The organism is Ancylobacter mangrovi (genome assembly GCF_024752355.1).
GTDB lineage: Bacteria > Pseudomonadota > Alphaproteobacteria > Rhizobiales > Xanthobacteraceae > Ancylobacter > Ancylobacter mangrovi.
Genome location: NZ_JANTHZ010000014.1, coordinates 111,599 through 154,372 on the forward strand (window position 1 = coordinate 111,599; position 42,774 = coordinate 154,372).

41 protein-coding genes, 2 tRNA genes and 3 pseudogenes (1 of these 46 running past the window's edge) are annotated in these 42,774 nt (G+C 66.6%); 22 read left to right on the plus strand and 24 right to left on the minus strand.

The window, feature by feature from the left end:
* The 7 genes in view from NVS89_RS21930 to NVS89_RS21960 are tightly spaced (at most 23 nt apart) and all read left to right on the plus strand, a layout consistent with a single transcriptional unit that may run on beyond the window.
* Positions 1 to 883, plus strand: the 3' portion of a protein-coding gene (locus NVS89_RS21930; RefSeq protein WP_258734908.1) for an AAA family ATPase. 89 nt of this gene lie to the left of the window's left edge; only the last 883 of its 972 coding nucleotides appear in the window; the start codon falls outside the window, past its left edge; the stop codon is at positions 881 to 883.
* Positions 884 to 893: 10 nt separating this feature from the next.
* Positions 894 to 1,868: a DUF58 domain-containing protein gene (locus NVS89_RS21935; protein WP_258734909.1), complete on the plus strand. Its 975-nt coding sequence runs from the start codon at positions 894 to 896 to the stop codon at positions 1,866 to 1,868.
* Entirely contained in the window at positions 1,868 to 2,326 is a 459-nt protein-coding gene (locus NVS89_RS21940) for a DUF4381 domain-containing protein (RefSeq protein WP_258734953.1), read from the plus strand. Before NVS89_RS21935 ends, NVS89_RS21940 begins: the two co-directional genes overlap by 1 nt.
* A 2-nt stretch (positions 2,327 to 2,328) precedes the next feature.
* The gene (locus NVS89_RS21945; protein ID WP_258734910.1) at positions 2,329 to 3,324 is read left to right on the plus strand and encodes a VWA domain-containing protein; all 996 of its coding nucleotides are present in this window, start codon (positions 2,329 to 2,331) and stop codon (positions 3,322 to 3,324) included.
* Positions 3,321 to 4,232, plus strand: a complete 912-nt coding sequence (locus NVS89_RS21950; RefSeq protein ID WP_258734911.1) for a vWA domain-containing protein — start codon at positions 3,321 to 3,323, stop codon at positions 4,230 to 4,232. Before NVS89_RS21945 ends, NVS89_RS21950 begins: the two co-directional genes overlap by 4 nt.
* Positions 4,229 to 4,855 (plus strand): hypothetical protein, encoded by a 627-nt coding sequence (locus NVS89_RS21955; RefSeq protein WP_258734912.1) that lies wholly within the window; start codon positions 4,229 to 4,231, stop codon positions 4,853 to 4,855. Before NVS89_RS21950 ends, NVS89_RS21955 begins: the two co-directional genes overlap by 4 nt.
* Before the next feature lie 23 nt (positions 4,856 to 4,878).
* A complete protein-coding gene (locus NVS89_RS21960; RefSeq protein ID WP_258734914.1) occupies positions 4,879 to 6,129 on the plus strand; it encodes a BatD family protein in 1,251 nt (416 codons plus the stop codon).
* 28 nt (positions 6,130 to 6,157) lie between these two features.
* On the opposite strand, the gene NVS89_RS21965 is transcribed toward NVS89_RS21960, so the two are convergent.
* The 3 genes from NVS89_RS21965 to NVS89_RS21975 form a co-directional block, all read right to left on the minus strand.
* The gene (locus NVS89_RS21965; RefSeq protein ID WP_258734915.1) at positions 6,158 to 7,075 is read right to left on the minus strand and encodes a SphA family protein; all 918 of its coding nucleotides are present in this window, start codon (positions 7,073 to 7,075) and stop codon (positions 6,158 to 6,160) included.
* Positions 7,076 to 7,191: 116 nt separating this feature from the next.
* Positions 7,192 to 7,986: a transporter family protein gene (locus tag NVS89_RS21970; protein WP_258734916.1), complete on the minus strand. Its 795-nt coding sequence runs from the start codon at positions 7,984 to 7,986 to the stop codon at positions 7,192 to 7,194.
* 260 nt (positions 7,987 to 8,246) lie between these two features.
* The gene (locus NVS89_RS21975; RefSeq protein ID WP_258734917.1) at positions 8,247 to 9,212 is read right to left on the minus strand and encodes a LysR family transcriptional regulator; all 966 of its coding nucleotides are present in this window, start codon (positions 9,210 to 9,212) and stop codon (positions 8,247 to 8,249) included.
* 176 nt (positions 9,213 to 9,388) lie between these two features.
* On the opposite strand from NVS89_RS21975, the gene solA reads away from it, so the two are divergent.
* From solA to NVS89_RS22005, 6 genes are all read left to right on the plus strand, one after another.
* Positions 9,389 to 10,519: an N-methyl-L-tryptophan oxidase gene (gene solA / locus NVS89_RS21980; protein ID WP_374114622.1), complete on the plus strand. Its 1,131-nt coding sequence runs from the start codon at positions 9,389 to 9,391 to the stop codon at positions 10,517 to 10,519.
* Positions 10,520 to 10,611: 92 nt separating this feature from the next.
* Positions 10,612 to 11,424: a transporter substrate-binding domain-containing protein gene (locus tag NVS89_RS21985; RefSeq protein ID WP_258734920.1), complete on the plus strand. Its 813-nt coding sequence runs from the start codon at positions 10,612 to 10,614 to the stop codon at positions 11,422 to 11,424.
* A 93-nt stretch (positions 11,425 to 11,517) separates the two neighbouring features.
* The gene (locus NVS89_RS21990; RefSeq protein WP_258734921.1) at positions 11,518 to 12,264 is read left to right on the plus strand and encodes an amino acid ABC transporter permease; all 747 of its coding nucleotides are present in this window, start codon (positions 11,518 to 11,520) and stop codon (positions 12,262 to 12,264) included.
* Entirely contained in the window at positions 12,261 to 13,118 is an 858-nt protein-coding gene (locus NVS89_RS21995) for an amino acid ABC transporter permease (protein WP_258734922.1), read from the plus strand. Before NVS89_RS21990 ends, NVS89_RS21995 begins: the two co-directional genes overlap by 4 nt.
* A gap of 14 nt (positions 13,119 to 13,132) precedes the next feature.
* Positions 13,133 to 13,900, plus strand: coding sequence for an amino acid ABC transporter ATP-binding protein (locus NVS89_RS22000; RefSeq protein ID WP_309486579.1), 768 nt, complete (start codon positions 13,133 to 13,135; stop codon positions 13,898 to 13,900).
* Entirely contained in the window at positions 13,900 to 15,330 is a 1,431-nt protein-coding gene (locus tag NVS89_RS22005) for an MmgE/PrpD family protein (protein WP_258734924.1), read from the plus strand. The genes NVS89_RS22000 and NVS89_RS22005 overlap by 1 nt, the downstream gene beginning before the upstream one ends.
* Positions 15,331 to 15,432: 102 nt before the next feature.
* Here NVS89_RS22005 and NVS89_RS22010 read toward each other — a convergent pair whose 3' ends face one another.
* Positions 15,433 to 16,320 carry a LysR family transcriptional regulator gene (locus tag NVS89_RS22010; RefSeq protein WP_258734925.1) on the minus strand — a complete coding sequence of 296 codons (888 nt, stop codon included), beginning with the start codon at positions 16,318 to 16,320 and terminating at the stop codon, positions 15,433 to 15,435.
* 157 nt (positions 16,321 to 16,477) lie between these two features.
* On the opposite strand from NVS89_RS22010, the gene NVS89_RS22015 reads away from it, so the two are divergent.
* From NVS89_RS22015 to NVS89_RS22030, 4 genes are read left to right on the plus strand one after another with little or no spacing between them, the layout of a single operon-like run.
* Positions 16,478 to 17,287, plus strand: coding sequence for a transporter substrate-binding domain-containing protein (locus NVS89_RS22015; protein ID WP_258734926.1), 810 nt, complete (start codon positions 16,478 to 16,480; stop codon positions 17,285 to 17,287).
* A 28-nt stretch (positions 17,288 to 17,315) separates the two neighbouring features.
* Positions 17,316 to 18,131 carry an amino acid ABC transporter ATP-binding protein gene (locus NVS89_RS22020; protein ID WP_258734927.1) on the plus strand — a complete coding sequence of 272 codons (816 nt, stop codon included), beginning with the start codon at positions 17,316 to 17,318 and terminating at the stop codon, positions 18,129 to 18,131.
* Entirely contained in the window at positions 18,128 to 18,802 is a 675-nt protein-coding gene (locus tag NVS89_RS22025) for an amino acid ABC transporter permease (protein ID WP_258734928.1), read from the plus strand. The genes NVS89_RS22020 and NVS89_RS22025 overlap by 4 nt, the downstream gene beginning before the upstream one ends.
* A 31-nt stretch (positions 18,803 to 18,833) precedes the next feature.
* The gene (locus tag NVS89_RS22030; protein WP_258734929.1) at positions 18,834 to 20,279 is read left to right on the plus strand and encodes an MmgE/PrpD family protein; all 1,446 of its coding nucleotides are present in this window, start codon (positions 18,834 to 18,836) and stop codon (positions 20,277 to 20,279) included.
* 131 nt (positions 20,280 to 20,410) lie between these two features.
* On the opposite strand, the pseudogene NVS89_RS22035 reads toward NVS89_RS22030, so the two are convergent.
* Positions 20,411 to 20,761, minus strand: a pseudogene (locus tag NVS89_RS22035) (isochorismatase family protein); the annotation flags it as partial.
* Here NVS89_RS22035 and NVS89_RS22040 point away from each other — a divergent pair.
* Positions 20,755 to 21,495 (plus strand): annotated as a pseudogene (locus NVS89_RS22040) (pirin family protein); the annotation flags it as partial. The pseudogenes NVS89_RS22035 and NVS89_RS22040 overlap by 7 nt on opposite strands.
* A gap of 137 nt (positions 21,496 to 21,632) precedes the next feature.
* Here the strand turns inward: NVS89_RS22040 and NVS89_RS22045 are convergent.
* From NVS89_RS22045 to NVS89_RS22120, 16 genes and pseudogenes are all read right to left on the minus strand, one after another.
* Entirely contained in the window at positions 21,633 to 22,040 is a 408-nt protein-coding gene (locus NVS89_RS22045) for a carbohydrate ABC transporter permease (protein WP_258734930.1), read from the minus strand.
* A gap of 6 nt (positions 22,041 to 22,046) precedes the next feature.
* Positions 22,047 to 22,424 (minus strand): ABC transporter permease family protein, encoded by a 378-nt coding sequence (locus NVS89_RS22050; RefSeq protein ID WP_258734931.1) that lies wholly within the window; start codon positions 22,422 to 22,424, stop codon positions 22,047 to 22,049.
* A 19-nt stretch (positions 22,425 to 22,443) separates the two neighbouring features.
* On the minus strand, positions 22,444 to 23,979 hold the full coding sequence (locus NVS89_RS22055; protein WP_258734932.1) for a DUF1254 domain-containing protein: 1,536 nt from the start codon (positions 23,977 to 23,979) through the stop codon (positions 22,444 to 22,446).
* Positions 23,980 to 24,117: 138 nt separating this feature from the next.
* Positions 24,118 to 25,575: a DUF1254 domain-containing protein gene (locus tag NVS89_RS22060; protein ID WP_309486581.1), complete on the minus strand. Its 1,458-nt coding sequence runs from the start codon at positions 25,573 to 25,575 to the stop codon at positions 24,118 to 24,120.
* 140 nt (positions 25,576 to 25,715) lie between these two features.
* Positions 25,716 to 26,687 (minus strand): helix-turn-helix domain-containing protein, encoded by a 972-nt coding sequence (locus tag NVS89_RS22065; protein WP_258734934.1) that lies wholly within the window; start codon positions 26,685 to 26,687, stop codon positions 25,716 to 25,718.
* Positions 26,688 to 26,837: 150 nt separating this feature from the next.
* Positions 26,838 to 27,827 (minus strand): helix-turn-helix domain-containing protein, encoded by a 990-nt coding sequence (locus NVS89_RS22070; RefSeq protein ID WP_258734935.1) that lies wholly within the window; start codon positions 27,825 to 27,827, stop codon positions 26,838 to 26,840.
* Positions 27,828 to 28,192: 365 nt separating this feature from the next.
* Positions 28,193 to 28,414 (minus strand): annotated as a pseudogene (locus tag NVS89_RS22075) (Arm DNA-binding domain-containing protein); the annotation flags it as partial.
* Between the two features lie 165 nt (positions 28,415 to 28,579).
* Positions 28,580 to 28,655: transfer RNA gene (locus NVS89_RS22080), tRNA-Phe, on the minus strand.
* A 192-nt stretch (positions 28,656 to 28,847) separates the two neighbouring features.
* Complete coding sequence (gene yacG, locus NVS89_RS22085; RefSeq protein WP_258734936.1) at positions 28,848 to 29,078, minus strand: DNA gyrase inhibitor YacG; 231 nt, start codon at positions 29,076 to 29,078, stop codon at positions 28,848 to 28,850.
* Between the two features lie 25 nt (positions 29,079 to 29,103).
* On the minus strand, positions 29,104 to 29,727 hold the full coding sequence (locus NVS89_RS22090) for a Maf-like protein (protein WP_258734937.1): 624 nt from the start codon (positions 29,725 to 29,727) through the stop codon (positions 29,104 to 29,106).
* A gap of 179 nt (positions 29,728 to 29,906) precedes the next feature.
* Positions 29,907 to 30,314, minus strand: a complete 408-nt coding sequence (locus NVS89_RS22095) for an arsenate-mycothiol transferase ArsC (protein ID WP_258734955.1) — start codon at positions 30,312 to 30,314, stop codon at positions 29,907 to 29,909.
* 83 nt (positions 30,315 to 30,397) lie between these two features.
* A complete protein-coding gene (locus NVS89_RS22100; protein ID WP_374114626.1) occupies positions 30,398 to 30,847 on the minus strand; it encodes a UPF0262 family protein in 450 nt (149 codons plus the stop codon).
* 171 nt (positions 30,848 to 31,018) lie between these two features.
* Positions 31,019 to 32,311, minus strand: coding sequence for a histidinol dehydrogenase (hisD, locus tag NVS89_RS22105; RefSeq protein ID WP_258734939.1), 1,293 nt, complete (start codon positions 32,309 to 32,311; stop codon positions 31,019 to 31,021).
* A gap of 121 nt (positions 32,312 to 32,432) precedes the next feature.
* On the minus strand, positions 32,433 to 32,915 hold the full coding sequence (locus NVS89_RS22110; protein ID WP_258734940.1) for a DUF2948 family protein: 483 nt from the start codon (positions 32,913 to 32,915) through the stop codon (positions 32,433 to 32,435).
* A 201-nt stretch (positions 32,916 to 33,116) separates the two neighbouring features.
* A complete protein-coding gene (gene murA, locus NVS89_RS22115) occupies positions 33,117 to 34,406 on the minus strand; it encodes a UDP-N-acetylglucosamine 1-carboxyvinyltransferase (protein WP_258734941.1) in 1,290 nt (429 codons plus the stop codon).
* 234 nt (positions 34,407 to 34,640) lie between these two features.
* Positions 34,641 to 34,853, minus strand: coding sequence for a hypothetical protein (locus NVS89_RS22120; RefSeq protein ID WP_258734942.1), 213 nt, complete (start codon positions 34,851 to 34,853; stop codon positions 34,641 to 34,643).
* Between the two features lie 214 nt (positions 34,854 to 35,067).
* Between NVS89_RS22120 and NVS89_RS22125 the strand changes: the two genes are divergently transcribed.
* Positions 35,068 to 35,142: transfer RNA gene (locus NVS89_RS22125), tRNA-Thr, on the plus strand.
* 44 nt (positions 35,143 to 35,186) lie between these two features.
* Here NVS89_RS22125 and NVS89_RS22130 read toward each other — a convergent pair.
* The 3 genes from NVS89_RS22130 to NVS89_RS22140 form a co-directional block, all read right to left on the minus strand.
* The gene (locus NVS89_RS22130) at positions 35,187 to 35,372 is read right to left on the minus strand and encodes a hypothetical protein (RefSeq protein WP_258734943.1); all 186 of its coding nucleotides are present in this window, start codon (positions 35,370 to 35,372) and stop codon (positions 35,187 to 35,189) included.
* Between the two features lie 100 nt (positions 35,373 to 35,472).
* Positions 35,473 to 36,048, minus strand: a complete 576-nt coding sequence (locus NVS89_RS22135) for a TetR/AcrR family transcriptional regulator (protein ID WP_258734944.1) — start codon at positions 36,046 to 36,048, stop codon at positions 35,473 to 35,475.
* Between the two features lie 322 nt (positions 36,049 to 36,370).
* Complete coding sequence (locus NVS89_RS22140; RefSeq protein ID WP_258734945.1) at positions 36,371 to 37,069, minus strand: TetR/AcrR family transcriptional regulator; 699 nt, start codon at positions 37,067 to 37,069, stop codon at positions 36,371 to 36,373.
* Between the two features lie 166 nt (positions 37,070 to 37,235).
* Here NVS89_RS22140 and NVS89_RS22145 point away from each other — a divergent pair, with 166 nt between their 5' ends.
* The 3 genes from NVS89_RS22145 to NVS89_RS22970 all read left to right on the plus strand — a co-directional run.
* Positions 37,236 to 38,321, plus strand: a complete 1,086-nt coding sequence (locus NVS89_RS22145) for an efflux RND transporter periplasmic adaptor subunit (RefSeq protein WP_258734946.1) — start codon at positions 37,236 to 37,238, stop codon at positions 38,319 to 38,321.
* A complete protein-coding gene (locus NVS89_RS22150; protein ID WP_258734947.1) occupies positions 38,318 to 41,431 on the plus strand; it encodes an efflux RND transporter permease subunit in 3,114 nt (1,037 codons plus the stop codon). The genes NVS89_RS22145 and NVS89_RS22150 overlap by 4 nt, the downstream gene beginning before the upstream one ends.
* Before the next feature lie 1,102 nt (positions 41,432 to 42,533).
* Positions 42,534 to 42,774: hypothetical protein (locus tag NVS89_RS22970; protein ID WP_309486580.1), on the plus strand; the 241-nt coding region annotated here is incomplete at its 3' end.

Genomic DNA, 42,774 nt, shown 5'->3' on the forward strand with positions numbered 1-42,774 from the left:
CGCATTGCTCTCCAATGGCAACGTGCTGCTGGAAGGACTGCCGGGCCTCGCCAAGACCCGCGCCATCAAGAGCCTGTCGCAGGCGCTGGAGAGCGAATTCAGCCGCATCCAGTTCACCCCGGACCTGCTGCCCTCGGACGTCACCGGCGGCGAGATCTACCGCGCCGAGGGGGCGGAAGGGGGAAGCTTCGAGTTCCGCAAGGGGCCGATCTTCGGCAATCTCGTCCTCGCCGACGAGATCAATCGTGCCCCGGCCAAGGTCCAGTCCGCGCTGCTGGAAGCGATGGAGGAGCGGCAGGTCACGGTCTCGGGCACCCGTTATCGCCTGCCCGAACTCTTCATGGTGCTGGCGACCCAGAACCCCATCGAGCAGGAGGGGACCTATCCGCTGCCCGAGGCGCAGATGGATCGTTTCCTCATGCACGTCACCATCGGCTATCCCAGCGACGCGGACGAGGCGAAGGTGATGCGCCTGGTACGCGCCGAGCGGATGGGGAGCGGCGAGGAGCCGCCGCCGAAGATTCCCCAGAGCGTGATTTTCGACGCTCGCCGCGAGATCGACGCGATGACGATGGTCGAGGCGGTGGAGACCTACATCGTCGCGCTGGTGGCCGCGACGCGGCGGCCGGCCAAATTCGGCGATCAGCTCAAGGACTGGATCGGCATCGGCGCGAGCCCGCGCGGCACCTTGGCGCTCGACCGCGCCGCGCGCGCCTTCGCCTGGCTGCAGGGCCGCGACTACGTGAGCCCCGAGGACGTCCAGAACGTCGCCCATGACTGCCTGCGCCACCGCGTCTCGCTGACCTATGAGGCGACGGCGGACGGCAAGACGGCCGACGACGTCATCGACGAACTGATCCGCCAGGTGGCGGTCGCGGTCTAGGCGGGTGGCCATGGCTCGCAATTCCCCTCCCGAAGCCCGCGCCCACATCACGCTCGACGATCTGCTGCGGCTCGATCACCGTGCCAAGGGCTTCAGCTTCCTGCCGAAGCAGCCGGTCCACTCCCTGCTCGCCGGCCGCCACGCGTCGCGGCTGCGCGGGCGCGGCCTCGAATTCGAGGAACTGCGCCACTACTACGAGGGCGACGACGTGCGCGCCATCGACTGGCGCGCCACGGCCCGCCTCGGCGAGACGCAGCTTCGCGTCTATGGCGAGGAGCGTGACCGCCCGGTCCTGCTTCTGGTCGACCAGCGGCTCGGCATGTTCTTCGGCAGCCGGCATGCGATGAAGTCCGTCATCGCGGCGGAGGCAGCGGCGCTGGCGGCGTGGCGCGTGGTGTCGCTCGGCGACCGGGTCGGCGGGATCGTGTTCTCCGAGAACGGCATGGACGAGATCCGGCCGCGGGCGCGGCGCGCCGCCATCGGGCCGCTGTTCGAGGCCATCGTCCGGCACAATCGCGCCCTCAGGGCCGACGATCCCCGCCCCTGCGACCCCGGCCTGCTGAACGCCGCCCTCGCCAAGGTGCCGCAATTGCTGCGCCATGACGGGCTGCTGACGCTGATCACCGACGCCGCGGGTGCGGATGCCGAGACCGTGCGGCTGGTGACGCAGATGATGGCGCATAACGACGTGCTGATGATCTTCGTGTCCGATCCGCTCGAGGCCAGCCTGCCGGATATCGGCCGGACCGTTCTGGCGGAGGGGCTCCGGCAGATCGAGATCGACAGTTCCGCGCGCGGGCTTCGCGGCGACTTCGCCGCGACCTTTGCCGAGCGGCGCAACGCCATCGACGGCTTTTCGAAGCGGCGCGCCATTCCGGTGCTGCCGCTGACGACCGGGCGGGACACGGCCGACCAATTGCGCGAACTGCTCGGGCGCCGCCTGACCCGGTCCGTATCGGCGGACCATCGCGCGAGGGCCGGGTGATGGACGACGCGGCCGATCTCTCCCGCCTCGCGGACATCGTGGTGCCGCCGCCCCCGCCGTGGTGGCCGCCGGCGCCCGGCTGGTGGATCCTGGCCGCCGCGCTGCTCGCGGCGCTGGCCCTCCTCGCCTTCGCCGCCGCCCGTCGGTGGCGCCGCAACGCCTATCGGCTGCAGGCCCTGGCCGAGATCGACGGGCTGGGGGCGGTGACGCACCCGGCGGATGTCGTCGCACTGTCGGCCATCCTGAAGCGCACCGCGCTCGTCGCCTATCCGCGCCCGCAGGTGGCCCCGCTCACCGGACCCGACTGGGCCGCCTTCCTCGACCGGACGGGCGGTGAGGGCGGCTTCCGCGAAAGGGCGGGCTTTGCCGGCGGTGTCGCGAATGGCGTCGGCGACGACGGGGCCGCCCTGCTGGCGAGCGCGCGGCGCTGGGTGAAGCGCCACCCGGGAGGGCGATAGCGATGCTGTCCTTCGCCAGCCCATGGTTCGCCCTGCTGCTGCCGGCGCCCCTGCTGGCCTATTGGCTGCTGCCCGCCTATCAGAGGCGTCGCGCGGCGATACGCGTGCCGTTCTTCGCCGATCTCGCCCGTCTGTCCGGGGCGGAGGTCCGAGAGGGCGTGAGCATCAGCCGGCGAAGCCTGTTTCGGCTGCTGACCCTTCTCGCCTGCTGGATTCTCACCATCGCCGCGCTGGCGCGCCCGCAATGGATATTGCCGCCGATCCACCAGGATCGTCCCGCGCGCGACCTGCTGCTGCTGGTCGACCTTTCGGGCTCGATGGACACGGCGGATTTCACCGACCCGTCCGGCAACAAGGTGAGCCGGCTCGCCGCGGTGAAGCAGGTGCTCGAGGACTTCCTCGCCCGCCGGCAGGACGACCGCGTCGGTGTCGTGGTGTTCGGCAACTCGCCCTTCGTGCTGGTCCCGTTCACCGCCGATCTCGGGCTCGCGCGGCAGCTGCTGGGCGAGATGCAGGTCGGCATGGCCGGGCCGCGCACCGTCCTTGGAGACGCCATCGGCCTCGGCATCAACCAGTTCGCCGCCTCCGCGGCGCCGGCGAAGACCATCATCGCGCTCACCGACGGCAACGACACGGCGAGCCTGGTGCCTCCGGTGGAGGCGGCGCGGGTGGCGAAGGACAAGGGCATCGTCATTCACACGGTGGCGATCGGCGATCCCGCCGCCACCGGCGAGGAAAAGCTCGACGAGGGGGCGTTGAAGCAGGTGGCGGAGACGACCGGCGGCGGCTTCTACCGCGCGCTCGACCGGGAGCAGCTCGCGCAGATCTACGCGCAGCTCGACCGCATCGAGACGCGCAAGGTCGAGACCGTGTCCTTCCAGCCGAGGGTCGAGCTGTTCTGGATGCCGCTGGCGGCGCTCGTGCTGCTTTCCATGCTGGCGCAGGCGATGCGTCTGGTGCGCCGGCCACGCCGGCGGGTGGCGGAGGCGGTTCCATGATCGAGGCGCTCGCTCCGTTCCACTTCCTGCGGCCCTGGTGGCTCGCGCTGATGCTGCCGGCGCTGGGGCTGTGGTGGCTGCAAAGGGGAGAAGTGGACACGACGGCGCGCTGGCGCAGGGAGATCGCTCCCGAGCTATTGCGGCATCTCACCGTGGGCGGGGACCGGCGCGGATGGCTGAGCCCGGAGAGCCTTTTTCTGGCCGGCTGGATCGTCGGCATCGTCGCCGTGGCGGGGCCGACATGGCGGCAGATGCCGTCCCCCTTCGCGCAGGCGGCGCGGCCGGCGATGTTGGTGCTCGAGGTTCGGCCTTCCATGATGGAGCGCGACCTCGCGCCCACCCGCCTCGACCGGGCGCGCCAGAAGATGGCGGACCTGCTCAAGCTGCGCGAAGGAGCGCCCAGCGGTCTGGTCGCCTATGCCGGCTCGGCGCATCTGGTGCTGCCTCCGACACCGGACGCTTCCGTGGTGCTGTCCATGGCCGGGGCGCTGGCGCCGGAGCTGATGCCGCGCCAGGGCGACGCGCTCGCCGATGCGGTGAAGCTGGCGGCCGATACGCTGGCGAAAGGCGGGCAGGGCGGCTCGATCGTGGTGTTCGCGGATTCCGCGCCGGCGCTTCAGGATATGGACTCCTTAGCGCCGGTGACCCTGTTCGCCATCGTCTCGCCGGATCGCGCCGATCGCGAGCCCTCGCTCGAGGCTGCCGCCGGGGCGCTGCACGGCGATGTCGTCGCGCTGACCCTCGACGACGCGGACGCCACACGCATCGCCCGCCGTCTCGCCACCGCAGGGCCGCCTCCGCCCGCGCCGGGCGAGGAGGCGCGCTGGGTGGATGCGGGCTACTGGCTGACGCCGCTGCTCGCTTTGCTGGTGCTCGCCTGGTTCCGGCGCGGATGGGTGCTCGCATGAGGATGGGACGCGCCTTTGCCCTGCTTGGCCTCGCCCTCGTTCTGGGGCTCGCTGTCGGTGCGTGGAGCGTGGGATGGGCGAACCTCTGGGCCAGCCCCAACCAGCGCGGCCGCTACCTGTTCGAACGCGGCCGCCCGGCCGAGGCGGCGGAGCGGTTCCGCGATCCGCTGTGGCGCGGCGTGGCCTATTTCCGCGCCGGCGACTTCAAGGCGGCGGAGGCGGCCTTCGCCGGCGTCGATACGCCCGAGGCGGCGTTCGATCAGGGCAATGCGCTCGTCATGCTCGGCAAATATGACGAGGCGGCCGCGCGCTACGGCCACGCGCTGGAATTGAGGTCGGGCTGGGTCGAGGCCGAAGCGAACCAGCGCATCGCGCAACTACGCGCGGAGCGGCTGAAGGCACCCGGCGCCGATGCCGGCGACCAGCGCGAGGGAGCCGACGAGATCGTCTACGACAAGGATGCGGAAAATCCGCGCGGCGAGGAGACGCAGAGCATGGGCGCGCCGATGGACGACGCGGCGATACGCGCGCTCTGGCTGAAGCGGGTGCAGACCAGGCCCGCCAATTTTCTGCGGGCACGCTTCGCCTATCAGCTCGAGGCGCAGCCCGGCACCGGGCAATGAGGCGAGGCGATGATGGCGAGGCGATGATGGCTTGGCTCGCGACGCTTCTGTTCCTGCTGGCTTGCGGGCCTCTTGCCGCGCAGGAAGCCCTGCCAGCGGCCACACCCCCGCCCGCCGTCGTCGTGCGCCAGAGCGTCGAGCCCGCCTCCGGTGCGGTTATCGGCCAGCATGTCGTCCTTCATGTCGACGTGCTGTTTCGTGGCGAGATGCCGCGACCGCCGCGCGTCGGCATGCCCGATGTGCCGGGCCTGCAGATCATCCGCTTCGAGACGCAGGGCACGACCATGCGCGACAGCCTCGACGGCGAGACCTATGTCGGCCAGCGTTTCGAATTCGCGCTCTACCCGCGGCGCGGCGGCACGTTCGACATTCCCCCGGCGTCGGTGACGCTGTTCGACCGCGCAGGTGACGTCTCGGGAGACATCGAGGGATCAACGGTCCGACTGTCCGTCGTGGTGCCGCCGGGTGTCGATCCGTCCGGGCCGGTCGTCGCCACGCGGCGATTGTCGCTGAATCAGCAATGGTCCGACCCGCCGGCCGGCCGCTTCCAGGCGGGCGACGCCATTGTGCGCACCATCACCCGCAGCGCCGAGGACGTGCCGGGCCTCGCCCTGCGCGACCTCGAAACCGCGGCGCCGGAGGGCGTGCGGGTCTATGCCGACCCGCCCGATATCCAGGACACCAGCAATCGCGGCGTCGTCACCGGGCACAGGACCGACCGCATCACCTATGTGTTCCAGCGCGGCGGCGGTTTCGACCTGCCTTCGGTGGAGCAGCCCTGGTGGAACCTCGCGGCCGGTCGCCTCGAGACCGCTGTGGCCGAGGGCGTCGCGATCCGCGTCGCCGGCGCTGTGCCTGCCGCGCCGGAAGGCGGGATGAGGACGTCCCCCGTGCTCCTCGGCATCGGTGTGGCGATTCTCGCCGCGCTCGGCCTCGGAATGCTGCTGGCGATCCGCTGGCTGCGCACCCGCCAGCGCGATCCCGAACGAGCCTCCTATGCGGCGCTTGAGAAGGCCTGCGTGCAGGGCAACGCCGCCGAGATCTATCGCTGCTTTTCCGCATGGATGCGGCTGCTGCCCGCGGACCGGCAGGGCGAGGCGATCCGCGCGGCGGGCCCGCTGCTTGGCGCGCTGTTCGCCGGCGCCGCGTGGGCGCGCGGCGACGCGACCCGTCTCCTCGCCAGCCTCGCACCGCTCCGCCGCCGGCGGGCCGATGCCGACCGGCGCACCTTTCTGCCGCCACTCAACCCGCGACCGGCCGATCCGCCTGGGTGAGACGTCCCGCGACGGAGCCCGTTCCTCTCTACTTCGTCACCGACAGGGGGAAGGCGACGGTGATGAAGGCCGAGGTTCCCTCGAGCCGGTTCACCGCGTCGAACTCGCGATAGACCTTGAGCCGCGTCGACACCGGGGTTTGCCCGAGCTCGAAATTATAGGCGATCGTGCCGCCGAGCGCCGTCACCTCGCCCTTGAAGTCGCCCAGCCGCGCGCCGGCGCCGCTGTCGCCGGTGACCTGGTCGTAATAATAGCCGACAAGCCCGACCGAGAGCTGCTTGGTCAGCGCCTTGGTGGCCGACCACTCCACGTGGAATTCCGTGCCCGTCGTGTAGTCGGTCACGTCGTTCGTGCCGTTGAAGGTGAAGCCGGCCGCGGTGGACAGCTCGATCCCGCTCGTCGGCTCAAGCCACGTCACCGCGGCGGAGATGTCGCCGGCCCAGCGGTGGAAGGCCAGATTGGCGATCTCGCCCTCGCGATAATCGCCGATCGGGATGTTGAGGAGGCCGGCGACGTTCCAGTGCCAGTTTCCCGAATGCCAGCCGAGCGCGACCGAGGCGACCGGATCGCCGAAGACGAAGGCGTCGTCGGTGACCTTTCCCGTGATCGGATCGGCATCAGCCGGGTTCAACAGGATGTTGGCGGTCACTTCCGGCCGGCCGGCCGGCACAAGGACGCCGACAGCGAGGTTCCCGCCCAGCACTTGCGGCGGCAGGACCCAGGTTCCGGTCAGGAAGTCGGCGCGGACCTCGCCGCGGACATTGGCGATGAGCTGCCCGCCGGAAAGGAAGCGCCGGTTCGCATCCGCCTTTCCGCTGTAGAAATAGACGTCGTTCTGAAGGTAGAAACCCGGTGGCGGGATGTAGCCCGCCATGGGCCCGCGCCCGCCGAGCAGGTAGAACCCGATGCCGTTCTCGGCGGCATGCAGGTCTCCCGCGGTCGACATCGCACCGGCCACGATCGCGCCGGCCATCCACCGGCCTGGCCGCCTTCCGCCGGCCTTCATCCGCCCCTCCCGTCCTTTCACGGCGACCGCTCACCGGCGATCGTCGGCAGAGATCGTCATTGCGTCGGAAAGAGGTAGGTCACGCTCAGCCTGCCGCCGAAGCCCTCGGGGCCGTATTCCGAGGTCCGCGCCCAGTATCGGACGCCGGCCTGGAGGCTGACGGGCTGATCGTGGATGGTAAGAAGCTTGCTGATCTGGAAATTGATGGGGATAGACCAGTTCTCCCCCGTCCAGTCATAGGTCATCTCGGAGTTGACGGCGAACGTCCACGCATCCTTGGTCGTGTAGGTCAGGAAGGGCTGCACGAAGGTGGAGTTGACGTCGGGATGTTCCTCGTCGCCCGCGACGGACCAGATGTGGTTGGCAAGGATGCCGTAGGTCCAGCCGCCGGTCTGCTTGAGTGCGACGGCGGTCGGGCCCACGCCCCATTGCCGGCTGCCGAGCAGGTCGTCCGTGCCGGTCGGCAACAGGAATACCGGACCCACGCCCCATATGATGCCGGCAGGGCCGGGCTCCTTGGGCGAAAGGAACAGGCTCTGGACCGTATCGCTCAAGCCGAACTGGTCGCCGGAGCGGCCCGCAACATCCGTCTGCCACACCACCGGGATGATCGTGCGCGAGATGAGATTCCAGTCTTCGTTCAGGTCGAACGGAATGACCGGCTGTATGTTCAGCAGGACGCGCGAACCGTTGGCCGGGCCGATATTCGTGTCGTAGTTGAACTGGAACGGAAAGCTGATGAGCGAGGCGATCGGATTCGAGAGCTCCTGAGCGAGCTTAGCGTCCTGTGCCCGGGCGTGCGGCGCATAGAGCATCGCGACCGCGGCCAGAATTGCGGGAACACTTCTCATGTCTTCCCCTCCCACGCGCGCTCATACTCGAATGGTCTCGTCGAGCATAAAGCGGCCTCGCATCGGCGAAGCGAGCTTACGGTGGAATATTACGTAAGGAGAGGCAGCAAATTACCTTGCTTCGGTCAACGCAATTTTTGCGTGTACGCGCGACTTTTCTGTCACTGACTCGAAGCGAGGAAGCATATCCCGGCGGCGGTGAGCGGGCCCGAGGTGATTGAGGCGCGACGCGCCGGCCCCATCTCAGCCGCCCGCCGCCCTCATTCGAGCGCGAGGGCCCGGGGCGTCAGCCAGGGGGCTATGGCGAGCATCGGCGGCAGGGCATGCGATCGCGCCATGCTGCGCGCGACCTCCGCGATGCGCGGCGCCAGATCGGCGAAGTCGCCGCGCCGCGTCGTCAGCAGCAATTCGCGCGAGAAGGCCGTGCCCGGCAGCGGCATGGCCACGACGCCGTCAGTATGCGCCGCCCCCTGCAATATGCAGAGCGGGGTGGTGATGGCGACGCCCATGCCGGTGGCGACCATAGCGACGAGGGCGTCCGAGGTGTCGAACTCGAACGCCCGTGGGGGCCGAAGCCCCATCCGGCCGAGATGCCGCTCGATATGCTGGCCGGCATAGGAGCGGGCACTGTGGCGCACCAGACGGTAGCGCTCGAGGATGGCCCGCAAATCCTTGCCGCGCACCGCATCGATCTCGGTGCGCGGGGCGATCAGCACATAAGGTTCGCGAAAGACCACGATCCGCTCGACCCCGCCGAGCCCCTCCATCGGATCGCAGGTCAGCGCCGCATCGATCTCGTGCCGCATCAGCGCCCGCGTATGGGAGAAGGCGAGGCCCGACCACGCGGTCACGGTCAGGGCAAGGGCGCCGTCGGCAAGCTCCCGCACGATGCGCGCGCCGATGGTGCCGGCCAGCGAATCGACAAGGCCGATACGCAGATCGATGCGTCCCGGCAGTTCGGCGGCGGCCCGCGCATCGGCCAGCAGCCGCTCGGCCGCGCGGGCGAGCTCGTCCGCCCGGCTGGCAACCATTCGCCCGACATGGGTCGGTGTGAGGGGCCGCCGGCTGCGGTCGAAAAGCGGGGCGCCGATGAGCGCCTCCGCACGCCGCAGAGCCTGCGAGACGGCCGACTGGGTGACCCCGGCGCGCTCCGCCGCCGCGGTCACGCTGCCGGTATCCGCCACGGCGGCGACGATCCGGAAGGTATGCAAATCGAGGTCGACCACAACATTATCATCGTAGCGAATGATTCTTTGTAGATCTACTGAATATGCCGCATTTCGATTGACCCCGGCGCTATGCCGTGATCGTTTTTGAGACATGACTTCATTTTGTGCAGAGAAGAGGCGTTAGAGCCGTGGAGCGGGCGCAGATTGCCGTCGTCGGTCTTGGTGCCATGGGCATGGCGACGCTTTACCAGCTTGCGCGGCGGGGCGTCGACGCGATCGGGATCGATCGCTTCGAGCCGCCGCATGATCTCGGTTCGAGCCATGGCGAAACGCGGATCACCCGCCAGGCCGTCGGCGAAGGCGGCGACTATGTGCCGTTCGTCCTCGCCTCACATGCGATCTGGCGGGAGCTCGAGGCGGCCTCCGGCGAGCCGCTGCTTGAGGCGTGCGGCGTGCTCGTCATCGCGCCGGGCTCAGGCGCGTCGTCCCATCACGGCAAGCCGGATTTCGTGGCGCGCTCGATCGAGACGGCGCGGGCGTTCGGCATTGCGCATGAGGTTCTCGACGGGACCGAGGCGCGCCGGCGGTTTCCGCAGCTCGAAGGCATTTCGAGCGACGACAAGGTCTATTACGAGCCGGGCGGCGGCTATGTGCGGCCGGAGCGCTGCATCGCGGTCCAGCGGGACCAGGCGCAGGCGCTGGGCGCCCGTCTCCGGCTCGGCGCGCAGGTCACGTCGATCCGGCAGGAGGGCGATGCGGTCCGCATAAGCGTCGGCGGGAGCGAGATCGTCGCCGATCAGGTTGTGGTCGCGGCCGGCGCCTGGACGGTGCCGCTGCTCGGCGCGCCGTTCGAGCGTCTGCTCACGGTGAGACGGCAGGTGCTGCACTGGTTCCGGCTGGAGGACCCTGCGCCGCACGCCGGAGCCCCGGTCTTCATCTGGATGCACGGGGCGGGCGACGAGGATTATTTCTACGGCTTCCCCCCGCTGCCCGGCGACGATCGATTCAAGGTGGCGACGGAACAGTACACGGCCGCGACGACGGCCGAGAGCCTCGACCGCCAGGTCTCTCCGGCCGAATCCGCCGCGATGTGGCAGGCGCATGTCGCCGGCCGCGTCACCGGCGTGACGCCCGAGGTCGCCCAGGCGGCCGCGTGCCTGTACACGGTCACGCCCGACAGCGGCTTCATCATCGACCGCCACCCGCAGCAGGACCGCGTGATGGTGATCTCCGCCTGTTCGGGCCACGGTTTCAAGCATTCGGCGGGCATCGGCCAGGCCGTGGCCGCTGCGGTCACGGGCGCGCCCAGCACCTTCGACCTGACCCCCTTTTCGCTTAAGCGCTTCCAAGTCGCCTCCGCATGACACACTAATTGACGTCCGGCGGTTTGCTTTTCGCCGGCTGCGATCACCTGAACGGCACTCTTGGTCCCAATTTCGAAGAAAGGTTCCCTCGCATGCGCAAATCGATGATCGCTCTTTTCCTTGCCGGCGTGCTCGCGCCCGTGGCCGCACACGCGGCGGACGGTGTCGACGCCATCAAGCAGCGGGGCACGCTGGTCGTTGGCGTCAAGGCCGACTACAAGCCCTTCGGCTTCCGTGACCCGTCGGGCGCCGTGGTCGGCATCGAGCCGGACCTCGCGGCGGACGTCGCCAAGCGGCTGGGCGTGAAGCTCGAGCTCGTGCCGGTCGTCTCGTCGAACCGCATCGAGTTCCTGCAGCAGGGCAAGGTCGACATGCTGATCGCGACCATGTCGGACAAGCCGGAGCGCCGGAAGGTCGTGCAGGCCATCGACCCGCCCTACTACTCCGACTTCGTCAACGTGCTGCTGCCCAAGAAGGCCGGCGTGAAGGACTGGTCCGAGCTGAAGGACAAGCCGCTCTGCGCGACCTCGGGCGCCTGGTACAACAAGGAAGTCGCCCAGAAGTACGGCGCGAAGATCGTCGCCTTCGACGGTTCCGAGAAGCCGCTGTTCGCGCTCAAGCAGGGTAATTGCGTGGGCTATGTCTATGATCAGACGTTCATCCAGGGCAAGCTGCTCGACTCCGAGTGGAACGGCGACTACGCAATGCCGCTGAAGGGCATTCTGGATGCGCCGTGGATCATGGCGGTCGCGAACGGCAATGAAAGCCTGATGAAGTTCCTCGAGGGCGTGACCAAGGACTGGATGAAGACCGGCTTCATCGTCTCCGAGGAGAAGAAGTTCGGCATCGAGCCGACCGAGTACTCGAAGGCCATGTACGAGAAGATGAAGAGCTCGACCAACTGATCGCATGGCGCGGCCGATCCCCTTTAGGGTCGGCCGCGTCTTCTGACGTTTTGAGACGGCGCGCCTTTCACGGATCGCCAACCGGATAGCGCGATGGACGTCATACCCGCCTGGTTCAAAGACCTCTACGAAACGACGGGTCTCAATTTCACGGTCTTCTACGACCCCTATGACTGGCACCGCTATGTCGACGGTGTGAGGATGACCGTCCTGCTGACGGTCTCCACCATTCTGGCGAGCCTTCTGATCGGCGCGGTCGGCGCCCTGCTGCAAAGCGCGCCCTCGCGCATCGTGCGCGGCGCGGTCAACGGCTTCGTCGTCCTGTTCCGCAACACGCCGCCGCTGGTGCAGATCTTCTTCTTCTATTTCGGTATCGGCGCGGTTCTGCCCGCTGGGCAGGACCAGTTCGGCCTGCGCCAGCCCTTCATCGACAATGTGGAGTGGGCGATCATCGCGCTGTCGCTGTTCGCCGGCGCCTTCAATGTCGAGATCTTCCGGTCCGGCGTCGAAGCCGTGCCCAAGACCACGGTGGAGGCGGCCGAGGCGCTCGGCTATACGCGGCTCAAGGCCTATGTCTACGTGATATTGCCGCTCGCGCTGCGCGTGTGCCTGCCGGCCCTGAACAACAACCTCGTCAACCTGCTCAAGACCACGACCCTCGCCTATGCGATCGCCGTGCCGGAGACGCTCTACGCCGTGAAGCAGATCTGGTCGGAATCGCAGAACGTGTTCGAGATGATGCTGGTGCTGTTCGTGACCTACGGCATCCTGGTGGGCATCCTGGTCTGGATCATGCACCGATGGGAGAAGTCGCTGCGCATTCCGGGGTATGGCCGATGAGCACCAAAAACACGCAGACGAGTGCGGACGCGCCGCTGCCGGTCCTGTTGCCGTTCCGCATCGAGCCCACCCGGCTGGGAACGCCCCGCCTCGCGCCCGTCCATGCCGTGCTGATCGGCGCGGGCCTCGCGCTGCTCGCGGGAACCGCCTGGGCGCAGGCGGACGCCGCCCAGCTGTCGCCGCTCGACGTCATCATCAAATGGGCGCCGCTGCTGCTGTACGGCTTCGCCTTCAACATCCTGATCTCCATGATCGCGATGGCGCTCGGCACCGGCGCGGGCCTCGGCGTCGGTCTCGGCATGCTGTCCGAAAATCCGCTGCTGGCCCGCGTCTGCTGGGCGCTCACGCAGTTCTTCCGCAATGCGCCGTGGCTGGTGCTGCTGTTCTTCGTGATGTTCCTGGTGCCGTTCCAGATCACGGTGTTCGGCGTCCGGATCCCCTTGCCGGACTGGGTGAAGGCGACGGTCGGCTTCTCCCTGCCGGTGATGGCGAATGTCGCCGAGATCGTGCGCGGCGCCGTGCGCTCCGTGCCGTCGACGCAATGGGAAGCGGCGGAATCGCTCGCCTTCACGCCGCGCCAGACCATGTGGCAGATCATTCTGCCCCAATGCGTCAAGCGCATGCTGCCGCCGTGGATGAACCTCTATTCGCTCGTCACCATGGCGACCGTGCAGGCCTCCATCGTCGGCGTCTCCGAGATGCTGACGCTCACCGCGCAGGTCCACACGGCCGAGGGCGGCCGGCCGGAGCTCTTCGCGCCGCTCTATGGCTTCGCCCTGTTCTGCTTCTTCCTCTATTGCTACCCGATCGACCGGTTCACCGCCCGGCTCGAACGCCGGTTCCATATCCGCTGAGAGACCATTCACGCATGGCCGCTGCGACCGACCCCCGCCCCTGGACACCCGATCAGCCCATCGTCCAGCTGATCGACGTCCATAAATCCTTCGGCACGCTCGAGGTGCTGAAGGGCGTCAGCTTCGACGTGAAGAAGGGCGAGGTGATCTGCATCATCGGCCCGTCGGGCTCGGGCAAGTCGACGCTGATCCGCTGCATCAACGCTCTGGTGCCGGTCACGTCCGGCACCATCCTGGTCGAGAACATCGAGGTGGCCGACCCCAAGCTCGACAAGCTGGCGCTGCGCCGCAAGGTCGGCATGGTGTTCCAGCAGTACAACCTGTTCCCGCACAAGACCGCGCTGCAGAACGTGATGATGGCGCCGATCCACGTGCTCCATCAGGACAAGGGCGAGGTCGAGGAGCGCGCCCGCGCTCTGATGAAGAAGGTCCGGCTCACCGGCAAGGAGGACAGCTATCCGGGCGAGCTGTCCGGTGGCCAGCAGCAGCGGGTCGCCATCGCCCGCTCGCTCGCCATGCGGCCCGACATCATGCTGTTCGACGAGGTCACCGCCGCGCTCGATCCGGAGACGGTGAAGGAGGTGCTGTTCACCATCCGCGAGCTCGCCGAGGACGGCATGACCTGCCTGCTGGTGACCCACGAGATGAACTTCGCGCGCGACGTCGCCGACCACATCTACTTCACCGATCACGGCGTCATCGTCGAGCACGGGCCGCCCGCGAGCTTCTTCAGCGCGCCGAGCGACCCGCGCACCCGGGAATTCCTGTCCCAGGTGCTGTGATGGCCGGTGCTGTGATGGCCGGTGCTGCGGGGGGCGCCGGGCGCAGCGTCGCCGAACAGGCGGCGGATTTCCTGATCGGCCTGCGCCACACCTCTCTCGACACCGACGTCGTCGCCATCGCGCGCACCGCGCTCGCCGATTATGTGGGCGTCGCCCTCGCGGGGGCCTCGGAGCCGGTAGCCCGCAATGTGCGCGCCTGGGCGGGGGAGCGCGCCTTCGGCACCATGGACGCCACGGTGATCGGTGCCGGCGGCCTGCGGCTCGACCCCGAAAACGCCGCGCTCTGCAACGCGGTCGCCGGCCACGCGCTCGATTTCGACGACACCAGCTGGACGACGATCGGCCATCCCACCACCGTGGTCGCCCCGGCGGCGCTTGCCATTGCCGAGCAGGTCGGCGCCTCCGGTGCCGACGCCCTCCGGGCCTATGTCGCGGGTGTCGAGGTCGCGCACCGCATCGCCGAGTTCTGCATGCCGGAGGTTTCCGAGGCCGGTTGGCACACCACGGGTGCGCTCTACGCGCTCGGCGCCGCCGCCGCGGCCGCCCTTCTCCTGGATATCGACCGGGCCACATGCGTTCATGCGCTCGGGCTCGCGGCGTCGCGTTCCGGCGGCGTGCGCTCCAACTTCGGGACGCAGGCCAAGCCGTGGCATGCCGGCATGGCGGCCCGCAACGGGCTCGAGGCCGTGTCGCTCGCGCGCGCCGGCGTCACCGCCTCGCGCACGGCGATCGAGGGTCAAGACGGCTACGTCGCATGCCTCGCCGGTGCCGCGTCCCGCGCGCGGATCGCCGGCCGCGACCTCCCGTTCGGCGCGCCGTTCGATCTCGTCGCGCGCGGTCTGGCGTTCAAGCGCTTCCCCTGCTGCAGCGGAGCGCATCCGGCCTGCGACCTCACGCTCGACCTCATGGCCGAGCATGGCTTCGGCGCCGACGAGGTCGAGGAGATCCAAGTCGGCGTGAGCCTGCTCGCCGAGCGGGAACTGGTCGCCCACGCGCCGCGCACGCCGCAGGAGGCGCGCTTCTCCATGGAGTTCGCGCTGGCGGCGACGCTCGTGCACGGCCCGCTGACCTGGGACCTGTTCGCGCCCGAGACGCTCGCCGATCCGGCGGTGCGGCGGCTCATGGCGGCCGTCCGGCTCGACGTGTCGCCCGAGCTTGCGGCGCTCGGTTTCATCGGCACGGCGCCGGTCCGGATGACGTTTCGCCTGCGCGACGGCCGAACCATCCACGGCGCGCGGGACCTCGCCATCGGCAACCCCGAGTGCCCGATGAGCGCGGAGGATCACGCCGCGAAGTTCCGTTCGTGCGCGGCGCGCGCCATGGCGCCGGAAGCGGCCGACGAGCTTCTGCGGCGCCTGCGCGCGCTCGATCGAGAACCGGATCTTGGCGCGCTGTGGGCCGCGGCGGCTCAGTTCGAGCTCACGGCATAGCCTGCACCGGATGGTTGCCGGGGGCGCCAGCTCTTGGCGGCGGGCCGGATTGTCCCACCGGTTCCGCCCGGCTTTGGCAGGGATGTCGCCATTGCGGGCCGCTCAGCCGCGCGGCGAGCCGAGCTCTTCATCCAGCGTGAGATGAATGGACGTCGTGAACTCGTTCAGCGCCTTGCGGGCAACGCGTTTCGAGTCCAGCGCCATGACGAGCGACACCTTGAGCTCCGGCTCGAAGGGACGCATCGTCAGCCCCTCCGCTTCGGCGTCGATGATCGTGAATTCGTCGACCAGGGTGATGCCCATGCCCTGGCGCACGAGCCGCACGGCGATCGAGTAGCGATTGGTCTCGGTGGCCGATTGCCGGTGGTGGAGAAAGCCGGGGATGCCCGCCGACAGCAGCATGACGAGGCGTGCATCCGTGGTGATGTAGATGAGCTCGGCGGGGTCGATGTCTTCCCAGTGGACCGCGGGCGATGTCGCCAGAGGATGCGCCTGCGGCAGCACGCAGACGATCCGGCCGCGGCGCAGCACCATCAGGTCCTCGCGTTCATCCGCGGAGGGTATGACGGCGAGACCGATATCGTACTGGCCGCGCTCGACCAGTCCTGCGATTTCATGGTTCAGGTGCATGTCGAGCGAGAGGCCGTAGCTGGGCAGCTGCTGGCGGAACTTGCGGGCGACGAGCGGCAGGAAATTGAGGGCCAGAGCGGGCGTCGCGGCCACTCTCAACTGGCCCGCCCGAAGGTGGCGCACATCGTCGAGATAGCGGTCGAAGCGGGAGAGCTCCTCCTCGATGCGCAGGGCCTCGCCGAGGATCAGCCCCGCCTCGGCCGTGGGCACGAGGCGCCCGCGGACGCGCTCGAACAGGCGAAGGCCCAGCCGGTGCTCCATGAGCGCGATCGACTTGCTCACCGAAGGTTGCGCGATTCCGAGCGAGGTTGCCGCCGCGGTGAGGGAGCCCAGCCGCATCACGGTGGAGAAGATCGTCATTTCCCGCCGGTCCAAGGCATTCCCTCAGGCTATGGATATCGCAAAAATCTATATTGGACAGAATATGCTCTGCTTGTCACCGTTGCGTCCAAAGCCAAAAGGCAACGCTCGGCAGCCCTGTCATCTGCCGGCGAAACCAACCAGAGGACGAACGAAGATGAAGTCTATGCGAGAGGTGCTCCGCCGTTTCCTGCCCGCGGCGCTTGCCGTCGCGGCCTCGGTCGGCATGAGCGTTCCGGCGGCCCAGGCGCAGGGCGTCAACGAGTACCAGAAGATCCTCGATGCCAAGGTCGTGCGCGTCGGGGCCGTGCAGGCGCCGCCATGGTACGATCAGGATCTGGCGAGCGGCCGCTGGAAGGGGCTGGTGCCCGACATCATGGAGGCGATGTTCTCCAAGCTCGGCGTCAAGATCGAATATGTCGAGACCCAGTGGGGGACCGCCGTCGCGGGTCTCCAGTCGAACCGCTTCGATCTTCTCGGCGCGTATAACGCCACCCCGGAACGCGCGAAGGCGATCGACTTCACCAAGCCGATGGGCGAGCTGAAGTTCGCCATCCTTACCCTGAAGGGTCCGGCGGACGCCTACAGCACCTGGGACAAGATCGACACGCCGTCGGTCCGCCTCGCCGCCATCGACGGTGCGGGCGCCACGCGCGCCCTGCTGCCGCTGCTGCCGAAGACCAACTGGTCGATCGTGCAGTCCAGCGACAACATGTATCTCGAACTGCAGAGCGGACGCGCCGACGCGCTCGTCACCAGCGACGTGCAGATCGGCCAGTACCTCGAGAAACGCAAGGACGGCATCATGGTGGTCCCGACGCCGGTGCGCGCCCAGCCCACGAATATCGGCCTGCGGAAGAACGAGGACAAGACGCTCGTCGACTGGCTCGACGGCCAGCTCGACCAGATGCGCGCCGATGGCACTCTCGACAAGATCTGGGCGAAATACGTCCCGACGTCGAACTGAACGTCGTGTCGCTGGAAGGCCGTCTGCGATGAATGCTGGTCGCACTGTGTCCACGGACGCTCCCCTGCTTGTCGTGGACAATCTGCGCAAGTCCTTCGGCGCCCATGAGGTGCTGAAGGGCGTGTCCCTCTCGGTGAAGCCATCGCAGGTGATCGGCCTTCTCGGCCGCAGCGGGTCGGGAAAGTCGACCCTGCTGCGCTGCCTGAACATGCTGGAGGTGCCTTCGGGCGGGCGCATCCTGCTCGAAGGCGAGGAGATCGGCTTCGAGACCACCTCCGGCGGCCGCCGCCGGCCGCTTTCTGCGAGCCGGCTCGCCCTTCAGCGGGCGTCGATGTCCATGGTGTTCCAGCACTTCAATCTGTGGCCGCACCGAACCGTCCTCGGCAACGTCGTCGAGGGGCCGGTCCAGGTTCTGGGCATGGCGAGGGAGGAAGCCGAAGCGCTGGGGCTCGACCTGCTCGCGCGCGTCGGGTTGCGCGACAAGGCGGACAGCTACCCGATCCGCCTCTCCGGCGGGCAGCAGCAGCGTGTCGCCATCGCCCGCGCGCTCGCCATGCGGCCGAAGATCATGCTGTTCGACGAACCGACCTCCGCCCTCGATCCCGAGCTCGTCGGCGAGGTGCTGCAGGTCATGCTCGATCTGGCGAAGAGCGGGACCACCATGGTGGTCGTGACCCATGAGATGAGCTTCGCGCGGAACGCCTGCGACGAGGTCGTGCTGCTCGAAGGCGGCCAGATCGTCGAGCGCGGAGCCCCGGACTATGTGATGACGCAGTCCGAAAACCCGCGAGCCCGCCAGTTCTTCGCCAGCCAGCGGCCGGAAAATGCGGGAGGTCCGGTGTGAGTTACCAATGGGACTTCTCGATCCTGACCGAGTATCGCGGGCTCCTGCTCGGGGCCGCGGCGGTCACCTTTCAGCTCGTGTTCCTCTCGGTCGGGCTGGGCATCCTGATCGGGCTGATCCTCGCCCCGTTTCGCATGGCGGAGCGCCGGCTGCTGCGTTATCCCGCGACGGCGATCATTGAAGTGGTCCGCTCGATCCCGCCGCTGGTGCTGGTGGTGTGGTGCTATTACTGCCTGCCGATCCTGACGGGGCTGGCCCTGCCGGCCTTCTGGACCTGCGTCTTCGCCATCGCTCTCTATTCGGGCGTGTTCTTCGCGGAGATCTTCCGCGCCGGCGTGCAGGCGGTCGATCGCGGGCTCATAGAGGCCGGCATGTCGGTGGGCATGAAGCCCCTGACGGTGATGCTGCGCGTCACCGGGCCGCTGGCCTTCCTGCGGGTGCTCCCCCCCTTCACCAGCCAGTGCGTGATGGCGATCAAGAACTCCGTGCTCGGCAGCTACATCGCCGTCGGCGAGATCCTCTATGAGGGCCAGCGCCTGTCGATCCACACCTTCCGTCCGCTGGAAGTCCTGACCCTGGTCGCGGCCTTCTTCGTGGCCGTCATCCTGCCGCTGACGCTGACGGCGGGAGCCATCGAGCGGCACGTCTTCCTGAAATATTTCCGTCGCTGAACCCGCGCGGTTACTGGCTTCGACGTTCAACATGACCACGACAGAGCACGCGGCATCGACCGTTGCCTCTCCCGGCGCGTCTGCCGATCCGGGCGACGACGACGTGACGGCGACCGTCGCCGCCTTCGCCGCGGAACTGCGCTACGAGGACGTGGCCGCTCCCGTTCTCCATCGCATCAAGCTGCATCTGCTCGATGCGATCGGCTGCGCGGTCGCCGGGAGCGATCTCGACATATCGCGGAGCGCCCGCGCGGTCGCCTCGCGGATGGGTTCGGGCGGAGCCTCGCGCGTCTTCGGTACGCAGGAGCGCTTCACGCCGATCGCCGCGGCCTTCGCCAACAGCGTGATCGCCAACGCCCTCGACTATGACGACGGCTTCGAGGTCAACGGCAAGGGCATGGGGCACCCCAGCGCGAGCCTCGTTCCGGCTGCTCTCGCCGCGCTGGGGCGCCGGCCGGTTTGCGGGCGGGCGTTCCTCGTCGCGCTGGCCGCTGCCTATGAGATCAACAACCGCCTCATATTGGCGATGCAGCCCAGCGCCGCGCGCTTCCGGCAGGTCTACGGCATCGGCCAGCACCAGGCGATCGGGGCGGCACTGGTCTTCGCCAGGCTCTCGGGCTGCGATGTCGCGGGCATCCGCAACGCGATCGGCCTCGCCGGCGCGCTGACTCCCCTGCCGAGCCTGCACAAATACAACTGGCAGTCCCGACCCATCATCTCGCTCAAGGACGGCGTCGCGCCGGCGGCGCAGGCCGGCGTGCAGGCGGCAATCATGAGCGAGGAGGGGTTCGTCGGAAGTGCCGATCTGCTCGACGGGCCGCAGGGCTACTGGCGGATGATCGGCTCGGACAGGTTCGATGCGTCGCTGGTGGTCGATGGTCTCGGAACGCTGTGGCTGGCGGGCAAGGGCAGCTTCAAGACCTACCCGGCGTGCCGCTGGCTCGCGCCGGCGCTGGAGGCGTTCGAGAACGCCTATGTCAAAGCTCGCCTGACGCCGGCGGCGATTGCCCAAGTGCGGGTCGCCACCTTCGGCATCATCGCCGACAAGCTGATGGAACGCCGGCCGCTCAACCCCATCGACGCACAGTTCAGCCTGCCCCATCTCATCGGCGCGATCGCGACGGGGCGCCCGTCCGGCCCGAGCTGGTTCTCGGCGGGCGCCTTTGCCGATGAGGCGTTGCGCGAGGTTGCCGACAAGGTGGAGGTTTGCGTCGACCCGGCGATGGACCGCCTCATGAACGGCAGAATGCGCCGACCCTCGGCCGCCGTGGAGGTGGTGACAACGGATGGCCGGCGTTTCGCGAGCGAGGTCGTGGCGCCATTGGGTGGCGAGCGCAGGCCGGTGGATGACGGCGTGGTGCTCGACAAGGCTGCCAGAAATCTGGGCGGGCGGGGCGACGCCGCCGGGTTGATCGCAGCCATTCTCGCCATCGAAAACTGCGACGACGTCGCCGGCCTGTTTGATGAGTGCTTCTGAACCCCGTGCCGCGTCGACGGGCCTGCGACCCGGTAATCGGTTCTCGGCCCTGCGCAGGCGATCACGCCGCCGTCGAGGGCGACGGCGGCTCCGGTGTATTGCCTCGCTAGGGCGCCTCGTTTCCTGTCTGATCAGCCCGCGGCGGTCGGCACCGGCGTGTTGAGCAACTGCTGCTCCCAAAGATAGGCGATGCCGCTGCCGCCCCCGTGCTGTACGAACACCTCGGTGAGCTTGCCGGCCGTGTCGAGCCGGGCCCAGTCGCGCTGCCATTCGGCCGCCACCGCGATCCAGGTCATCATGTTGGCGCCGGCCGCGATCATGCGCTGGATGGCGACCTGGTGGGATTCGACCGAAACGCCACCGCAGGCATCGGTGACCACCGTCACGTCCCAGCCCTCGCCGAGCGCCTGGATCGCCGGCATCGCCACGCACACCTCGGTCCACAGGCCGGCGATGATCAACTGCTTGCGGCCGGCAGGGCGTCGATGTCCGCCCGCACCCGCATATCGGTCTCGGCACCGTCACCTACCTCTTTCGCGGCGACTTCCATCACCGGGACAGCACCGGCGCAGACCAGACGATCCGTCCGGGCGAGCTGAACTGGATGGTCGCCGGGCGCGGCGTGACCCATTCCGAGCGCACGTCGGCTGAAGCCCGAAGCGGTCCGAACAGCCTGTTCGGCATCCAGACCTGGCTGGCGCTGCCCGAGCGTGACGAGGATATGGCGCCGATGTTCGAGCACCATGGCGGGGCTGCGCTGCCGCTGATCGAGGATCGCGGCGTCTCGGTCCGGCTCATCCTCGGCAACGCCTATGGCGAGAAGGCTCCCGCGACGATGTACTCGCAGACCTTCTACGCCGACGTGGCGTTGGAAGCGGGCAGCCGGCTGCCGATGCCCGATGACCACGAGGACCGGGGCATCTACATCGTCGAAGGCTCGATCTCGATCGCCGGCCAGGATTTCGAGGCGGGCCGGATGATGGTCTTCCGCCCCGGCGACCGGATCACGGTCGCCGCCGGCGACAGGGGCGCGCGCCTGATGATCCTCGGCGGCGCGACGCTTCCGGGTCCGCGCTACATCTGGTGGAACTTCGTCGCCTCGTCGCGCGAGCGCATCGAAGAGGCCAAGGCCCAATGGCGCGCGCAGAAATGGGGCAGGGGGCTGTTCGACCTGCCGGTCGATGACCGCGACGAGCACATTCCGCTTCCGGACTGACCGGAGCCCTCCGGTCGATGGCCCGCGCCGTTTGTTCGGCGCGAGCCCTGCGAGCTTGCAGCGTTGCCGGCGATCTTGATCGGCAGGTTCGAGCGTCGCTTTCCGGGGTGATCCGGTCGCATTCGCCGGTGGAAGATTTAGGCTTTGACCGCTCCTGCCGTCAGTCCTGCCACGAAGTGCTTCTGCATCAGGAAGAACAGGCAAACCGGCGGCAGGGCCGCGAAGAGGGCCGCCGACGAGATGAGGTTCCAGGCCGTCAGCCATTCACCCTTCAGGCCGGCAATGCCGAGCGTCAGAGGCTTGGCGGAATCGCTTTGCACGAGCACCAGCGCCCAGAAATAGTCGTTCCACACGAAGGTGAAGATCAGCACGGCCAGCCCCGCCAGGGCGGGTCGCAGCAGCGGCAGCACGATCCGACGCAGGATCTGCAATTCGGTGGTGCCCTCGATCCGCGCGGCCTCGAACAGTTCATTGGGCAGCGAGATGATGAAGTTGCGCAGGAACAGCGTTGCGAAGCCGGTCTGGAACGCGGTGTGAAACAGCACCAGGCCCTAGACCGTGTCATAGAGCCCGACGTCCAGCACCATGTTGCGCACCGGGATCATCAGAATCTGGTAGGGGATGAAATTGCCGCCGATAAACATGGCGAACAGCAGAGTGCTGCCCGGTACGTTGTATTTGGCCAGCGCTACCGCCGCCATGGTGGCGAGGATGAGCACGAGGATGACGGTCGTCCCGGTGACGGTAACGCTGTTGAGGAAAAATCCCCACATGGGGGACGTCGCGAATACCTCGCGGTAATTGTCGAACAGCGAGAAGTGCGACGGTGCTCCCCAGTAATTGCCGGCAAGCAGGTCCGATTGCGAGCGGATGGCCGTCATCATGATGGCGATGAGCGGCAGCATCCACACCCAGAGCAGTCGTCTCAATCGCGCGCTCTGAGTTCGTCTATTCTACCTTCGCGAGGTCGCTCGGTTTCCAACTGTAATCGACCGCCCGCTCGCCCGGGCCGTAGAGGCGGAGGATTGCAAAGAAGCCGCGGCCGGGCGCTGTCGCCAGCCAGTTCGCATCCTTTCCCTCAGGCGACTTGGGGCCGACATAGAGGTCAATCGTTCCGTCCGCGTTCACGACCGGCTTATCGCGCGATCCAAGCGAGGGAAACCTCCGTGCCTCTGTCGCCAACCCTGAGGCGTTCTCGGCCTCGTAGAGCGTCAGTGACCAGAAGTTCTCGGCCGGCACGTCAGGGGGCAGCGTCAGCTTGTAGGACGCATCACCCGAAAAGGAATGACCCTCGGCGTCGTTGAATGCTACGTAATAGGCTGCGCCGCGGCCCGGCGTCTGGGACACCATCCCTGGGCTCCAGGAATAGTAGTCGGTGAAGAACCAAATCCGCTGCTCGAGGTCGGTAAAGCCGTGTTCGCGGTTCGCGAACGCCAGATCGAGCGATTTCTCGGGTCCCGGTTCGGCGGCGTTGTTGGCCGGATTGACCCAGTGAAGCTCGGGCCAGACACGATAGGACTTGCCCACGACGTCCTCGCTAAGTCCGATCACACGGCTCATCTTGTAGGCTGCGGTCGCGGCGGCACCGAGAATCGCGCGCATCGCGTCGTCCGGCTTGAACGGCTCTCCCTGCACCAGCCCGACGCTGGCCAGCATCCCGAGCCCGTCCGCGCTGGCAAGGCTCTTGCCCTCGCGGTCGACCAGCCATTTCAGCTGCTCGAAGGCAGAGAAATCCGAGCGCGGCAGCATGTTCGCTGGCACCCCGGATGCATTCGGGAACTCCATCGGCTTGCGCTCGGCCTCAGGCAGGTTCAGCGGATAGACCTTCGAGCGCTCCAACAGCTCGATGGCCGGCGAGAGATCGCTCGGGTCCTGGTAGAAGGCGCGCAGGAAGATGAAGACGTTGTTGGTGCCCGAGCGGTAGACGTAGTAGCCTTCGGGTACCTCACCGGTGTAGCCCGGCGGCAGTATCAGGAACTTGCCGCCCTTGCCTGCGTCGGGGCCGGGCAGACCGACGTCGCCGAAGAACTTGCCGCCGTCCACCGGAATCGGACGCTGCCAGAAATCAAGCAGGATGCCCTGCAGGTTGGGCGGTGCCTCGAACACGATCGGCCCGGTCTCGCCCATGTCGACGTAGCTCATGGCATAGATCACGTCGGAGTTCGGTGTCGTCACCAGCGTCTTTGTATCCAGCCGCTCTTTCCAGATCGGCAGTATGTTGTAGCCAGCTCCGAATACTTCCTCCGAACCGAATTTCATGCCGAGGGTGTTGATGAGCGGCAGCGCCCAGAGATAGGCCTGTGTCGCCTGGTGAAAGGCCAGTTCGTCAAGGAGCGTTGCCGCCGTCTCGGGTGTCGGACGGTTTTGCTTGAACGGGAGGTTGGCGAGACTGTCAAATCGCGCCTGATCGGCATGTGCCGGGCCCAAGCCAGCTGCGATAAGACCGAATGCTGCGACTGATGATAAAAGGAATGTGCGTTTCATCTCCTATCTCCTCAGCTTCACAAGCTGGACGGTTTCGCCTGCGATACCTTGCGAGGCACCGTCATCGAACCGGGACACCGAGGCGTGGCGCAGCGAAAGACGGCACTGCGCAGCGCGCCTCACGGTGCAGGTCGATTTTCACCTGACCTTTTCAAAGTCGGGCAGTCCCCAGGACTTGTCGAAGAACGGCTCGGTTGGTCCATAAAACCGGAAGTAAGCAAACCAGCCTTCGCCAGGGTTGGTCTGGACCCAGTTGGCTTCCTTGCCTTCAGGTGCCTTGGGGCCGAAATAGACATCGATTGAACCGTCACTGTTCGCAACGATATCCTCCTTGCGCGAGGATATGTCCGGTCTGCCCTGTTCGGTCACCACCATCTGGCGGGTACCTTCGGCATAGGCGGTCACCGACCAGAAACCTTCTGCCGGCGGATCGGCCGGGACGTGCAGGCGATAGATGGTCCCTCCCGTCAGCCAATCGCCGTCCTTGTCCTTGTAAGCCGCGATGTAACGCTGGCCGACACCGGGCGTCTCCGACAACATGGCTTTCGAGATAGCGACGGCTTCGTAGAACCAGGCGGCACGTTCGTCGAGCTGGTCATAGCCCGGCTTCCTCTGGTCGGTCGAAACCACCAGGGCGTGCTTCCAGTGCGTGCCCTCCCAGAAGGGCGGCTCGACGCGCTTGTCGGAGGTATTTGCCTTGGCCATGGCTTCGCCAACGACCGCCGCGTCCTCCAGAATCTTCTTCTGCCGGGCGTCAGGCTTGAACGGCTTGCCCTTCTCGATTCCGAGGAATCGGAGCTGTGCCAGGACAAATCGATCCCTCTCCTCGACCGGTTCGAGTTGCACAACGTCGTTGAGGCTTTCCCAATAGGGCAAGCCGTGCGGCGGCATCTGACTCCACTCGACTTCGCCCTCGGCGCGCACCGGCATCACCTCGCCCGTGCCCTCGGGGGACCAAGTATAGGTCTTGATTCCGGGAATGAGCTCGGCAATCGCCTTCTCACGGTCGGGTGCGAGAAGCCGAACCCCCATGAACACCACGCGACCAGGCGACTGGACGACGAAATAGCCATCAGGAGCTGTCCCTTCATATCCCGGTGGCAGGATCAGGAACTTTCCGCCCTTGCCCTGGTCTGGGCCGACCGCGCCGAGATCGGCAAGCACACGCTGCCAGACGTCCATCACCATGCCAGCCATAAGACCGGGTGGAAGCTCGAGGACGATCGGTCCGGTTTTCTCAAGATCGGCAATTCCGACGATATACGGAGTGGTGTAGTTTGGCGTCAGAATACCGAGCTTCTCCTTGAAGCTGAGGAACGACAGCATCTGGCCGTTCTTCGCCTTGAAAACATCCGCCTGAGCCTTTTGCCATTCATTGATGCCGACTGCCGGTAGGCCCCAGATGTAGGCCTGGGAGGCTCGCTGGAAGTCCATCTCGTCATAGAGCTTCTGGACTGTCTCGTCTGAGGGATAACCACTCTCGAACGTCAGGTTGCCGATGCGGGTGTCGATCGACTCCTCCGCACTCGCAGGGCATGCCCCAATCGCGATCAGCATGGCGGTGAATGAAACTGTCGATAGTGCAATGCGATTCATCATGACACCCTCCCTGTCGCCGCGGCTGTGCGACACTGAATCGATCATGCGTTCCGGGCTTCTTGCCTGTTTGCCTTTGCCCTATGAGGAATAATCCAACGGCTTCTACTTTTCGGCTATGCGGATCGTGCCAAAGTGCATCAAAGGAACATATCCTCGCCGCGTGATCGGTTTCGCTTGCGCGTCTCGTGCGGGTACTCCCCGAACAGCGCCCGATACCAGCTCGCAAGTCGTCCTAGTTCGCCGATGCCGCAGCTCCGGGCCAGCGCCGAAATGGTCTGATCCGCTTCCCGCGTGGACAGAATTTGTTGGCGAATCCGATTGAGGCGCACGATCCGCACATAAGACTGCGGAGTGGCATTCAGGACTTCCCCGAACGCGCGGAACAATGTTCGACGCGACGTTCCAGCCACAGTGGCAAGCGCATCCATTGAAATGCGGGAGGATAGATTGCGCTGGATGTAATCCCGTGACTGTTCGACGATCGCTGCGTGGCATTTAGTTTGCGGTTTTTTCACCGCCGCTGTCTGCCGGGTCACGCTTTCAAGCAGGTGTTTCGCAATCGCCGCAACAGCCATGCTGGAGCAGGTCTCCCCGGTGTGAATCCGGAGCAATTGGTCCTCTACCCAGGCGATCCAGTCGTTCGAGAGGGCCCGCCTTAGCAGGCCGCCGACGCCAGTGTGGATGCATTTGACGTCGCATTGCTGCTCAAACCTCTTCGCGGAAAGGGTAAGTGCAAGATAGATATCTCCGGGGCCATAGTGGGCATTGAGGCAGAATCCGGATGTGATGGCCGCAATATCGCCCGGGCGTGAATGTTCCAGTGCAAGCAACGTTCTTGGCCCCGTCCTCACGTTGGCGACAAGGATCACCGTCCCATCCAATTGATTGCCCGAGACTGCGATATTGCCTTGGACAAGTCCGGAACTCAGGAAAAACCCGTTTCCAGCGGCAAACGCGAGACTAGCGCCTCTGAGCGGGCCTCTGAGAAGAGCAGCATCGAGACTTGCACCAAGCACAGCGTTCCGAAATTGCTCGATTTGGTGAACTTCGAACCTCTGCCAGGCTCCAACTGAAACGCCTGTGAGTGCTGCTGACGAATCCACGCCCATCCGACGGCGTTCCCGCGATACAATTACGCCGATGCCAATCGTCTTCGCGATCAGCGACCTGGATCGCCAAAGTCGCACGGCTCCGACAGAACCCCGGCATTCCGAAATGATAGGGAGGCTGTTGACGACCAGCTATGCGCTTTTTGCCATTCAGTGCAGGGAAGCTGGAGATTGCGCGCTTTTGGTGCGGTTGGCTCGCGACAGTGTCTCGCTGGGCCGTTCCCCAAACAATCCGCGATACCATCCTGCCAGGCGGCCCAACTCGCTGATACCCCATTGGTTTGCGATAACGGTGATTGTGCAGGCTAGCTCCGTATCGCTGGCCAGGTTCTCGCGAATCCGATGCAAGCGCAGCCGACGAACATATGTCTGTGGGCTATCGTCCAAGATGTCTGCGAAGGCGCGATAGAGTGTTCGACGGGATGTGCCGGCGGCGGAGGCGATCGCGTCGAGGGCGATAGGCTCGACCAGATGTTCGTGGATATAGGCACGCGCCTTCTGGACGATCCGGGCATGCATGTTCCGGCTCACCCGGCGATCGTGATCTATCGGAAAGCGGGAGAGATGTTCGATGAACACTGACAGCAACTCGGCGACAACGCCCGTACCGCTGTCCTCACCAGAATGGATACGTTCGAATCTTTCGGCCAGGCGCTCAGTGGAACTTGCCGCAAGCTTCCGGGAATGCAAGCGGGTGCCTCCCAATGTTTTCCGATCCAGAACGAGATCGTATTTTGCGGCCTCAGCCTCCAACCGCTCCGCGGAAAGCGCAACGACCGCATACAAAGAACCAGGGCCATAAACGGAATCGTGTTCGTCTGCTTCATTGAAAATGGCAACGTTTCGAGTTTCCGCTTCACTCAACCATTGCCAGCATCCGGGAGCCAACCTGAGCCCGAGTCCGATCGTGATGCCATCGCAGGACAACGGGCCTTGAAGGCTGACCCTGCCGCCCACATAGCCACTCGTGCAACCAACGCCGTCTTCTTCTGCGAATGCGAGGCTGCCGAACAGCGGATGAGCAGACAGTTGTATCGTCCTAAGGTGCGCGTCGCGAACGGCATCGCTTAGGTCCTCGATCCGCTCGATCCGCAATCGACGGAAGGGTGGCGGAGCAATCTTTGGATCGACAGATGTCATGGCAGCCCCCGTGACATCTACACGTTAGGGTAGGCGCTCGTAGCCGTATTCTAGCAAGAAAATTCCGTCGACGCACATGAGTCCGAATGCCCGAACGGTATGTCCGCTCCTGGCGCAACTATGCCTCCAGGGCGGTAAGCAGCAACGTCTGCTTGCAGGAATCCGCTAATCTGATCTTCACGGCCGAGATGGGGCGCTAAGCGGACGTTCGCGATGGCGTGCCTGAGGGGCCACTAAGGGGCAGCATCAGCGTCGGCTTCCGCCAAAGGTCTTGGATCTGCGGCGCGGGTTTCCGGGTGACGTTGCCCCCCTGAAGCGCCCTCGGTTTGAATTGGACTCCGTCGGAAGGAGACGGAGATGAAGAAGAGCCGCTTCGCGCTGTCTCGGGCTCGCCGAGCGTCGCTGAGGGATACCAGCGGGTACGGCCCGATCGCCAGTAGCTTTTGTTTGCCCTCAAATCGATACGCGAGCCGCCAGAGCTTGCTGCCCGAAGGCTGTATCCAGAGCTGCAACCCTCCGCCATCAAACAGCTTTCTGAGGGTTTTGCCAAGCTTGGCATTTCTGCATGCAATATCGGCAAGGGGCATCGTTGGCGTCCTCTTGGGGTGATACCAACAGCCCCAACATGCGATACCAACAATTTTATCGGATGCCCATGTGCCGAACCGGTCTACGTTCGACAGCTCGAAAGTGCGATCTTATTGAGATATTTGATATTTTTGGATGTCTCTGGACCGCATCGGACCAGGAAATGGTGCCCAGGGGCGGAATCGAACCACCGACACTGCGATTTTCAGTCGCATGCTCTACCAACTGAGCTACCTGGGCGCCGCCGGCGCGGGCAAAAGCCGTCCGGAGCGGGCCGCCTTATAGAGTCTCCTCCGGCGCATGTCCATATGGTCGGCTAGCGAAAAAGCCGCCTTCCCCAGTTCGTCCCGCGCCCGGCAGACGCCGTCCAAGGGCTTCCCGGTACCTTGGGTCGGCACTCGCTCCAACCCGCATTCTTTACGAGTCCCGGCCCTAGCGCTCGCGCGGCGGGGCGGGGGTCAGGGTCGGTTCCTCGCCGTCCTCGTCGTCGTCCTCGGTCACGGGAATGGCGTAGGCGCCGGTGAGCCAGCGGTTGAGGTCGACGTCCGCGCAGCGCGCGGAGCAGAAGGGGCGGTACTTCTCCGCCTCGGCCTTGCCGCAGATCGGGCAGGCGGAGGCGGTGGGGCGGCCGGGGTGCCGGTCGCCGGGCGTGTCAGCGCTCATGGTCCTTCTCCCTGGCCGGGCAGGCTCATCCGGCCGTGGCCCAGGCGTGATGGATGGGAAACCGCTCGCCGGCGAGCAGAGCCACCGTCTCGGCGAGCGGCAGGCCCACCACATTGGTGTAGGAGCCGACCAGCTTGATCACGAAGCTGCCGGCCAGCCCCTGAATGGCATAGCCCCCCGCCTTGCCGTGCCATTCGCGCGAGGCGATGTAGAACTCCATATCCTCGCGCGACAGCCGCTTGAAGCGCAGCCGCGTCTCCACGAGGCGCGTGCGCACGCCGCCCCGGGGCGTCATCAGCGCCACGCCGGTATAGACCCGGTGCGCGCGCCCCGAGAGCAGGCGCAGGCAGTCGGCCGCCTCGTCGGAAAGCTCGGGCTTGGGCAGGATGCGCCGGCCCACCCCGACCACCGTGTCGGCGGCGAGCAGATAGGCCTCGTCATACTGGTCGCCGGCCTTGCGGCGGGCGTCGGCCGCCATCAGCTTCTCGCGCGCGAGGCGCAGGGCGAGGCGGCGCGGCAGCTCGCCCCGCTCGGGCGTCTCGTCGATATCGGCCGGCAGAAGGGCATCGGGTTCGAGACCGGCCTGGGCCAGCAGCGCCAGCCGGCGCGGCGAGCCCGAGGCCAGCACCAATTGGGGGCGGGCGCTCACGCGAAAACTCCTTTTCCCGCCGGAACGTCCGGCGGGCCATGTCGCAAGGACCGGCAAGCTAGAGAATTTTCCGATCCGGTGAAATCACCCCGGGCGCAGAAATCCGCGCCGGAGGTCGCTTTGCGCCCAAGGGGATGCGTCGGGGACGCGTCGGGGACGCACGGAAGAAGGTTCTTTCCTCAGCGCGGGCGGAAACGCGCGCGGATTCGCTGCTCCAGCTCGTCGCGCACGGCGCGGTAGGCGTCCATGCGCTGCTCGCGATTGCCGCCGGCCAGCGTCGGGTCCGGGGTCGGCCAGTACTCGACATCGATCGCGTTGGTGCGGGTCAGCTCCAGCGCGCGGTGGTGGGCGTCGGGCGAGAGGGTGACGACGAGGTCGAAGCCGAGCCCCTCATTCTCCTCCAACTCCTCCAGCGTCTGCGGCCGGTGGCGGCCGAGGTCGAGGCCGATCTCGTCGATGGCGGCGCGCACAAACGGGTCGTTCTCGCCCTTCATCACCCCGGCCGAGCCGACATAAAGCGAGCGGCCGAACAGATGATGGGCCAGCACCGCCGCCATGGGGGAGCGCACCACGTTCTGCCCGCACATGAACAGCACGGATTGCGGGCGCTCGCGCCGGGGCCGGGCCAGCGGGCCGGGAAGCACGTCGGAAGCGGAGGGAACGGCCACGCTCAGCCCTTCCAGTGCAGCGCGCAGACCAGCGTGAACAGCCGCCGGGCGGTGCCGAAATCGATGTCGACCTTGTCCTTCAGCCGCTCGCGCAGCAGCTCCGAGGCCTCGTTGTGAAGCCCGCGCCGGCCCATGTCGATGGCCTCGATCTGCGAGGGGGTGGCGGTGCGGATGGCGGCATAATAGCTCTCGCAGACGAGGAAATAATCCTTCACCACGCGGCGCAGCGGGCTCAGCGAGAGATGGTGCTGCACCACGGGCGCGCCGTCCTCGCGGGTGATGTCCAGCATCAGCCGCCCCTCGGCCAGCGCGATGGTGAGGTGATAGGGGCCGGGCATGGGGTCGCCCTGCGGGGAGAAGCTGTTCTCCTCGATCAGGTCGTAGATGGCGACTGCCCGCTCATGCTCGACGTCGCGATTGGCGCGGCCGATCGAATCGGCGTCCAGCGTCACGGCGGAGAGGCGGCGGCTGTCCGGGAAGGGGTCGGCCTCGCGCCCGGCCTCGCGCGGCGCGTCGCCTGTCTTCCCTGCTGCCTTGGCGCGGCCGTCGTCGCCGTCGGGGGTGTCGCAGCTCTCCCGGCGGGACGCGCGGTCGGTGTCCTCGCCCTGCGCCATTGCCTCGCCTCAGAGGTTGAGCCGGATCGCGACCGAGCGCGCATGGGCGCCGAGCCCTTCCGCCTCGCCGATGGCGATCGCCGCCGGCCCCAGCGCGCGCAGCTGCTCGGGCCCGCATTTCAGGATCGAGGTCCGCTTCATGAAGTCGAGCACGCCGAGGCCGGAAGAGAAGCGGGCCGAGCGCGCGGTCGGCAGCACGTGATTGGAGCCGCCGACATAGTCGCCGATCGCCTCCGGCGTGTGGCCGCCGAGGAAGATCGCCCCGGCATGGCGGATATGCCCGACCAGCGCCTCCGGGTCGGCCGCCATGATCTCGAGATGCTCGGGCGCGATGCGGTTGGCCAGCGCCGGCGCCTCGTCGAGGCCGGCGAGCCGGATCACGGCGCCGAAATCGGCCCAGCTCGCCGCCGCGATGTCGCGGCGCGGCAGGGTGGCGAGCTGGCGCTCGACGGCGGCGATCACGGCCTCGGCCAGCGCGTCGTCGTCGGTCATCAGGATCGACTGGGCGGCGGTGTCGTGCTCGGCCTGCGCCAGCAGGTCGGCGGCGATCCAGTCCGGGTTCTGCGCGCCGTCGGCGATCACCAGCACCTCGGAGGGGCCGGCCACCATGTCGATGCCGACCGTGCCGAAGACGTGGCGCTTGGCGGCGGCGACATAGGCATTGCCGGGGCCGACGATCTTCGCCACCGGCGCGATGGTCGCGGTGCCGTAGGCGAGCGCCGCCACCGCCTGCGCCCCGCCGACGCGGTAGACCTCGTCGACGCCGGCGAGCCGGGCGGCGGCGAGCACCAGCGGGTTGAGCTGCCCGTCCGGCGCAGGCACCACCATGGCGAGGCGTCCGACGCCGGCGACCTTGGCCGGCACCGCGTTCATCAGCACGGAGGAGGGGTAGGCGGCTGTGCCGCCCGGCACGTAGAGCCCGACCGCGTCGACCGCGGTCCAGCGATGGCCGAGCTCGACGCCGATCGGGTCGACATAGCGCCCGCTTTCGGGAAGCTGGCGCGCATGGTGGGAGCGGATGCGCTCATGGGCGAGCTTCAGCGCGTCGAGCGTCGCGGGATCGCACGCCGCGAGCGCCGAATCGATCTCGGCCTCGCCGATGCGGATGCCGAGCGCCTCGAGGTCGACCCGGTCGAACCTGCGTGAGAGTTCCACCAGCGCCGCGTCGCCGCGCGTGCGCACCTCCTCGATGATGTGCGCCACCGCCTGCGCGACGTCGGCGGAGACTTCCCGCTTGGTGCCGAGGAAGGCAGTGAAGCGGGCGTCGAAATCGGGAGAGCGTGTGTCGAGGCGAAGCGGCATCATCATGTCCTGCGGCAGGCGGGGCGTCGGTCCGTCCTATCGCAACCGGGCCGCCCGAACACAAGTGCGCCGTCCCGCGCCGGTCTTGGCGGCCGGGATGTCGCGCCGGCCGGGCGAGCCGTCAATCGGCCTCGTGGCACGGCGTGCCCTTGGCGTCCCAGGCCGGTCCCAGATCCTCCATGCCCGCCTCCATGCACTCGACGTCGAGCTGCAGCTCGGCGCCTCCGGAGAACAGGAAGGTGACGGTGCCGGAGGGCGCGTCGGTCTCGGCGAAATGCAGCGCGAGCAGGTTCAGCACGCCCTGCCGGTTCCTGAGGTCGATGCCCCGCACCCGCGCGCCGAGCACGCGGTCGAAGTGCAGCCCCGCGCGGCGGCGCACGCAGGGGCCGGCCGCGGCGGCCGCGACGCCGGGGGCGGTGTCGAGATCGGCCATCGCCTCGGCCTGGATCGCCTTTTCCCAGTCGAAGCGGTTGGCGAGCATGACGAAGCGATGCTCCTTCGGCAGGTAGGTCATGTCGGCGACCGACACCACCGCATCCTGAAGATGGACCGAGAGGACCGCCAGATCCTCGCCGTCGAGCGCAATGAGTTTGAGACCCGCCATTTTTCAACTCCGCATCGCCACCAGCCGGAAATGGCCACGAACCCGCATTGGCCACGAGCCGGAAATGGCGATCTGAGTGTGACACGGCAAGGGGTTAGGTAGAAGCACGCATGATCGACCCGCGCATGCCAGATGCGCGGGCGCGCGCCCTTGCGGCGGGCGGCACGCCGCCCGTGCGGAGCGGTCTGCCGTTCGAGGTGGTCAGCCGGCGATGCGCTCGATCTCGGCGCCGCAGGCGGAGAGCTTTTCCTCCAGCCGCTCGAAGCCGCGGTCGAGGTGGTAGACGCGGTGGATCATGCTCTCGCCCTCGGCAGCGAGGGCGCCGATCACCAGCGACACCGAGGCGCGCAGGTCGGTCGCCATCACCGGCGCGCCCGTCAGCTTCTCCACGCCCTCGATGGTCGCCTTCTCGCCGTCGAGATGGATGCGCGCGCCGAAGCGTGCGAGCTCCTGCACATGCATGAAGCGGTTCTCGAAGATGGTCTCGGTGATGTGCGAGGTGCCGCCCGCGCGCGTCGTCAGCGCCATAAGCTGGGCCTGCAGGTCTGTCGGGAAGCCGGGGAAGGGCGCGGTGGTGACGTCGACGGGGAAGATGCCGGCGCCGTTGCGCTTCACCTTAAGCCCCTCGTTGGAGACCGTGATCTCGGCGCCCGCCTGGCGCAGCGTGTCGAGCGCGGAATCGAGCAGGTCCGCCCGCGCACCCGCCAGCATGACGTCGCCGCCGGTCATCGCCACCGCCATCGCATAGGTGCCGGTCTCGATGCGGTCGGGCAGCACGGAATGGCGCGCGCCCCTGAGGCGCGGCACGCCGACGATGCGGATGGTGGCGGAGCCCTGTCCCTCGATGCGCCCGCCCATGGCGTTGATGCAGTCGGCGACGTCGACGATCTCCGGCTCGCGCGCGGCGTTCTCGATGATGGTCTCGCCGTCGGCGAGGCTCGCGGCCATGAGCGCGGTGTGGGTTGCGCCGACCGAGACCTTCGGGAACACGATGCGCGCGCCCTTCAGGCCCTTCGGGGCGCGGGCGAGCACATAGCCGCCGTCGATCTCGATCTCGGCGCCGAGCGCGCGCAGCGCGTCGAGATGGAAGTCGACCGGGCGCGTGCCGATGGCGCAGCCGCCGGGCAGAGACACCTTCGCCTCGCCCATGCGCGCCACCAGCGGGCCGATGACCCAGAAGCTGGCGCGCATCTTCGAGACCAGATCGTAGGGCGCGGTGGTGTCGACGATCACCCGGGCGTCGATCTCCATGGTCTGGCCGGCATAGGCGTCGTCGCCGCGGCGCTTGCCGTTGACCGTGATGTCGATGCCGTGATTGCCGAGGATGCGCTGGAGCAGGGCGACGTCGGCGAGGCGCGGCACGTTCTCCAGCACCAGCTTCTCGTCGGTGAGCAGGCCCGCGATCATCAGCGGGAGGGCAGCGTTCTTGGCGCCGGAGATCGGGATCGACCCGTTGAGCGGATTGCCGCCGATGATGCGGATGCGGTCCATGAGGTTCGAAACTCCTTGCCCAGTGTCGCCCGGCGGCCCTCGGCGCGCAGCGCCTTGCCGGGTTCGGCCATGCCCTGAGTATCGGGCCGATTCGTGGCGCCGGGCAGGATGCCGATCCCAAGGGTTAGCGCGACTGGGCCGGCGACACAACGAGCAGGCGAGACGTGCCGGGCGAACGGCGCCGGACCGGGCGGTGCCGGGTTGCCGCGGAGCGGCGGTCCGTGCCGGGCAGAACTACTCCGACCCGGTCCGCGTCGGGTTCGCCTTCACCGGCTCACCCACCGCCGCTTCGCCGGCGTCCGCTCCGGAACCGGCCGTCGCGTCGCCCGTATCCCGTGCGGGGGCGTCGTCCTTGCGGCCACGCGCTTGCGCCTTGCGCCGCTTCAGGTTCTCGCGCAGGGCGGCCGCGAGGCGTTCGGCCCGCTGCTGTTGATCCTCTCCGCTCATGGGCTCCATCCTGCTGGCGTGCCGTCGACGCTGCGCCTCCCGCGGCGCTGGCCCGACCCGTCCTGCCATAGGGCGGAATGCGGCCGCACGGAAGGGGCGCCGGTGGGGCCGGGGGAAGCGGCGGTGCATGAAGGGCAAGGTCGAGCTTGCGCGCGCGGGCATGCTGTGGCAAACGTCGCCGCGCTCCGGCGGGCACGGCCCCCGACGCGCCGGCGCTGCGGTAGCTCAGTGGTAGAGCACTCCCTTGGTAAGGGAGAGGTCGAGAGTTCAATCCTCTCTCGCAGCACCAGCATTCTCAACGGTTTTTTGCCGCCAAAGGAAGTTCCCTCAGGTTCAGATGAACGTGGGGCGAACATGCCGAAGACTAAATGCGCCCGCTTCGTCGGATTCCGAGGTGATGAGCAGCTGTGGGCCGCCCGCCTGTTCGGTCGGCCCGATCTGATCCATCGAAAATGGGACCAAATCGCCCCGCGCAATGCCGATCTCCGGTATGCGCAGAGTTATGTCGTTGCTCGCCATGGGTTTCATGGCCGGAAGGTCTGACCTCCATCCCTGACCTGAAGAGTTCGTTGAGCTGAGGCATCCTGCGGCCCGAAAATTCGGCGCCATGCATCTCGATCTACGAAATAGCTTTCCGTTTCTTCAGATCAGCTCGACACACATCCAGTATGTGCTGGGAAAAGGAGGCATCGTCCCTGCATGCTCTGGAGAGAATCATCGCCCCAACCAGGCTTGAATAGAACGCAATAGCTTCGTCCTCTCTATCCTCGCCGAGGTGGAGGGTTTCGCCCAGGCGCTCAGCGGCATGGCGAACGCCCCGGGCCAGCGCTTCGCGGACGATAGGCGTCCCGCGCGCCGCTTCCGAGCCCAGTGCGGCTACGACGCAGCCTTGTTCGGGATGGTCGCGATGGAATGCCCCGACATAGGCGTCGATGACGGCATCGGCCGGCGATTCCGCTCCCTTGGCGGCCGCGTCGAGATAGTCCGATGTTTCGTCCAAGGCGCGTTCGAAGATCGCGGCGACGAGTTCGTCCTTGGAAGCGAAGTGCGCATAGAAGCCACCATGCGTGAGGCCCGCCTCTTTCATCAGGGCCGGCACGCTGACGCCGTCGATCCCATCGCGCCGAAACAGCTCGCTCGCCTTCTGCAGGATGCGTTCGCGCGTTTCAGCCTTGTGTGCCTTGCTGAGGGGCATATCGCCCTCCTTTGTCATGGTCGCCCCAGACCCCGATGCGACCACCTATGGATCGCTATCAACGGCCGGATATCGCTGCCGTTTTCGGCGTGGTGAGCGAGGCGCCACTGCGAAGTGTCCCCGGGAGCGCTCCGCCCAGCCCGGAGCGTGTGGGAGGGGGCGGGAACCGGGCCTGCACATCCGCCGAACTGTTTGCATGATATTTATCATATAAAAGAAGATGGTCAACGTGTGGCCATCTCACGGTGCCGCTTTGGCGCTCGTGACGACCTGTGCCGAGGAGGCGACCTTGCGCCGTGCCGTTGACCGCTGCGCACCCTGATCAGGACGGCTCTTCCGTCGCGCAGAACGAGCGTGGACGTTTTGCCGTCTCCGGCCACGCGGATGGCGGGGCACAGCGGCCGACCGATACGGCGTAGAGCACAAAGGCTACGATCTGCCGGGGCGTCGTGTCGGGCGCGGCCTGCCCGAGCAGGCCCGGATAGGTGAAAGCCAGCATCGCTGCCCGGACGCACCCGACGCTCACCGCGACATCGCGTACGGCAAAGTCGCCCGAGACCGCCCCGCTCTCGAGGGTCAGCCGGAGCAGGCGGTCGATCTGGTTTGTGTGCTCGGCGCAGGCCTTCCACGATTCGCCCATGCCGGCCTCGATCAGCTCCCGCATGTGATCGTCGGTGCCAAGAACGGTCGCGGTCGTCTCGACCCAGGCCAGCAGAAGCGCACGCAGCCGGTCCGGTGGCGCAAGGTCTGCGCGCGCGACAACGCCGTGCAGCGTCTCCACGATCCCGCCGAGTACCCGCTCGGCCACGGCGTCGCCAAGGACGGCCTTCGAGCTGAAGAACCGGAAGACATTGGATGGGCTCATCCCGAGCTCGGCCGCAATATCCGCTACCGCCGTCCGGCGAAAACCGACGCGTCGGCACCAGCGCTCCGCCACTGAAACGATTGCGGCGCGGGTGTCTGTCGTTCCCGCCTTGTAGCGGGCCGGAGCGGTCGCGGACGCGAGCGTTTGCAGACTCATCCCTGCCTCCTGATTGCCGCGACGGCTCCTCGCTGCTTGCGAGGGCGGCGGACCAATGACGACTGATAAAAAATGACAACCATCATTTTAACGGTTGCGGGGTCGTGACCTGTCGTTTTATATGATGATCATAATATTTCTACAACCCACTCCTCTGGAGGGTCCCATGGTCGCCTTTCAACGCTTCGCCTTCGCCGCGACAGCGCTCGCGGCTCTCGCCATCAGCGGCTGCAAGCCGGAAGCCCAGGCCGATCCGCGACAGGCGCCCCGTATAGTCCAGACCACGACGGTCGAGGCCGCCCGACCGGTCGAGCGCGCCTTTACCGGGGTCGTTGCCGCCCGGGTCGAGAGCAATCTGGGCTTTCGCGTAGCGGGCAAGGTGACGGAACGGCTGGTCGATACCGGCCAGACCGTGACCGCCGGCCAGCCGCTGATGCGCATCGACCGCACCGATCTCGATCTCGAGATCGCGGCCAAGGAACGTGCGGTCGCGGCCGCCGACGCGGTCCGTACGCAGGCGGCCGCCGACGAGGTCCGCTATCGCGAGCTGCGCGAGAACGGCTGGGCGACGCAGCAGCGCTACGAACAGTCCAAGGCCGCGCTGGATACGGCCAATGCCAATCTGGAAGCCGCCAAGGCGGAAGCCCAGGTGGCACGTAACCAGAGCTCCTACTCGCAGCTCCTCGCCGACGAGGACGGTGTGATCGTCGACACGCTGGCCGAGCCCGGCCAGGTGGTGGCGGCGGGCCAGACCGTGGTGCGCCTGGCCCATCGCGGCGCGCGCGAAGCGTCGGTCAATCTTCCCGAGTCGGTGCGGCCCGAGATCGGCTCGCCGGCGCAGGCGACGCTCTATGGCAATCGCCTCACGGGGCGCGCTACGCTGCGGCAGCTCTCCGATGCCGCCGATCCGCACACGCGCACCTATGAGGCGCGCTATGTGCTGGAGGGCGACGCCGCAAAGGCTCCGCTGGGCGCCACCATCACGATCAGCATTCCCCTCGGCAACGCAGCGCCGCTGTCCTCCATCCCCATCGCGGCGCTGAACGACGAGGGATCGGGGTTCTTCGTCTGGGTCGTGCTCGACGGTGATCGGCTGGAACGCCGTCCCGTCAGCGTCGGCAGGCTGGGCGCCGAGCGCGTCACGCTGTCGGGCGGGGTCGTGCCGGGCGAGACCATCGTCGCTACCGGTGGCCACTATCTCCATGCCGACCAGGAGATCCGGATCGCCGAGCAGAAGGCGGCCATGCAATGAACCGCTTCAACCTCTCGACCCTCGCCGTGCGCCAGGGCAGCGTCACACTGTTCCTCATCATCGCCATCGTGGTTGCCGGCCTCGTCGCCTATCTCAAGCTCGGCCGCGCGGAAGACCCGGCCTTCACCGTCAAGGCGATGACGGTGACCGCGGCCTGGCCGGGTGCCACGGCCCAGGAGATGCAGGACCTCGTCGCCGATCCGATCGAGAAGCGACTGCAGGAGCTCGACTATTACGACCGCGTCGAAACGGTCGCCCGTCCCGGCCTCGCATTGATCACGCTGTTCCTGCTCGATTCCACCCCGCCGGCAGAGGTCCCGGACCAGTTCTACCAGGCCCGCAAGAAGCTCGAGCTCGGCGATCTCAGGAGCAAGCTGCCGCAGGGCACCATCGGCCCCTTCGTGAATGACGAGTATTCCGACGTCGTGTTCGCGGTCTATGCGCTGAAGGGTGCCGGCCTGCCGCCGCGCCAGCTGGTCCGGCACGCCGAGACCGTGCGCCAGCGGCTGCTGCATGTGCCCGGCGTCAAGAAGGTCGACATTCTTGGCGAGCGGCCCGAGCGCATATTCGTGAACTTCTCCTATGCGAAGCTCGCCACTCTCGGGGTCAGCCCCGACGACGTCTTCGCCGCCCTGCAGCGGCAGAACGCGGTGGCGCCGGCGGGTTCGGTGGAGACCGCCGGTCCCGAGGTGTTCCTGCGTCTCGACGGTGCGCTGGACGACCTGAAGAAGATCCGCGACACGCCGATCGTCTCCAACGGCCATGTGCTCAAGCTCTCCGACATCGCCACGGTCGAGCGCGGCTATGAAGACCCGCCGAGCTTCCTTATCCGCAATGACGGGCAGGAGGCGCTGATCATCAATGTCGTGATGAAGGACCACTGGAACGGCCTCGATCTCGGCAAGGCGCTGGCGCAGGCCGAGACGACGCTGGGCGACGACTTGCCGGCCGGCGTCACCATCTCCAAGGTGACCGATCAGGCGATCAACATCGAGGAGGCGATCGGCGAATTCACGCTGAAGTTCTTCGTCGCCCTCGGCGTGGTGATGATCGTCTCGCTGCTCAGCCTCGGCTGGCGCGTCGGTATCGTCGTCGCCGCCGCCGTGCCGCTCACACTTGCCGCCGTGCTGGTCATCATGATGGTGACGGGCCGCATGCTGGACCGCATCACGCTCGGCGCGCTCATCCTCTCGCTCGGTCTGCTGGTCGACGATGCCATCATCGCCATCGAGATCATGGTGGTGAAGCTGGAAGAGGGATGGGGCCGCGTGGAGGCGGCCTCCTATGCCTGGTCGCACACCGCCGCGCCGATGCTGGCGGGCACGGTCATCACCATCATCGGCTTCCTGCCGGTTGGCTTCGCGCGCTCCTCCGCAGGCGAATATGCCGGCAACATCTTCTGGATCACCGGCTTCTCGCTGCTCACCTCCTGGCTGGTCGCCGTCTATTTCACCCCCTATCTCGGGGTGAAACTGCTGCCGGAGATCCGGAAGATCGAAGGCGGCGCCTATGAGCACATCTACAACACCCCGAACTACAACCGCTTCCGTCGGCTGGTGGCCTGGTCGATCCGGCGCAAGTTCTTCGTGGCCGCGGCCGTCTTCACTGTCTTCGTGACGGCGGTGGTCGGCATGGGCAGCCTGAAGCAGCAGTTCTTTCCTACCTCCGACCGCCGCGAGGTCTTCGTCGAGGTGCAGATGCCGGAAGGCACCGGCATCAACGCCACCGAAGCCGTCGCCCGCCACGTCGAGGACTGGCTGCGCCAGCAGCCCGAAGCCAAGGTGGTGACGACCTATATCGGCGCCGGCGCCCCGCGCTTCTGGCTCGCCTACAACCCCGAGCTTCCCGACCCGTCCTTCGCCAAGATCATCGCCCTTACCGACAGCCAGGAGGCACGCGATGTTCTGAAGCTGCGCACGCGCCAGGCGGTGGCGGACGGTCTCGCGCCCGAGGCCCGCATCCGCGTGACGCAGCTCACCTTCGGCCCGTATTCGCATTTCCCGGTCGTCTTCCGGGTGATGGGGCCGGATGCCAACACGCTGCGCGGAATCGCCGACAAGGTGGAGAAGGTGCTGCGGGCCGATCCCAATGCCCGCATGGTCAACCGGGACTGGAGCGAGCAGGTGCCCACAGCTCATTTCGTGCTCGACCAGGACCGGCTGCAGGCGATCGGCCTGACCTCGATCGATGCCGCCGAACAGCTTCAGGTGCTGCTGCGCGGCGTGACCATCACCCAGGTCCGGGAGGACATTCGCGCCGTCGATCTGGTGGTGCGCAGCGACCTCGGCGAGAAGCCCGATCTCAGCCGGCTGGACGATCTGACCCTCGTCAACCATGACGGGCAGCCGATCCCGCTCAGCCAGATCGGCCATGTCGAGGTGCGCCCCGAGGACCCGGTGCTGCGTCGGCGCAACCGCATCCCCACCATCAGCGTGCAGGCCGACTACAATGAGCAGCTCCAGCCGCCGCAGGTCACCGCCGAGGTGTGGAAAGCGCTCCAGCCCGTCATCGCGGAACTCCCGCCCGGCTACCGGATCGAGATCGGCGGCAATGCCGAGGAATCGAAGAAGGCGAACGATGCGCTCGCGCCCATCTTCCCGATAATGATCGGCCTCACCCTGCTGGTGATCATCCTGCAGGTGCGTTCCTTCTCCGCGATGTTCATGGTGTTCCTCACCGCGCCGCTCGGGCTGGTGGGCGTCGTGCCGATGCTGCTGATCTTCCAGGTCCCGTTCGGCTTCAACGGCATACTCGGGCTGATCGGCCTGTCCGGCATCCTGATGCGCAACACGCTGATTCTCATCGACCAGATCCACGTGAACCAGGAGAACGGCTTCGCTCCGTTCGAGGCCGTGGTGGAGGCGACCGTGCAACGCGCCCGGCCCGTCATATTGACGGCCCTTGCAGCGGTGCTTGCCTTCGCACCGCTGACGGCATCCGTGTTCTGGGGCTCGCTCGCCTACACGCTCATCGGCGGCACGGCGGCCGGAACCGTCCTCATCCTCGTCTTCCTGCCGGCGCTCTACACCATCTGGTATCGGATCCGGCCGGAAGGCGAGGCCACGACGACGGGCCTTCACGCCCCAGGCAGGCAAGTCGCCAGTCACTGAGAGGCCAGCCTACAATTCGATAACGCGGCGTCGGGAGCCAATGCCTGCTTCCGACGCCGTAAACATGAGAAAGCGATCGGTTCCCTCAGCCCGACCTCAAGGTTCTCTGAAGCCCGTCACGCTGACGCGGCGCCGACGTTGCTGTTTTGTTTGCCTATTCCAGGATCGACGGGAAGGTTGGCTCCAAAGAAACCTTGTCGAAACAAATTGAAACAGCAGCGCGTGCAGAGGTCGGGTTAAGATTACTGCGTCTGATGAGTGCGCAACCCTCGTCGGACTTGGCTGAGGCGCTGGTCTACGACTTCACCCGTCAATCGGCGCCTCAGCCGCTTAGATAGCCATGCCGGTCGCATGACCGGTGCTCCGTTCTCCTCCCCGCTCCGGAAGTGTGCTCGAGGGTCAATGAGGCATTCCCCGTGACTGGGGGGGGGGGCGAAGCCGCGTGGTTCGCGGCCGGCGCAGCTCGGTCGGCTCTCGTGAGATCCAGCGTCCCAGCGTCCCAGTACGCGTCGGGGTTCGATGTCAGTTGTATCCGTTCGATTCGAAGCCGATGTGGCAACAAATAAGAAAAATAATCAGGCGCTTGGCGAATCATCTGGGATCATCAATATAAAATATTTCGCATGACAAAGTAAAAAATTATCGGATAACCGAATATTGTCGAATTTGCGGCGCGTATATTAAAGAATAATAACATATATACACATATAGACTTAGTAAGAAACAATAGAAATCTAGACATAACCACTCGGTCGCCGTACTTATGTTTCGTCAGTGTGGTGGGGCTGGCCGGCCAGTGATCGGCGAGAGTGGCCTGCTCGTCGAGGAAAATAAGTAATTACCGTATACGCCGTGCATGTATTGGCGGGTTTTAAGTAAAAAAGGAATAGTAAAAATAGATAAGTAACGACGGCGATGAGTGGGTAATTATGTGTTGAGTGACATGAAATCTTCGCGGTATGTGGCCATGAACGGTGGTTGGTTCGGTAAGACGATTTCGTTTCTGGCCATTGTTCTTCTCTTTGTCGTCGGCAATGTTGCTGTGTCGTGGTCGGCGGCCGGAGGGGCGGCCGCATCCGTTGTCGTCGAGGGCAACCAGCGTGTGGATGCGGACACGATCTGCTCCTATTTCGCGACCGATCCCGGGCAGTCGCTGACGCCGGCGAAGATCGACGAGGCGCTGAAGTCGCTCTACGCGACGGGGCTGTTCTCGGACGTCACCATCAGCCATCGCGGCGGCCGGCTCGTCGTCTCCGTCAAGGAGAACGAGGTCATCAACCGCGTCGCCTTCGAGGGCAACAAGAAGCTCAAGGACGAGCAGCTCGCCAGCGAGGTGCAGTCGA

Bases quoted from the DNA above. Each gene is read 5' to 3' on its own strand.
- NVS89_RS21970 (WP_258734916.1), bottom strand. From the start codon at position 7,986: ATGAGAAGTGTTCCCGCAATTCTGGCCGCGGTCGCGATGCTCTATGCG.
- NVS89_RS22145 (WP_258734946.1), top strand. From the start codon at position 37,236: ATGGTCGCCTTTCAACGCTTCGCCTTCGCCGCGACAGCGCTCGCGGCT.
- NVS89_RS22140 (WP_258734945.1), bottom strand. From the start codon at position 37,069: ATGAGTCTGCAAACGCTCGCGTCCGCGACCGCTCCGGCCCGCTACAAG.
- NVS89_RS22135 (WP_258734944.1), bottom strand. From the start codon at position 36,048: ATGCCCCTCAGCAAGGCACACAAGGCTGAAACGCGCGAACGCATCCTG.
- NVS89_RS21950 (WP_258734911.1), top strand. From the start codon at position 3,321: ATGATCGAGGCGCTCGCTCCGTTCCACTTCCTGCGGCCCTGGTGGCTC.
- NVS89_RS22010 (WP_258734925.1), bottom strand. From the start codon at position 16,320: ATGACGATCTTCTCCACCGTGATGCGGCTGGGCTCCCTCACCGCGGCG.
- NVS89_RS21990 (WP_258734921.1), top strand. From the start codon at position 11,518: ATGGACGTCATACCCGCCTGGTTCAAAGACCTCTACGAAACGACGGGT.
- NVS89_RS22150 (WP_258734947.1), top strand. From the start codon at position 38,318: ATGAACCGCTTCAACCTCTCGACCCTCGCCGTGCGCCAGGGCAGCGTC.
- NVS89_RS22020 (WP_258734927.1), top strand. From the start codon at position 17,316: ATGAATGCTGGTCGCACTGTGTCCACGGACGCTCCCCTGCTTGTCGTG.
- NVS89_RS21960 (WP_258734914.1), top strand. From the start codon at position 4,879: ATGATGGCTTGGCTCGCGACGCTTCTGTTCCTGCTGGCTTGCGGGCCT.
- NVS89_RS22015 (WP_258734926.1), top strand. From the start codon at position 16,478: ATGAAGTCTATGCGAGAGGTGCTCCGCCGTTTCCTGCCCGCGGCGCTT.
- NVS89_RS22060 (WP_309486581.1), bottom strand. From the start codon at position 25,575: ATGAATCGCATTGCACTATCGACAGTTTCATTCACCGCCATGCTGATC.
- NVS89_RS21965 (WP_258734915.1), bottom strand. From the start codon at position 7,075: ATGTCGACCGCGGGAGACCTGCATGCCGCCGAGAACGGCATCGGGTTC.
- solA (WP_374114622.1), top strand. From the start codon at position 9,389: ATGGCGACGCTTTACCAGCTTGCGCGGCGGGGCGTCGACGCGATCGGG.
- NVS89_RS22070 (WP_258734935.1), bottom strand. From the start codon at position 27,827: ATGACATCTGTCGATCCAAAGATTGCTCCGCCACCCTTCCGTCGATTG.
- NVS89_RS22130 (WP_258734943.1), bottom strand. From the start codon at position 35,372: ATGGCGAGCAACGACATAACTCTGCGCATACCGGAGATCGGCATTGCG.
- NVS89_RS22065 (WP_258734934.1), bottom strand. From the start codon at position 26,687: ATGGGCGTGGATTCGTCAGCAGCACTCACAGGCGTTTCAGTTGGAGCC.
- NVS89_RS22055 (WP_258734932.1), bottom strand. From the start codon at position 23,979: ATGAAACGCACATTCCTTTTATCATCAGTCGCAGCATTCGGTCTTATC.
- murA (WP_258734941.1), bottom strand. From the start codon at position 34,406: ATGGACCGCATCCGCATCATCGGCGGCAATCCGCTCAACGGGTCGATC.
- NVS89_RS22000 (WP_309486579.1), top strand. From the start codon at position 13,133: ATGGCCGCTGCGACCGACCCCCGCCCCTGGACACCCGATCAGCCCATC.
- NVS89_RS21955 (WP_258734912.1), top strand. From the start codon at position 4,229: ATGAGGATGGGACGCGCCTTTGCCCTGCTTGGCCTCGCCCTCGTTCTG.
- hisD (WP_258734939.1), bottom strand. From the start codon at position 32,311: ATGCCGCTTCGCCTCGACACACGCTCTCCCGATTTCGACGCCCGCTTC.
- NVS89_RS21995 (WP_258734922.1), top strand. From the start codon at position 12,261: ATGAGCACCAAAAACACGCAGACGAGTGCGGACGCGCCGCTGCCGGTC.
- NVS89_RS22095 (WP_258734955.1), bottom strand. From the start codon at position 30,314: ATGTGCGGGCAGAACGTGGTGCGCTCCCCCATGGCGGCGGTGCTGGCC.
- NVS89_RS21945 (WP_258734910.1), top strand. From the start codon at position 2,329: ATGCTGTCCTTCGCCAGCCCATGGTTCGCCCTGCTGCTGCCGGCGCCC.
- yacG (WP_258734936.1), bottom strand. From the start codon at position 29,078: ATGAGCGCTGACACGCCCGGCGACCGGCACCCCGGCCGCCCCACCGCC.
- NVS89_RS21935 (WP_258734909.1), top strand. From the start codon at position 894: ATGGCTCGCAATTCCCCTCCCGAAGCCCGCGCCCACATCACGCTCGAC.
- NVS89_RS21985 (WP_258734920.1), top strand. From the start codon at position 10,612: ATGCGCAAATCGATGATCGCTCTTTTCCTTGCCGGCGTGCTCGCGCCC.
- NVS89_RS22120 (WP_258734942.1), bottom strand. From the start codon at position 34,853: ATGAGCGGAGAGGATCAACAGCAGCGGGCCGAACGCCTCGCGGCCGCC.
- NVS89_RS22005 (WP_258734924.1), top strand. From the start codon at position 13,900: ATGGCCGGTGCTGTGATGGCCGGTGCTGCGGGGGGCGCCGGGCGCAGC.
- NVS89_RS22030 (WP_258734929.1), top strand. From the start codon at position 18,834: ATGACCACGACAGAGCACGCGGCATCGACCGTTGCCTCTCCCGGCGCG.
- NVS89_RS21940 (WP_258734953.1), top strand. From the start codon at position 1,868: ATGGACGACGCGGCCGATCTCTCCCGCCTCGCGGACATCGTGGTGCCG.
- NVS89_RS22110 (WP_258734940.1), bottom strand. From the start codon at position 32,915: ATGGCGGGTCTCAAACTCATTGCGCTCGACGGCGAGGATCTGGCGGTC.